This is a genomic window from Micromonospora sp. NPDC049102 (genome assembly GCF_043197485.1).
In the GTDB taxonomy this organism is placed as follows: Bacteria; Actinomycetota; Actinomycetes; order Mycobacteriales; family Micromonosporaceae; genus Micromonospora.
Map to the genome: position 1 here is coordinate 1 of NZ_JBICTE010000040.1, position 57671 is coordinate 57671.

The 57671-nt window shown below is 70.3% G+C and carries 47 protein-coding genes and 3 pseudogenes (1 of these 50 running past the window's edge); 21 read left to right on the forward strand and 29 right to left on the reverse strand.

All coding sequences use genetic code 11. The features are described from left to right. Positions 1-140: 140 nt before the first annotated feature. From chvE to ACGFH9_RS27700, 17 genes are all read right to left on the reverse strand, one after another. Entirely contained in the window at positions 141-1286 is a 1146-nt protein-coding gene (gene chvE, locus ACGFH9_RS27620; RefSeq protein ID WP_355248090.1) for a multiple monosaccharide ABC transporter substrate-binding protein, read from the reverse strand. Positions 1287-1503: 217 nt separating this feature from the next. Beyond that, positions 1504-2493, reverse strand: coding sequence for a LacI family DNA-binding transcriptional regulator (locus ACGFH9_RS27625; RefSeq protein ID WP_393224814.1), 990 nt, complete (start codon positions 2491-2493; stop codon positions 1504-1506). Between the two features lie 391 nt (positions 2494-2884). Further along, positions 2885-5020 carry a family 43 glycosylhydrolase gene (locus ACGFH9_RS27630; RefSeq protein WP_393224817.1) on the reverse strand — a complete coding sequence of 712 codons (2136 nt, stop codon included), beginning with the start codon at positions 5018-5020 and terminating at the stop codon, positions 2885-2887. Positions 5021-5377: 357 nt separating this feature from the next. Next, positions 5378-6880 carry an L-arabinose isomerase gene (gene araA, locus ACGFH9_RS27635; protein WP_355248098.1) on the reverse strand — a complete coding sequence of 501 codons (1503 nt, stop codon included), beginning with the start codon at positions 6878-6880 and terminating at the stop codon, positions 5378-5380. A 26-nt stretch (positions 6881-6906) separates the two neighbouring features. Continuing rightward, on the reverse strand, positions 6907-7899 hold the full coding sequence (gene yjfF, locus ACGFH9_RS27640) for a galactofuranose ABC transporter, permease protein YjfF (RefSeq protein ID WP_355248101.1): 993 nt from the start codon (positions 7897-7899) through the stop codon (positions 6907-6909). Beyond that, positions 7896-8966: an ABC transporter permease gene (locus ACGFH9_RS27645; RefSeq protein ID WP_393224821.1), complete on the reverse strand. Its 1071-nt coding sequence runs from the start codon at positions 8964-8966 to the stop codon at positions 7896-7898. Before ACGFH9_RS27645 ends, yjfF begins: the two co-directional genes overlap by 4 nt. After that, the gene (locus tag ACGFH9_RS27650) at positions 8963-10504 is read right to left on the reverse strand and encodes a sugar ABC transporter ATP-binding protein (protein WP_393224824.1); all 1542 of its coding nucleotides are present in this window, start codon (positions 10502-10504) and stop codon (positions 8963-8965) included. Before ACGFH9_RS27650 ends, ACGFH9_RS27645 begins: the two co-directional genes overlap by 4 nt. 188 nt (positions 10505-10692) lie before the next feature. Continuing rightward, positions 10693-11685, reverse strand: coding sequence for an ABC transporter substrate-binding protein (locus ACGFH9_RS27655; RefSeq protein WP_393224827.1), 993 nt, complete (start codon positions 11683-11685; stop codon positions 10693-10695). A 120-nt stretch (positions 11686-11805) separates the two neighbouring features. Next, positions 11806-12498, reverse strand: a complete 693-nt coding sequence (locus tag ACGFH9_RS27660; RefSeq protein WP_393224830.1) for an L-ribulose-5-phosphate 4-epimerase — start codon at positions 12496-12498, stop codon at positions 11806-11808. Beyond that, complete coding sequence (gene araB / locus ACGFH9_RS27665) at positions 12495-14177, reverse strand: ribulokinase (protein WP_393224833.1); 1683 nt, start codon at positions 14175-14177, stop codon at positions 12495-12497. The genes ACGFH9_RS27660 and araB overlap by 4 nt, the downstream gene beginning before the upstream one ends. A gap of 609 nt (positions 14178-14786) precedes the next feature. Further along, complete coding sequence (locus ACGFH9_RS27670) at positions 14787-15575, reverse strand: ABC transporter permease (RefSeq protein ID WP_393224835.1); 789 nt, start codon at positions 15573-15575, stop codon at positions 14787-14789. Then, positions 15572-16570, reverse strand: coding sequence for an ATP-binding cassette domain-containing protein (locus ACGFH9_RS27675; RefSeq protein WP_393224837.1), 999 nt, complete (start codon positions 16568-16570; stop codon positions 15572-15574). The genes ACGFH9_RS27670 and ACGFH9_RS27675 overlap by 4 nt, the downstream gene beginning before the upstream one ends. Before the next feature lie 33 nt (positions 16571-16603). Next, positions 16604-17446: a DUF4097 domain-containing protein gene (locus ACGFH9_RS27680; protein WP_393224840.1), complete on the reverse strand. Its 843-nt coding sequence runs from the start codon at positions 17444-17446 to the stop codon at positions 16604-16606. Between the two features lie 56 nt (positions 17447-17502). Then, positions 17503-18030, reverse strand: a complete 528-nt coding sequence (locus ACGFH9_RS27685) for a hypothetical protein (protein ID WP_355248127.1) — start codon at positions 18028-18030, stop codon at positions 17503-17505. Between the two features lie 79 nt (positions 18031-18109). Further along, positions 18110-19309, reverse strand: a complete 1200-nt coding sequence (locus ACGFH9_RS27690; protein ID WP_393224843.1) for an aromatic acid exporter family protein — start codon at positions 19307-19309, stop codon at positions 18110-18112. A 95-nt stretch (positions 19310-19404) separates the two neighbouring features. Then, positions 19405-19776, reverse strand: a complete 372-nt coding sequence (locus ACGFH9_RS27695) for a hypothetical protein (RefSeq protein ID WP_393224846.1) — start codon at positions 19774-19776, stop codon at positions 19405-19407. Continuing rightward, entirely contained in the window at positions 19725-20078 is a 354-nt protein-coding gene (locus ACGFH9_RS27700) for an SDR family NAD(P)-dependent oxidoreductase (protein ID WP_393224848.1), read from the reverse strand. The genes ACGFH9_RS27695 and ACGFH9_RS27700 overlap by 52 nt, the downstream gene beginning before the upstream one ends. A gap of 227 nt (positions 20079-20305) precedes the next feature. Between ACGFH9_RS27700 and ACGFH9_RS27705 the strand changes: the two are divergent. Further along, positions 20306-20554 (forward strand): annotated as a pseudogene (locus ACGFH9_RS27705) (cupin domain-containing protein); the annotation flags it as partial. 28 nt (positions 20555-20582) lie between these two features. Here the strand turns inward: ACGFH9_RS27705 and ACGFH9_RS27710 are convergent. Continuing rightward, positions 20583-21206, reverse strand: coding sequence for an alpha/beta fold hydrolase (locus ACGFH9_RS27710; RefSeq protein WP_393224851.1), 624 nt, complete (start codon positions 21204-21206; stop codon positions 20583-20585). A gap of 192 nt (positions 21207-21398) precedes the next feature. Here ACGFH9_RS27710 and ACGFH9_RS27715 point away from each other — a divergent pair, with 192 nt between their 5' ends. Together ACGFH9_RS27715 and ACGFH9_RS27720 are read left to right on the forward strand one after the other, a co-directional pair. Next, positions 21399-22226, forward strand: a complete 828-nt coding sequence (locus ACGFH9_RS27715; protein ID WP_393224854.1) for a PIG-L family deacetylase — start codon at positions 21399-21401, stop codon at positions 22224-22226. 43 nt (positions 22227-22269) lie between these two features. Beyond that, positions 22270-22896, forward strand: coding sequence for a response regulator transcription factor (locus tag ACGFH9_RS27720; RefSeq protein WP_393224857.1), 627 nt, complete (start codon positions 22270-22272; stop codon positions 22894-22896). On the opposite strand, the gene map is transcribed toward ACGFH9_RS27720, so the two are convergent. Continuing rightward, the gene (gene map / locus ACGFH9_RS27725; protein WP_355625025.1) at positions 22805-23623 is read right to left on the reverse strand and encodes a type I methionyl aminopeptidase; all 819 of its coding nucleotides are present in this window, start codon (positions 23621-23623) and stop codon (positions 22805-22807) included. The two genes, ACGFH9_RS27720 and map, sit on opposite strands and share 92 nt — an antisense overlap. 101 nt (positions 23624-23724) lie before the next feature. Between map and ACGFH9_RS27730 the strand changes: the two genes are divergently transcribed. Genes ACGFH9_RS27730 through ACGFH9_RS27740 form a run of 3 tightly spaced genes read left to right on the forward strand, consistent with a single transcriptional unit; the run spans position 23725 to position 24831 of the window. Continuing rightward, entirely contained in the window at positions 23725-23991 is a 267-nt protein-coding gene (locus tag ACGFH9_RS27730; protein ID WP_355248177.1) for a helix-turn-helix transcriptional regulator, read from the forward strand. Between the two features lie 52 nt (positions 23992-24043). Next, entirely contained in the window at positions 24044-24310 is a 267-nt protein-coding gene (locus tag ACGFH9_RS27735) for a hypothetical protein (RefSeq protein ID WP_393224862.1), read from the forward strand. Next, positions 24307-24831 carry a hypothetical protein gene (locus ACGFH9_RS27740; RefSeq protein ID WP_393224865.1) on the forward strand — a complete coding sequence of 175 codons (525 nt, stop codon included), beginning with the start codon at positions 24307-24309 and terminating at the stop codon, positions 24829-24831. The genes ACGFH9_RS27735 and ACGFH9_RS27740 overlap by 4 nt, the downstream gene beginning before the upstream one ends. A 13-nt stretch (positions 24832-24844) precedes the next feature. On the opposite strand, the gene eccCb is transcribed toward ACGFH9_RS27740, so the two are convergent. Both eccCb and ACGFH9_RS27750 read right to left on the reverse strand, forming a co-directional pair. Then, positions 24845-29194, reverse strand: a complete 4350-nt coding sequence (gene eccCb / locus ACGFH9_RS27745) for a type VII secretion protein EccCb (RefSeq protein ID WP_393224867.1) — start codon at positions 29192-29194, stop codon at positions 24845-24847. Between the two features lie 3 nt (positions 29195-29197). Further along, on the reverse strand, positions 29198-29686 hold the full coding sequence (locus ACGFH9_RS27750; protein WP_393224870.1) for a hypothetical protein: 489 nt from the start codon (positions 29684-29686) through the stop codon (positions 29198-29200). Between the two features lie 638 nt (positions 29687-30324). Here ACGFH9_RS27750 and ACGFH9_RS27755 point away from each other — a divergent pair. Next, complete coding sequence (locus ACGFH9_RS27755; RefSeq protein ID WP_393224872.1) at positions 30325-31791, forward strand: arabinofuranosidase catalytic domain-containing protein; 1467 nt, start codon at positions 30325-30327, stop codon at positions 31789-31791. A 142-nt stretch (positions 31792-31933) separates the two neighbouring features. Here the strand turns inward: ACGFH9_RS27755 and ACGFH9_RS27760 are convergent, their stop codons facing one another. Further along, on the reverse strand, positions 31934-33313 hold the full coding sequence (locus ACGFH9_RS27760) for a PHB depolymerase family esterase (RefSeq protein WP_393224875.1): 1380 nt from the start codon (positions 33311-33313) through the stop codon (positions 31934-31936). A gap of 357 nt (positions 33314-33670) precedes the next feature. On the opposite strand from ACGFH9_RS27760, the gene ACGFH9_RS27765 reads away from it, so the two are divergent. After that, positions 33671-34240 (forward strand): hypothetical protein, encoded by a 570-nt coding sequence (locus tag ACGFH9_RS27765; RefSeq protein WP_393224877.1) that lies wholly within the window; start codon positions 33671-33673, stop codon positions 34238-34240. 141 nt (positions 34241-34381) lie between these two features. Here ACGFH9_RS27765 and ACGFH9_RS27770 read toward each other — a convergent pair whose 3' ends face one another. Beyond that, positions 34382-36022, reverse strand: coding sequence for an MDR family MFS transporter (locus ACGFH9_RS27770; protein ID WP_393224880.1), 1641 nt, complete (start codon positions 36020-36022; stop codon positions 34382-34384). Between the two features lie 173 nt (positions 36023-36195). Here ACGFH9_RS27770 and ACGFH9_RS27775 point away from each other — a divergent pair, with 173 nt between their 5' ends. Next, a complete protein-coding gene (locus ACGFH9_RS27775; RefSeq protein ID WP_355248345.1) occupies positions 36196-36813 on the forward strand; it encodes a TetR family transcriptional regulator in 618 nt (205 codons plus the stop codon). Between the two features lie 6 nt (positions 36814-36819). Here the strand turns inward: ACGFH9_RS27775 and ACGFH9_RS27780 are convergent, their stop codons facing one another. Together ACGFH9_RS27780 and ACGFH9_RS27785 are read right to left on the reverse strand one after the other, a co-directional pair. Then, entirely contained in the window at positions 36820-38421 is a 1602-nt protein-coding gene (locus ACGFH9_RS27780) for an arabinofuranosidase catalytic domain-containing protein (RefSeq protein ID WP_355248342.1), read from the reverse strand. 190 nt (positions 38422-38611) lie between these two features. After that, entirely contained in the window at positions 38612-40447 is a 1836-nt protein-coding gene (locus ACGFH9_RS27785; protein WP_393224883.1) for an RICIN domain-containing protein, read from the reverse strand. Positions 40448-40747: 300 nt separating this feature from the next. On the opposite strand from ACGFH9_RS27785, the gene ACGFH9_RS27790 reads away from it, so the two are divergent. The 4 genes from ACGFH9_RS27790 to ACGFH9_RS27805 are packed head-to-tail and all read left to right on the forward strand — an operon-like array spanning position 40748 to position 45548. Then, a complete protein-coding gene (locus tag ACGFH9_RS27790; protein WP_393224886.1) occupies positions 40748-41992 on the forward strand; it encodes an extracellular solute-binding protein in 1245 nt (414 codons plus the stop codon). An 18-nt stretch (positions 41993-42010) separates the two neighbouring features. Further along, on the forward strand, positions 42011-42982 hold the full coding sequence (locus tag ACGFH9_RS27795; protein ID WP_393224888.1) for a carbohydrate ABC transporter permease: 972 nt from the start codon (positions 42011-42013) through the stop codon (positions 42980-42982). Next, positions 42979-43803, forward strand: a complete 825-nt coding sequence (locus ACGFH9_RS27800; RefSeq protein WP_393224891.1) for a carbohydrate ABC transporter permease — start codon at positions 42979-42981, stop codon at positions 43801-43803. The genes ACGFH9_RS27795 and ACGFH9_RS27800 overlap by 4 nt, the downstream gene beginning before the upstream one ends. A gap of 32 nt (positions 43804-43835) precedes the next feature. After that, positions 43836-45548 carry an amylo-alpha-1,6-glucosidase gene (locus ACGFH9_RS27805; protein ID WP_393224894.1) on the forward strand — a complete coding sequence of 571 codons (1713 nt, stop codon included), beginning with the start codon at positions 43836-43838 and terminating at the stop codon, positions 45546-45548. Between the two features lie 57 nt (positions 45549-45605). On the opposite strand, the gene ACGFH9_RS27810 is transcribed toward ACGFH9_RS27805, so the two are convergent. Next, positions 45606-46619, reverse strand: coding sequence for a LacI family DNA-binding transcriptional regulator (locus ACGFH9_RS27810; RefSeq protein ID WP_393224896.1), 1014 nt, complete (start codon positions 46617-46619; stop codon positions 45606-45608). Positions 46620-46835: 216 nt separating this feature from the next. On the opposite strand from ACGFH9_RS27810, the gene ACGFH9_RS27815 reads away from it, so the two are divergent. Together ACGFH9_RS27815 and ACGFH9_RS27820 are read left to right on the forward strand one after the other, a co-directional pair. Further along, positions 46836-47285 (forward strand): iron chaperone, encoded by a 450-nt coding sequence (locus ACGFH9_RS27815; protein WP_393224899.1) that lies wholly within the window; start codon positions 46836-46838, stop codon positions 47283-47285. 45 nt (positions 47286-47330) lie between these two features. Next, positions 47331-47645, forward strand: a complete 315-nt coding sequence (locus tag ACGFH9_RS27820; RefSeq protein WP_393224902.1) for a hypothetical protein — start codon at positions 47331-47333, stop codon at positions 47643-47645. Between the two features lie 144 nt (positions 47646-47789). Here the strand turns inward: ACGFH9_RS27820 and ACGFH9_RS27825 are convergent, their stop codons facing one another. Next, a complete protein-coding gene (locus ACGFH9_RS27825; RefSeq protein ID WP_393224904.1) occupies positions 47790-50639 on the reverse strand; it encodes a glycoside hydrolase N-terminal domain-containing protein in 2850 nt (949 codons plus the stop codon). A gap of 460 nt (positions 50640-51099) precedes the next feature. Here ACGFH9_RS27825 and ACGFH9_RS27830 point away from each other — a divergent pair. From ACGFH9_RS27830 to ACGFH9_RS27845, 4 genes and pseudogenes are all read left to right on the forward strand, one after another. Beyond that, a pseudogene (locus ACGFH9_RS27830) lies at positions 51100-51483 on the forward strand (family 43 glycosylhydrolase); the annotation flags it as partial. Positions 51484-51616: 133 nt separating this feature from the next. Continuing rightward, entirely contained in the window at positions 51617-52165 is a 549-nt protein-coding gene (locus ACGFH9_RS27835) for a hypothetical protein (RefSeq protein WP_393224906.1), read from the forward strand. A gap of 31 nt (positions 52166-52196) precedes the next feature. Beyond that, complete coding sequence (locus ACGFH9_RS27840; RefSeq protein WP_393224909.1) at positions 52197-53237, forward strand: LacI family DNA-binding transcriptional regulator; 1041 nt, start codon at positions 52197-52199, stop codon at positions 53235-53237. A gap of 154 nt (positions 53238-53391) precedes the next feature. Continuing rightward, positions 53392-53556, forward strand: a pseudogene (locus ACGFH9_RS27845) (RNA polymerase subunit sigma-24); the annotation flags it as partial. 18 nt (positions 53557-53574) lie between these two features. Here ACGFH9_RS27845 and ACGFH9_RS27850 read toward each other — a convergent pair. Next, a complete protein-coding gene (locus ACGFH9_RS27850; RefSeq protein ID WP_393224913.1) occupies positions 53575-54252 on the reverse strand; it encodes a DUF6891 domain-containing protein in 678 nt (225 codons plus the stop codon). A gap of 106 nt (positions 54253-54358) precedes the next feature. Further along, positions 54359-55252 carry an SGNH/GDSL hydrolase family protein gene (locus ACGFH9_RS27855; RefSeq protein ID WP_355248302.1) on the reverse strand — a complete coding sequence of 298 codons (894 nt, stop codon included), beginning with the start codon at positions 55250-55252 and terminating at the stop codon, positions 54359-54361. A gap of 271 nt (positions 55253-55523) precedes the next feature. Here ACGFH9_RS27855 and ACGFH9_RS27860 point away from each other — a divergent pair, with 271 nt between their 5' ends. Then, complete coding sequence (locus ACGFH9_RS27860; RefSeq protein WP_393224916.1) at positions 55524-57167, forward strand: glycoside hydrolase family 27 protein; 1644 nt, start codon at positions 55524-55526, stop codon at positions 57165-57167. A 176-nt stretch (positions 57168-57343) separates the two neighbouring features. Then, on the forward strand, positions 57344-57671 hold the beginning of the coding sequence (locus ACGFH9_RS27865; protein ID WP_393224918.1) for a hypothetical protein. The gene runs 386 nt beyond the window's last position; the window shows 328 of its 714 coding nt (coding positions 1-328); its start codon is at positions 57344-57346; its stop codon lies beyond the right edge, outside the window.

The window sequence follows — 57671 nt, forward strand, 5'->3', positions numbered from 1 at the left end:
GGGCCGGGGGGGTTTTGTTTTTGGTCATCCGCCCTTGGTGGGGTGGGGGGGGGGGGGGGGCGGGGGGTTGGGGGGGGGGGGCGGGGGGGGCGGGGCGGGGGGGGGGCGGGGGGGCCCCCCCCCCCCCCCGACGAGGTGACCTACTTCTTGGCCTGACCGGCGGCGACCTCTTCCGCCGTCCAGTAGCCGGAGTCGATCAGCGTCGCCTTGATGTCGTCCTTGTAGACGGTCGCGATCGGCAGCAGGTAGGACGGGACGACCTTGACGCCGTTGTTGTACGTCTCGGTGTCGTTCGCCTGCGGCTGCTTGTCCTGCAGGAACGCCTCCGCAGCGTTGGCGGCCTGGTCGGCCAGCAGGCGGGTGTCCTTGAAGACGGTCGAGCTCTGCACGCCGTCGTTGATCAGCTTGATCGAGGCGATCTCGGCGTCCTGACCGGTCACGACCGGCATCTTCTTCTTGCCCGCACCGCCGTAGCCCGCGTTCTGCAGGGCGGTGATGATGCCCCGGGAGATGCCGTCGTACGGCGACAGGACCCCGTCGACGACCGAACCGTCGTTGTAGCTGGACGTCAGCAGGTCCTCCATGCGCTTCTGCGCGGTCTCCTGCTGCCAGCGCAGGATGGCCACCTGCTCCTTGGTGGTCTGCTTCGACTTCACCTTCAGCGTGCCCGCCTCGATGAACGGCTTGAGGGTGTCCATCGCCCCGCCGAAGAAGTACTGCGTGTTGTTGTCGTCCAGCGAGCCGGCGAACAGCTCGACGTTGAACGGGCCCTTGGCCGTGCCCTTCGAGCCGTCCTTGTTCAGCAGGCCGAGACCGACCAGGAGGGCGGTGCCCTGCGCGACGCCGACCTTGTAGTTGTCGAAGCTGACGTAGAAGGCGACGTCCTTGCTGCCGCGGATCAGCCGGTCGTACGAGATGACCGGGATCTTCGCGGCGGCGGCGGCCTGCAGCTGGCTGCTGAGCGCCGTACCGTCGATGGCGGCGATGACCAGGACGTCCGCGCCCTGGGTGATCATCTGGTCAACCTGCTGCGACTGGGTCGGGATGTCGTCGCCCGCGTACTGCAGGTCGACCTTGTAGCCCTTGGACTCCAGCTTCGACTTCACCGCGTTGCCGTCGGCGATCCAGCGCTCCGACGTCTGCGTCGGCATCGAGACGCCGATCGTCAGGTCCCCCGGCTTCTTGTCGCTGGTGTCGCCGCCGCTGCCGGCACCTCCACCACTGCACGCCGCCAGGCTCAGCGCCAGCGCCGCGCTACCGAGAGCAACCAGGAATTTCCTGCTCACGGGCTTCTCCTCTCCCGATTACCCCCGCCGACCGCCGGGGCCACCTGTCATCTTTCGGGTAGTGTTAGCGCTCACATAGAGCACGTCAACACTTGATCCGAAATACCGGTGTCACGGTCTCGTAACGGAGACTTCTCCACCCACACGACCACGCGCAACGCCCGGGGACGGTTGATCGGAGGCTGCAGGTCACGAGGCATCGATGGTGTCCGTGGCGTCAGCCGCGCGGCGGGGCGACGCTGTCGCGCGCGACCAGAGTCGGGGCGATCGTCTGGCGCAGGGCGCCGCCACCGTTGCCGGACACGATCTGGGTCAGCAGCATCTGCAGGCTCGCCCGCGCGACGGCGTCGAAGTCCGGTCGCACGGTCGTCAGCGGCGGGATGAAGTACGCCGCCTCCGGCACGTCGTCGAACCCGACGATGCTGATCTCGGCGGGCACCTTCCGCCCGAACTCGTGCAGCGCCCGCAGCACGCCCAGGGCGAGGTGGTCGTTCGCCGTGAAGATCGCGGTCACCTCCGGCATCCGAGCGAGCATCTGCCCGCACCGGTAGCCCGAGGCCGCCGACCAGTCCCCGTGCATCAGGGGCGGTGGGACGACCCCCGCGGCCAGCAGAGCCTCCCGCCAGCCCTCGATACGACCGGCGCTGTCGAACCAGTCCGACGGCCCCGACACGTGCCACACGGTGCGGTGCCCCGCGTCGAGGAGATGCTGCGTCACGGCCCGCGCGCCCGCCACCTGGTCGACAGTCACCAACGGCACCGGACGGTGGGGGTCGCCGTCGACCGTCACCAGTGGAACGTCCTTGGGCAGTCGCTCCAACGCCTCGCCGGCCGACTCGACCGGCGCGATGACCACGATGCCGGCGACCCGGTGCGCCAGATGCCGCTCGACAGCGGCCGAGATGGAACGGTGGTCCAGGTCCCGTACGCTGCCGACGCTGACCGCGAAGCCCTCCGCGGCGGCGGTCTGCTCCAGAGCGGCCAGCAGCGACGCCGGACCGTAGAGGGTCGTGTTCTGTGCGACCACGCCGATGACCTGGGACCGGCCGGTCACCAGGGCACGCGCGGCACCATTCGGGCGGTAGCCGAGCTCGGCGATCGCCGCCCGCACCCGCAACCGGGTCTGCTCACGCACGTTGGGATGCCCGTTGAGCACCCTCGACACCGTCTGATGGGAGACACCGGCCAGACGAGCGACATCCGTCATCGCGGGACCGTGCACGGCCATTTCACTCCCCCCGCCTTCACCCGACCCGCGGCCCGTCGACGTCGACTGGAGCGGCCCGGCCCGATCCCCCTCGCTCAGCCACCACGCCGGTGCTGAATCCCAGGTGACCAGCGCTGGATCGCCGACAGTCTACGCCAGCGGCCCCCTCGAACACGGTACGGCTGAACGCGAACCACGCGGCGCGTGCCAGGTGGCGCCGGCGGTCTCTCCCGCCGTTCACGCGGACGCCTCGACCGGCGACGGCCGCAACGAGCCGCCGCCCCGCTCCAAGCTCCTGGACAGAGCGTGGAACAGGGCGGCGGCGGGTCCGATCCGGCGGCGCTGGTGGTGCGGTCGCGACGCGGTCAGACAACTCGTCGAGTGACCGGCGTCACGGTGTGGTCAGGTCGAAGCGGCGGACGGTGACCGCGCCACCGAGCGCCTGGGAGGCGTGGTTGAAGATGGCGAACCGGTAGCCCATGAAGAACTGCCAGTTGTTCGCCAACGTCAGGGCGTTGCCGAACGACGTGAAGTTGACGCCGTCCGTGCTGTACGAGAAACGTGCCTGTCGACCCGAGCCCGGTCTGATGTCGGCGTTGGCCCGCAACCAGATCCGGCCACCGGAGATGGCGGTGCTCGCCGCCTCGCTGCCGGTGCTGGTGGTGTTCCAGTTGCCGTCCATCGTGAGACCGTTCTGCATCACCAGACGGGTGGATCCGTTGTCCCGCTTGATGCCGATCCAGGCGGACGAGTTGCGCAGCACCGCCAGACCGGTGCGGTCACCGTCGCGCATCGTCGAGTAGTCCAGCTCGATGGTGGCGGTGGAGGTGGGGCCCTGGATGCGGTGTGTCAGCGTGTTGCGCGCCGCGTAGAGGTCACCGGTCACCGTGGCCGTCTGCAGGTTGAGCCCGTTGTTGACCGACCACCTGCTGCTGTCCGGGTTGTGGTTCCACTCCCACTGGGGGCCGAGCGTGGTGCCGGCGAACGTGTCGGTGCCCGTCAGCGGCTTCACCGCACGAGGCGGTGTGGGCAGGTTCGGCTTCGGGTAGGAGCTGCCCCACGTGCCGTTGACGGTCTGCAGCACCGGCCAGCCGTCGCTGGTCCAGGTGATCGGTGCCATGGCCGGCATCCGACCACCGGGGTACGCGTCGACGAACGACATGTAGTACCAGTCGCCGTTCTGGGTCTGCACCAGGCCACCCTGGTGCGGAACGCCGCCGCCGGAGATCGGGCCGGGCAGGTTGAGCAGCACCTGACGCTGCTCGTACGGGCCGAATGGGCCGTTGGTCGACTTCAGCACGTACTGGCCGTTGGCCGGTCGGGTGAGCCAGATGTAGTAGGCCCCGTTGCGCTTGTAGAACCGCGCACCCTCCAGGGTGCCGATGCTCGACGGGGTCTGGTACACCTGCTGGGCGCGCACCTGGGACTTCCCGTCGGCGGACAGCTGGGCGACGCTGATCGTGGTGTTGCCGTACGCCACGTACATGGTGTCGTTGTCGTCGATCAGCATGCCGGCGTCGTAGTAGCAGTTCGGGATGGTGGTGTGCTTGCTCCAGGTGCCGTCGACGGCGGACGCGGTGTAGATGTGCGTCTGCGAGAAGTCGATGCACCCGGCCCAGTAGTACGTGCGGTTGCTCGGCCGGTAGTTCAACGTCGAGGCCCAGATCCCGTCGACGTACGCGTTGCCACCGCTCATGTCGTACTTCGAGCCGAACTCCAGGCGAGGTACGGAGTGCCCGGCGTACTCCCAGTTCACCAGGTCGTACGAGCGCAGCACCGGGGCGCCCGGCGAGTAGTGCATGGTGGAGGCCGACATGTAGTAGACGTTGTCCACCCGGATGATGTCGACGTCGGCGAAGTCCTGCCACACCACGGGGTTCGAGTACGTGCCGCTCGACGGGGGCGGTGTCGTCGGGGGCGGCGTGGTGGGGGGCGGCGTGGTGGGGTTGCCGCCACCGTCGACGCGGACGAGCTGCCACTGCTGGTTGGTGCCGTTCCAGTCGTCGTACTGCACGATGTTGCCGCCGTCGGCGGTCGAGGCGCTCTGGACTTCCATGACCTTGTTGCTGTTACGGTTGATCAGCCGGACGTAGCCGCCGTCCGAGTCGGCGAGCCGGAACTGCTGGTTGGTCCCGCTGTTGTCGGACCACTGCACGATCGCCCCACCATTGGCGGTCGAACGGCCGGAAACGTCCAACACCTTGCCCGACAAGCGCGACTTGACCCGGTAGTAGCCACTCCCGGAGTCCACGAACTGCCACTGCTGCTGGTTGCCGTTGTTACGCGTCCACTGCGTGATCCGCGCACCGTCGTTCGTGGCCGAGTTGTACACGTCCAATGCCTTGCCACTGTTGCGGTTCACCAGGACGTACCACGCGCTGGTGTCGACCGTGGCCGCCGATGCGGGCGCCGCGGCCACCGCCGCCGCCGCGCCACCGACCACCAGCGCCGTCGCCGCGATGGCGACTCTCGACAGCCAACTGCGCCGGCGTGGCGCACCCCGGGGAACCCGACCGATGGAAAGCATGATCCTCCTCTGCTGACGCGAACCGTGCGGTCTGGGCCGTCGTCCGCGGCACCGGGCGGGGCACCGAACTGACCATGCCCGGCCATGTGATCGCTAACAGCACTTCCCGAACGCCGCGGCAGCACGATGCCGAAGACGAGGGGCTAGGACGCGAGCACGGCCGGACCAGGCAATGACATCGACCACCTTGGTTATAGACTGTGAGCGATAACATGCTCTTAGTCAAGGCGTAACACGATCGGCTCGTGGGCCTGCTAGGACACGTGGCAGAGCCTGTGCGGAGGCACGAACGGGTGGTCCACCCCGGCCCGCAGGCAGGGGTGGACCACCCGTTTCACCGGACGCTCCGGCCGCCGCTCAGAAGCCGCGGGCCAACCGGTAGTAGGCCTGGTTCCACCGGATCTCGTCCGCGAAGCGGCGCGCATTGGTGTCGGCGTCGATGACGACGAGCTCGGTCCGGCTCATCTCCGCCAGGTCGTGTAGCTCCTCGGTGCCCACCGCCTGCGACAGCACGGTGTGGTGCGGCGCTCCGGCGGTGATCCAGGACTCGGCGGAGACCGGCAGGTCCGGTCGCGGTCGCCAGACGGCACGGGCCACCGGCAGTCGGCGTAGCGGCTGCGGCGGCGGCACGACGTCGATCTCGTTGGCCACGAGTCGGAACCGCTCCCCCATGTCGGCCAGCCCTAGCACCACCGCCGGACCGGGCGCGGCGTCGAACACGAGCCGTACCGGATCCTCCCGCCCACCGATGCTCAGCGGGTGGATCTCGACGTTGGGCACGTCGGAGGCGATGGTCGGACAGACCTCGAGCATGTGGGCACCGAGCACCAGCTCCTGGCCCGGGGTGAGGTCGTAGGTGTAGTCCTCCATGAACGAGGTACCGCCCTGGACACCCACGGACATCGCCTTGATGGTGTGCACCAGGACCGACGTCTTCCAGTCGCCCTCGCCGCCGAAGCCGTACCCGTCGGCCATCAGCCGTTGCACGGCGATGCCGGGGAGCTGACGCAGACCGCCGAGGTCCTCGAAGTTCGTGGTGAACGCCCGGAACCCACCGGCGTCCAGGAACGCGCGCATACCCAGCTCCAGGCGGGCGGCGTAGCGCAGCGAGTCGTGCCGCTCACCCCCGGGAAGCAGCTCGGCACCCACGCGGTAGCTGTCGCCGTACTCCTTGACCAGCTCGTCCACGTCGGCGTCGGCGACCTCGCCGACCACCTCGACCAGGTCGTTGACGCCGTAGGTGTTGACCGAGACCCCGAAGCGCAGCTCCGCCTCGACCTTGTCACCCTCGGTCACCGCGACGTCGCGCATGTTGTCGCCGAAACGGGCCAGCCGCAGCGACCGCATCGCCGACCAACCGGTCGCCGCGCGGGCCCAGGCGCCGACCCGGGCGGTCACCCGCGGGTCGCTGACGTGCCCGGCGACCGTCTTGCGGGCCACACCGAGGCGGGTCTGGATGTACCCGAACTCACGGTCGCCGTGCGCGGCCTGGTTCAGGTTCATGAAGTCCATGTCGATGTCGTCCCACGGCAGCAGGACGTTCGCCTGGGTGTGCAGGTGCAGCAGCGGCGTCTGCAGAGCGTCCAGTCCGGCGATCCACATCTTCGCCGGCGAGAACGTGTGCATCCACGCGATGACCCCGATCGCGCCCTGGGCGGCGGCCTCCCGGCAGACCCGCAGGATCTCACCGCTGTTGGTCAGGACGGGCTTCCAGACCACCCGGGCGGGAATCTGCGGCGAGTCGTCGAGCGTGGCCGCGATCTGGCGGGACTGCTCGGCTACCTGCCGGAGCGTCTCCTCGCCGTACATGCCTTGGCTGCCGGTGAGGAACCAGATCTCGGGTTCGGGGTGTGGTGCCATGGGGTTGCCTTCCACGAGAGGGGCGGTCACTTGTAACGGATTCCGATGAGTCGCTGCAGGAGGATGAACGCGAAGAGCAGGCCGCCGATCACGATCTTGGTCCACCAGGAGTTCAGGCTGCCGTCGAACGTGATGAGAGTCTGGATCACGCCCAGGACCAGCACGCCGAGCACCGTGCCGAAAATGTATCCGGCGCCGCCGGTGAGCACGGTGCCGCCGATGACGACGGCGGCGATGACGTCCAGTTCCATGCCGACGGCGATCAGCGGCGCGCCGGAGAGAGTGTAGAAGGACAGCAGGATGCCGCCGATCGCCGAGCAGAGCCCGCTGATCGTGTAGACGGCGATCCGGGTCCGCCCCAGCGGCAGGCCCATCAGCAGCGCCGACTGCGGGTTGCCGCCGATCGCGTACACGTTGCGTCCCAGCCGGGTGTAGGCCAGCACGTACGCGGCGACGAGCACCACGGCGAAGGCGATCAGCACGCTGATCGAGACGAAGTTCCCCCGGGGATCACCGATCCGCTCCTGCGACATCCTGGTCCAGAAACCGTCCGTGATCGGGATGGACGAGTCCGAGATGAACGTGCACATGCCCCGGGCGAAGAACATCCCGGCGAGCGTGACGATGAACGGCTGGATCTCGAAGAAGTGGATGACGCAGCCCATCAACAGGCCGAGCGTCGGGCCGATGAGCAACGCGACGACGAGCACGAGCCCCGCCGGCAGACCCTTGTTCAACAGGTCCGCCGACACCATCGCCGTCATCGCGACGACGGACCCGACCGACAGGTCGATGCCACCGGTGAGGATCACGAAGGTCATGCCCACCGCGACGACGAGCAGGAAGCCGTTGTCGATGAAGACGTTGAAGATGACCTGCACGTTCGAGAACGCCGTGTACTGGGACACGCCGATGCCGTACATGACCAGCAGCAGGGCGAGCGTGGCCAGCACCGGCACCTGCCGCCGGGGCAGCCGGAACCGGGTGCGGCGGGGGGCGGTGAGCGATCCGGTGGTCATGCCGCCACCTGCTCCTTCGGCTTGTCGGCGACGGGGCGCGGCGGTGGGGTGCTCTTCCGGCGCCGGCTGAACCGGGCTCGGAAGGCCGGCGCCTGGATGAGGCAGACGGCGATGACGACCACCGCTTTGAACAGCAGCGACGTCTGCGGCGAAATGTTCATGGCGTACACCGTGGTGGTCAGGGTCTGGATGATCAGCGCGCCGAGGATGGTGCCGCTGAGGTAGAACCGGCCACCGGCGAGGGACGTACCGCCGATGACGACCGCGAGGATGGCGTCCAGCTCCACCCAGAGGCCGACGGCGTTGCCGTCGGCGCTGGACACGTTGGCCGTCATCATGAACCCGGCGATCGCCGCGCAGGCGGCGCTGAGCACGTACACGAGGAAGATGACCCGGTTGGAGCGGATGCCCGCCAACCGGCTCGCCTCGGCGTTGCCGCCCACCGACTCGACGATCATGCCGAGGGCGGTGCGACGGGTGAACGCGGCGACGAGCAGGGCGGCGGCGAGCGCGATGAAGATGGCCAGCGGCAGGGTCAGCAGGTGACCCAACCCGATCGCCCGGAACGGCCCCGAGTTGATGGTGATGATCTGACCCTGCGTGATGAGCTGGGCGAGGCCGCGACCGGCCACCATCAGGATCAGGGTGGCGATGATCGGCTGGATACCGATCACGGCCACCAGCACCCCGTTCCAGGCGCCGAGCACCAGCGAGATCCCGAACGCCATCGCCAGCGCGGTCAGCACCACGCCGAGGCTGTTCTGGTCGGGCTGCTTGCTGATGTACATGCAGGCGACCGCGCCGCTGATCGCGCAGAGGGAGCCGACCGACAGGTCGATGCCTCCGGTCGAGATCACCAGGGTCATGCCCAGCGCCACCAGGATCAGTGGCGCGCTCAGCCGCAGGATGTCGATCGGCGTGCCGTACAGGTGCCCGTCCTTGAGCTCGATGGACAGGAACCCGGGGCGGTAGATCGTGTTCGCCGCGAGCATGACGACCAAAACGGCGACGGGCCAGAACAGCCGGTGACCGATCATCGTCCGATACCGGCTCGTGGTGTCGTTCATCGGTCCGCCTCCTCCCGCTGGGAGCCACTCGCGATCGTCTGCATGACGCGCTCCGCGTCGAGACCCTCGTTGTTGGCGAGCTGCGCGACCATCTGCCGGTCCCGCATGACGGCCACCTTGTGGCTGAGGCGCAACACCTCCTCCAACTCGGCCGAGATGAACAGCACCGCCATCCCGCCGTCGGAGAGTTGCGCCACGAGCCGCTGGATCTCCGTCTTCGCGCCGATGTCGATGCCCCGGGTCGGCTCGTCCAGGATCAGCAGCCGTGGCTCGGTGATCAGCCACCGGGCGAGGAGGACCTTCTGCTGGTTGCCGCCGGAGAGGTTGCGTACCGGCACCTCCGGGTCCGCCGGACGGATGTCGAGCGCCTTGACGTACTTGTCGACCAGTTCGTCCTGGCGGCGGCGCGGTATCGGCCGCAGCCAGCCACGGGCGGCCTGCATGGCGAGGATGATGTTCTCGCGGACCGACAGGTCCGGGACGATGCCCTCGGCCCGGCGGTTCTCTGAACAGAAGCCGACGCCCTGGTCGATGGCCTGCGCGGGGGTACGCAGACTGCCGGCCGTGCCGCCGATCGCGACCTGCCCGCCGTCGGCCCGGTCGGCCCCGAAGAACAACCGTGCCACCTCGGTACGCCCCGAGCCGAGCAGGCCCGCGAGGCCCACCACCTCACCGGGGTGGATGGTCAGACTGAACGGCTCGACAGCGCCGGCCCGGCCGAGGTTCGACACCGCCACCAGGGGGGTGCCCTCCTCGAGCGCGGCCAGGTCGCGTCGCGAGTGCTCCTCGATCCCCTCCAGGACGTCGAGCTCCTTGCCGATCATCTTCTCGACGAGGCCGAGTTGGGGCAGCTCGGAGGTCAGGTACTCGCCGACGAGCCCGCCGTTGCGCAGCACCGTGATGCGGTCCGCGATCTCGTAGACCTGGTCGAGGAAGTGCGTCACGAACAGGATCGCGATGCCCTCGTCGCGCAGTTGCCGCATGATGCGGAACAGCTGCGCGACCTCACCCGCGTCGAGGCTGGACGTCGGCTCGTCCAGGATCAGCACCCGGGCCTGGATGTCGATGGCACGGGCGATCGCGACCATCTGCTGGATCGCCAGCGAGTACGAGCCCAGCGGCGCGCTGACGTCGAGGTCGAGATCGAGGCGGGACAGCAGCGCGCGGGCGCGGCGGCGGACCTCGCCCCAGCGCACGGCGCCGAGCAGGCGCGGCTCACGTCCGATGAAGATGTTCTCCGCCACCGAGAGGTTGGTGCAGAGATTGACCTCCTGGTAGACGGTGCTCACCCCGGCGGCCGTCGCCTGCATCGGCCCGCCGAAGGACACCGGCTCATCGCCGAGGGTGATCGTGCCCTCGTCGGTGTCGTAGACACCGGTCAGCACCTTGATGAGGGTCGACTTCCCGGCGCCGTTCTCGCCCATCAGGGCGTGCACCTCGCCGGGGAAGAGTCGGAAGTTGACGTCGTGGAGTGCACGCACCCCGGGGAAGGACTTGCTGATCCCGGTCATCGTCAGGACCGGACGGCTATCCGTCATCCCATCAGACCTCTTCTGGGGGTTGTCGACGCGGATGGGCCGTTGCGCTCCCACCGCACCCGCCCGGCCCCAGACCGGGGCTCGGGCGGGCGTGGCGCGGGTCGTCGCGGATCATGCCCGGTCCGTTCGGGTTTACGGGGCGACACGGCGGGGCCGCCACGCGAGCGCGGCGACCCCCCTCGCGTCGATCAGTACTTGCGGGTGGGCAGAGCCTCCTTGGCCTGCGCCTGCGTGAAGGTGGTCTCCTCGGTCTCGATCCGAGCCGGCACCGTCTCACCCGCGTGGACCTTCTTGGCCAGGTCCATCAGCTGGGGGCCGAGCAGCGGGCTGCACTCCGCGATGAAGTTGAACTTCCCGTCAGCGAGAGCCTGCATACCGTCCTTGACGGCGTCGACCGTGATGATGGTGATGTCCTTGCCGGGCACCTTGCCGGCCGCGGTGATGGCCTCGAGAGCGCCCAGACCCATGTCGTCGTTGTGCGCGAACAGCACGTCGATCTTCGGGTTGGCCTTGAGGAACTGCTCCATGACCTGCTTGCCGCCCGCCCGGGTGAAGTCACCCGGCTGAGAGGCGATGATCTTCAGGTTCGGGTTGGCGGCGATCGCCTCGCCGAAGCCCTTCTTGCGGTCGTTGGCCGGTGCCGCACCGGTGTTGCCCTGCAGCTCGACGATGTTGACCGGGCCCGTGGCGCCCTTCTTCTGCTCGACCAGCCACTCGCCCGCGAGCTTGCCCTCCTTGACGAAGTCCGAGCCGAGGAAGGTCTTGTAGAGGCTCTTGTCGGCCGAGTCGACCGAGCGGTCGGTCAGGATGACCGGGATGCCGGCGTCCTTGGCCTCCTTGAGCACGGTGTCCCAGCCGGACTCCACAACCGGCGAGAAGGCGATGACGTCCACCTTCTGCTGGATGTAGTTGCGGATGGCCTTGATCTGGTTCTCCTGCTTCTGCTGCGCGTCGTCGAACTTCAGCTCGACGCCCGCCGCCGCGGCGGACTCCTTGATCGAGGTGGTGTTCGCCGTACGCCACCCGCTCTCGGCGCCGACCTGGGAGAAGCCCATAGTGATCTTGCCGTCGTCCTTGGACCCGCCGCCGCCGGTGTCGCTGTTGCCGCAGGCCGCCACGCCGCCGATGAGCAGCACACTGGCGAGGATCGCGATAGCGCGCTGCGTTCGCATCTTTCTCATCAGATCTCCTTGGCTGGGTGTGGTGGGGACCGCGTCAGCCGCCGACGAGCAGAGGTGGCGTACGCGGGTGGTGCGTGCTGGTGCGTCGGTGGAGCAGACCGGCGGGCCGTGTGGAGACGGTCAGGAGCCCGCCGGTGCGACTGGTTGTTGGCCGTAGACGTTCTGGTAACGGTGGTAGAGGGCGTCGATGTCGGCCTGCGCGATGGGCACGGGCTGCCCGAGGGTGCGCGCCAGGTACGAGGTACGGGCCACGTCCTCGCACATGACCGCCGCCTTGACCGCCGCCCGGGCGTCCCGGCCGATGGTGAAGACGCCGTGGTTGCGCATGAGCACGGCGGGCGAGCGGTGCCCGGCGAGCGTGGCGACGATGCCCTTGCCGATGTCGTCGCCGCCGATCAGCGCGAACGGGCCCAGCGGGATCTCCCCGCCGAACTCGTCGGCCTGCGCGGTGAGGTGACAGGGGATCGCCTCACCGCAGGCGGCCCAGGCGCTCGCGTACGAGCTGTGCGTGTGCACCACGCCGCCGACCTCCGGCATGGCGCGGTAGACGTAGGCGTGGGCGGCCGTGTCGCTGGACGGCGCCAGGTCTCCCTCGACCAGGATTCCGTCGAGGTCGCAGACCACCATCGTGTCGGCCGTGAGGTCGTCGTAGCCCACACCGCTCGGCTTGATGACCATGAGGTCCTGGCCGGGCACCCGCGCGGAGACGTTGCCGGACGTCCAGGCGACCAGGTTGTACCGGGTCAGCTCGCTGTGCAGGCGGGCAACCGTCTCGCGCAGCTCACCGATCTGCCGGCTCAGCTCTGCGTTCATGCGACGACCTCCAGCGGGGCCTCGTGGGTGGCCGCGGAGGCTTCCACCGCCGCGTTGCGGATCGCCCGGAGGCGGAGCATCACGTCGTTGCCGCCGCGACCGAAGTGGTCGTGCAGCGCCCGGTACTCGGCGTACAGCGCGTCGTAGGCTCGCGCCCGCTCGGGGTCCGGCGTGTAGACCGCCTCGTGCACCCGCCCCATCGCCTGGGACGCCTCGTGGATCGACGGGTACGCCCCGGCCGCGACGGCGGCGTGGATCGCCGAGCCGAGTGCCGGCCCCTGCGCGGACGCGATGATGTTCAGCGGCCGCTTGGTCACGTCGGCGTAGATCTGCATCAGGAGCTTGTTGTTGGTGAGACCGCCGGCGATCACCAGGTCGTTGACCGGGACGCCGGCCTCGACGAACGCGTCGATGATCATCCTGGTGCCGTACGCCGTGGCCTCCAGCAGCGCGCGGTAGATGTCCTGTGGGCGGGTGGCCAGGGTCATCCCGACGACCATCCCGCTGAGGTCGTGGTTGACCAGCAACGAGCGGTTGCCGTTCCACCAGTCCAGCGCGACCAGGCCGTGCGCGCCGACCGGCTGGCTGGCGGCCAGCTCGGTGAGGCGTTCGTGCGAGGCGAGCCCGGCGGGGGCGCCGTGCTCGACGAACCAGCCGAAGATGTCGCCGACACCGCTCTGGCCGGCCTCGTAGCCCCACGCCCCGGGGCTGATGCCGCCGTCGACCACGCCGCACATGCCGGCGACCTCGGCCGGGTGCTCGCCGTTGACCACGTGACAGGTGGACGTGCCCATGATGGCCACGAGCCGACCCGGCTGTACGGCCTGCGCGGAGGCCGCGGTGACGTGCGCGTCGACGTTGCCGACCGCTACCGCGATCCCCTCCGGCAGGCCGGTCCAGGCGGAGGCGCGGGCGGTGAGCGTGCCGGCCCGGGCACCGAGTGGCAGCAGCGGGCCGTCGAGCTTGGCCACGAAGTCGCCGAAGTCGGGGTTGAGCGCGGTCAGGAAACTCTCGGACGGATACTGCCCGTCCTGCAGGATGCCCTTGTAGCCGGCGGTGCAGACGTTGCGGGTCTCGGTGCCGCTGAGCTGCCAGACGATCCAGTCGGCGGCCTCGATGAACCGCTCGGCCCGGTGGTAGATCTCCGGGTCCTCCTCCAGGATCTGCAGACCCTTGGCGTACTGCCACTCGGCGGAGATCTTGCCGCCGTAGCGGCCGATCCACGGCTCCGCCCGCTCGTGGGCCAGCGCGTTGATCCGGTCGGCGTGCGGCTGCGCGGCGTGGTGCTTCCACAGCTTGACCCACGAGTGCGGCCGGTCGCGCAGCTCGGGGTCCTCGCAGAGCGGGGTGCCGTCGGCGCGCGTCGGTAGGACGGTGCAGGCGGTGAAGTCGATGCCGATGCCCACCACGGCGGCGGGGTCCACTCCCGCGGCGGAGACCGCCGCGGGAACGGCGTAGCGCAGCACGTCGCGGTAGTCGTCCGGATTCTGCAGCGCCCAGTCCGGGGGCAGTGGTCTACCTCCGGGCAACGTCTCGCTGATGACCCCGTCGCCGTATTCGTGCACCGCGGTCCCGAGTTCGGCACCGTCACGAACCCGGACCACGAGGGCCCGCCCGGAGAGAGTGCCGAAGTCGACACCCACGACGTAGCTTTCGGCAGCTCCGCCCACACGCTCCATGTTCACCTCCACCGTTAACGGGGATAGTGTTAACGCTCACATCCAGCCCCGTCAAGACATCTACCTGCAACAGCTCCGTAACGGAACGCGGAGGCGACACCGACTCGGGCGCGTCGATAGCGGACCGGCGCAGAGGACGCGACCCGACCCGAGCGTCGAGCCGTCCCGACTTCCCGCTGCGCGGCGACCCCGGCGCCGCCGGGGCGCGGCGACGATCACACCCGCCGCCGGAGGACGCGACGGCGAGGTCCGGACGGGACAGGTGGCGTGACGACGGCGTCATCCTCGCGTGGCTGCGACAGCGTCGCCCCACGACCACGATCGGCTTGCCGATGGATTGTCAGCGATAACATCGACAGCGCCGATGCTCGCGCATGATCAGACCTGCCAACCGGACTGTCGCCACGTCCGAGCCCATGACCCGCGCTCCGGTGCTCGGCACCCGATGCCGGCCGCCGACCTACATCGAATGTTATCGATAACATTCGATGTTCCGCCGTGCGCGAACCGCGCGGAGCGTGGTGATCGACTCCAGGTCGACGATGTGGCGAGCCAGGCCCGGGCACGCCGATGGCCCGGCCCACCTGGGCCGGGCCGTCGGATGTCGGGTCAGACCGTCCGGCTGCGGTTGTAGAGCGCCCTGGCCCACCAGAAGCAGGCCACCGTGATGACGGCGCACCAGGCGACCGCGAGTAGCCCGTTGGCACCGATTCCCGTGCCGAGCAGCAGGCCGCGGAGCGTCTCCATGACCGGGGTGAAGGGCTGGTAGTCGGCGAACAGGCGGACCGGGGTCGGCATCGAGTCGGTGGGGACGAAACCGCTGCCGAGGAACGGCAGCAGCACCAGCGGCATGGGCAGGTTGCTGGCCGCCTCGACGCTCTCGGTGACCAGGCCGAGAGCCACCGACAGCCAGGTGACGGCGAAGGTGACCATGACCAGCACGCCGATCGCGGCGAGCCATTCGACGGCGTTGGCGGTGGGACGGAACCCGACCAGCAGCGCCGCGCCGGTGACGCCCGCGAGGCCGAGCATCGTCTGGAACATGCTGCCCAGGACATGGCCGGTGAGGACCGACGGTCGGAAGATCGGCATGGTACGGAAGCGGGCGATGATGCCCTCGGCCATGTCCATGGCGACCGAGATCGCGGTGCCCTGCGCCGCGCTGGCCACCGTGATGAGCAGGATGCCGGGGGTGACGTAGTTGGCGTAGTCGGCCCGACCGCCGGCAGGCCCGAGGCCGGCGCCGAGTGTGCCGCCGAAGACGTAGACGAAGAGCAGCAGCAGGATGACCGGGATGCCGACGAGCATCAGGGTCAGCGAGGGGTAGCGGCGCATGTGCAGCAGGTTGCGCCGCAGCATGGTGTTGGAGTCGCGTAGGGCGAGGGTGAGGGTGCTCATCGCGCTGAAGCCCTTTCGTGGCCGGGTTGGCCGGCTCGGGTGTCGGGTTGGCCGGCTCGGGTGTCGGGTTGGCCGGTGAGGGCGAGGAAGACGTCGTCGAGGTCGGGGGTGTGCACGGCGAGGCCGGCCACGGTGATGGAATCCCGGTCGAGGTCGTCGAGGAGGGACCGCAGCGAGCCCACTTCACCGTCGCTCGGCACCTGGAGGGTCAGCGCGGCGTCGTCCCGGGTGGCGGCGGTGAACGTACGGGCCGCCGAGTCGAGCCCCTGCTGGTCGGCGAAGCGCAGGACGACGTGACCGCCCGGGATGAGCCGCTTCAGCTCGTGCGGGGTGCCCTCGGCGATCAGTCGGCCGTGGTCGAGGAAGGCGACGCGGTCGGCGAGCTGGTCGGCCTCCTCCAGGTACTGGGTCGTCAGCAGGATGGTGACGCCCTCGGCGACGAGCGCCTTGATGATGTGCCACATGGCGCGGCGGCTGCGCGGGTCGAGCCCTGTCGTCGGCTCGTCGAGGAAGATGACGCGGGGATCGCCGACCAGCGTCATCGCGAGGTCGAGTCGACGGCGCATGCCGCCGGAGTACGTCGCGGCCGGCTTGTCCGCCGCTTCGCCCAGGTCGAACTGGTCGAGCAGGTCGGCGATCCGTCGGCGACCCGCCTCCCGGTCCAGGTGACACAGGTCGGCCATGAGGTGCAGGTTCTCCCGGCCGGTGAGCAGGTTGTCCACGGCGGAGAACTGGCCGGTGACACCGATCGACTCGCGTACGGCGTCGGCGTCGCGGGTCACGTCGTGCCCGAGGACGCGGGCGAGGCCACCGTCCGCCGGTAGGAGGGTGGAGAGAATCTGCACGGTGGTGGTCTTGCCGGCGCCGTTGGGGCCGAGCAGCGCGAAGATCGTGCCCTCGGTGATCATGAGGTCGATGCCGTCGAGCACAACCTTGTCGCCGTAGGACTTGCGTAGGTCGGTGGTGACGATCGCGGGCTTCCTGCTGCCGTTCATGGTCTCCTCGCTTGCGGTGGGGGTCGGGGCGGGTCAGGCGCGGCGGATCGTGATGTCGCCGTACGAGGTGTTGGCACGGATCTCGACCGTCTCGTCGGTCTCGGCCGGACCGTCGGTCGTCTCGAGGGCGTTGTGGACGCGACCGTGTCGGGAGCTGACGTCGAGCCAGGCGGCGGTGCCCCGCCGGACCCCGACCTCGATCGCCCCGTAGGAGGTCTGCGACTCGATCGACCCGCGCACGACCTCGCCCAGCCGCACGTTGCCGTAGGCGGTCCGTGCCACCACCGAGGCCGTCGGCGCGTCGACGGTGATGTCGCCGTACGCGGTGTTGATCCGGACGTCACCGCCACTGCTGCCGATCCAGCAGTCACCGGACGAGTTCTTGATCTCGGCGGTGCCGTCGACCGCGCCGAGGCGCACCTTGCCCGACGATGCCTTCACCCGGGCGGAGCCGGTGACGCGCTCCACCGCGACCTCGCCGTGACTGCTGTCGATCTCCAGCGAACCGGTCTCCTCCAGGCGGATCGTGCTTCCGGTCTTGATGCGGCACTCGCCGAGCCGCCCCTCGCCACGGAAGACCGCCCACGCCGCCTCGGCATGCAGCCGGCTGCCGCTCGGCACCTCGATCAGCACGTCGACGGACGGTCCGGAGCCGAAGCCGTACCGACGCCAGCTCTTCGGCACCCTGATTCGCAGCTGCCCGGCGGCGAACTCGACCGTGGTCTGCTCCGCCGCGCTCACGTCGGACTTGCTCGACGGGTCACGGGGCCGCACCCGTACCACGGTGTCGGTGCGGTCGGTCGCGGCGATCCAGGCGTCCCCGATGGGCAGCTCGACCTGGACGGAGATCGGTTCTGGTGTGTCGAAAACAGGCATGGTGGTCTCCCGGGAGGGTGTCAGCGAAGGCGGAAGGAGGTGCGGGCAGGCGCGGTTCAGCGCGCCCAGCCGGTGACGTGCTGGCCGGACCTCGGGGGTTCCGGCCGGCGTGGCGGCTGGCGGTCGGGGCCGCCGGCCCCGACGGCACTGGCGACGGCGCGCACCAGCCAGGCATTGACGGACAGCCCGGCGCGGCTCGCGGCCTCGTCGACGCCTGCCTTGAGGTGGTCGGGAAGGCGGAGGTTGATCCGGGACGTGCCGCCCTCGTCACCCTCGGGCGGCACCAGCGGCGCCGGGGCCGCCGGCGGTTCACCGGCCTGGCCCGGCCCATCCGTGGGCGGGGTGGCGGGTGCCACCACGAAGTCGGGCTCGCGTCCGCGCAGCCGGACGTGCACCGACCCGGGGGCGAGATCGCGGGTGATCTCGTCGGCCGCGTCGGAGAGCGCTTCGAGCAGCGTGAGGTGAGTCGCCGCTTCGAGTTGGGTGAAGAGCCGTTCGGCCAGCACCCGACCCTCCGGGTCCACGCCCTCGGCGGCCACGGCGAACTCGTTGCGCAGATTCTCGACGTACGGCCTCAAGTCCATGGCACCATGATGGCATCACTTTGGCTCAGAATGCAACAGGAATGGCTCACTCTGCTGCCATGGCTACCATCGCCGCAGGTCACCGTCGGTGCGCCGGCCCTCCGAAGGCGCGGCGGACCAGCCGGTTCGCGACCTCCTGACTCAGCCCGGTGGCCACCAGCAGGTCACTTGTCGTCGTCCGCACCTGCGCCACCACGACGGCACCGGAGAAACCGACCCCCTCGCGGTAGGCGTCACCAGCGGCGCAGACCGCCGCGAGAGCCCGCTCCCGCGCCTGAACGGGTTCCCGACCGGCGGCGAACTGCCGCTTGAGCAGGCGTACCGCCTCGGCGAGGTCGGCGACGGCCGTGGGCATCCGTTCCGGGACGGACTCGCCGTCCTCGATGAGTGTCACCACGCGACGGATGAGTGTTCCCGAGTTGCGCATCGCCCGGTCGATCGGCTCCGCCGTGTGCGCGTACCGGGCCACCGGCCCCTGCCGCTCGTGCCAGTGCACGGGCGAGAGGGTGCTGGCCTCCCGGGCACCCTGCGTCGCCTCGACGAGGGCCCCCAGCTCGTCCTTGTTGTCGCGCAACTTCGCCCGGGCCGTCAGCGCGCGGGCGATGTCACGGTCGGCCAACGCACCGGCGGTGGCCTCGAGCTGGTCGCTGAGCAGGTCCAGCGCCGGTCGGGCGGCCCGGTTGAGCACCCGCAGCGGGCTCAACGGCAACAGGACGGCGGTGACCAGCAGCGCCATGGTGCCCCCGACGAGGGCGTCCACGAAGCGGGGAATCTCCAGGTCCCGCACGGACGGACTCAACGTGGCGATGAGCACGGCCGTGGCCCCGGCCTGGATCACCACCGCCGCGCTGCCGGCGAGGAACAACGCGACCAGGATCGCCAGCACGACCATCAGCGCGAGCTGCCACCACCCGGTGCCGACCACCCCGAGCAGCAGGTCACCGACCAGCACCCCCACGGTGACACCGATGATCAGTTCGATGGTGCGACGCAGGCGTTGACCGACCGACGCCGCGAGGGTGGAGACCGCGGAGATCGGCGCGAACACCGGCTGCGTGACGTGCAGCACCTGGTGCGCCACCAGCCAGGACAGCGCCGCGGCAAGGCCGGCCTGCAGGGCCAGACCGCCGATGCCCCGAACCCGCCGCCCCCGGGCCCGCAGCGTCTCCGACAGCCGGCCCCACAGGCGGGCGACGGTCGACGTCGGGCCGGACTGCGCTCCCACGCCGGCGCGTGCCGGCGCGTCCCCCTCCGTACCGGGTCGACCGGCAGCGACCATGGCGGGCGGCTACCCCGCCGTACCCCGATCAATCCTGGCCGCCGGGCACGACCACGCGGGTCCGTGCCCGGCCGGCGTCCGACGGCGGGTCGCGCTCAGCGCGCGGCGAGCGTCTTCTCGGCGTACGCCCAGAGCTGGTCCGCCGCCACCGGGTCCACCGCGTGGTCCGCGACCCCGTCGGTGGCGTCGGGTCCACCGGGAACCACAGCCATCTCCTGGTTGTCGACGAAGTACCGACCGCCGACACCGTCGAGCAGCGGCGACGCGGCGAGCAGGACCGTGGTCGACGCACCCTGGGCGGGCGTCTTGTAGTAGTCCGGAACCACGAGGTCGCCCGCCTCGTCCATCGCCCCGAACGCGCGCATCGTGGCGTCGTCGAGGTGGCGCTGGAGATTGGTGTGGATGTACCCGGGGTTCAGGGCGTTCGCGGTGATCCCGTCCGCCGACCACCGCCGGCTGACACCCACCGCCAGCAGGACGTCCGCCGCTCGAACTGGGGATCCTCGACGTCGAACGGGGCGCCCAGGTGCGCTCCGGAGCTGACCACCACGACCCGCGCCGCGCCGGCTGCCCGCAGGTTGTCGTGCAGTCCGACGGCCAGCGCGAAGTGGCCCAGGTGGTTGGTCGCGAGCTGGAGCTCCCAGCCCTGCGCGGAGAGCTGACGGGTCGGGAGCGCCATGGTGCCGGCGTTCGCGACCAGCGCGTCGAGCGGACCGTCCCAGGCGGCGACGAACGCGTCGACCGACGCCAGGTCGGCGAGGTCGAGCACGGCCGCCGGACGCTGCCCCGGGTGGCGGCGTCGGCGAATCCCTCGACGAGCCCGGCCGCCCGGGCCGGGTCGCGGACCGCGACGGTGACCTCCGCGCCGGCGTTGGCCAGGGCGCGGACCGTCTCGACACCGATGCCGGAGGCGCCACCGGTGACGATCATTCGACGCCCGGTCAGGTCCACGCCATCGAGGATCTCGTCGGCGGTGGTGCGGGCGGTGAAGGGGACGTGCTGGCGCTGCTCGGCGCCACCGCGCACGTATCCGCAGGCCTGGTCGCCGGCGGGCGCTGGGCGGTGCGGTTCGAGCCGCCCGCCGGCCCCAAGTTCAACGCCATCCGACGCGGCCGCTGCTTCCTCCAGGTCGAGGGCGACTGCTATCTGTTGACCCGGCCGGTGGCGTACACGCTCCTCAGCGACTCCGACGCGCCGGTCCAGCCGGCGTACCCGATCTTCGCGGCCGCCGCCGACGGCGTGGCGCACGCCGGTGAGGGCGACGACATGTTCCTCATCGGCGGCGCGTTCTCGCTCGGCGAAAGGGGGCGCAGCGGTCGAACGTCGCGTCGTCGAACGTCCACCTCGGCGATGCCGTCTGCCAGATCAGCCGGGCGAAGTCGCGGCGGTTGCGGTCGTACCCCTGCCGGCCGCGCTTGGTGGCGAAGTAGTACTGGTACCACCAGGAGAACTCGGCCTTCGGCGGCAGCGGCGTACGGCCCGACTCCTGACCGTCGATCAGGTAGCCGCTGACCGACACCAGACCGGAACAGCGCTCGGGCCACAACGCGGCCACGACGTCGGCCGTCCGCGCGCCCCAGTCGAATCCGGCCAACTTCGCGCTGTCGATGTCGAGGGCGTCCAGGAGAGCGATGAGGTCGAGTCCCATCGCGGCCGGCTCGCCGTTGCGGACGGCGTCGTCGGCGAGAAGGCGCGTCGTGCCGTAACCCCGCAGGTACGGCACCACGACCCGGTGGCCGGCGTCGGTGAGCAGCGGCACGACGTCGACGAAGCTGTGGATGTCGTACGGCCAGCCGTGCAGCAGGATCACGGGCGGCCCGTCTGGCGGCCCGGCATCGACGTACCCGACGTTCAGGACGCCGGCGTCGAGCTGTCGCACGTCATCGAACACCGCCATGGAACCGGTCCCCTTCGTCGCCTGGTCGAGGCTGTCGGGCGCATCCTGAGTGCGCCGACCCCGCCCCCGGAGCAGCGTAGGGAGCCCCGGGTCGCCCGCGAGCGGCTCGGCAAGGACGTCAGGGCCGTCCGGCGAATGGCTAGGATGCGGTCGCTGCCAGACCGGATGCGACGCTGGTCGTAGGGTGGTGAGATGGCTGAGCGATCCCTGACCCTGATGGCGGTGCACGCGCACCCCGACGACGAGGCGACGAGCACCGGCGGCGTCCTCGCCCGGTACGCCGCCGAGGGCGTCACCACGGTCCTCGTGACCTGTACCGACGGGCGGTGCGGCGACGGGCCCGGCGGGGTCAAGCCCGGCGAGCCCGGCCACGACCCGGCCGCCGTCGTGGCCATGCGCCAGGCCGAGCTGGAGGCCAGCGCCGCCACGTTGAAGGTCACCCACCTGGAGACGCTCGGCTATGGCGACTCCGGGATGATGGGTTGGTCGACGAACGACCAGCCCGGCTCCTTCTGGACGACGCCGGTGGCCGAGGCCGCCGACCGGCTGGGCGAGTTGATCCGCCGGTACCGACCCGACGTCATCGTCACCTACGACGAGAACGGGTTCTACGGTCACCCCGACCACATCCAGGCGCACCGCATCACCATGGCCGCCGTGGCACAGACCGACGTCCCCGCGAAGGTCTACTGGACGACAGTGCCCCGGACGGCGTTCGCGGAGTTCGGCCGGGTGATGAAGGAGCTCGGCATCGAGTGGGCCGACCCGGACGAGTCGTCGGACATGCCCGAGTTGGGTCTTCCCGACGACGAGATCACCACCTGGGTCGACACCCGCGACCACGGTGCCCAGAAGTTCGAGGCCCTGGCCGCGCACGCCAGCCAGACCGAGAACATCTTCTTCCTCCAACTCGGCCAGGAGCGGTTCACCGAGCTGATGGGCGTGGAGACCTTCGTCCGGGTGCGGGACAGCACCGACGCACCCGTTCCCGAGGACGACCTCTTCGCCGGCCTCCGCTGACGCGTACCCACGCCGGGCGGGTGGGCCGGCTACCGTCTGCGGTGTGCGGGTGGTGGTGGCGGAAGACCTGGTGCTGTTGCGGGACGGGTTGATCCGGCTGTTGGAGGCACACGGTTTCGAGGTCGTCGCCGCCGTGGGCACCGGGCCGGATCTGCTGACCGAACTCGTCAACCGTCGACCCGACGTGGCAGTGGTCGACGTACGGCTGCCTCCGACGTACACCGACGAGGGTCTGCGGGCCGCGCTCGCGGCGCGGGCCGAGGTGCCGGGCCTTCCGGTGCTGGTGCTCTCGGCCTACGTGGAGCGGCTGTACGCGCGGGAACTGCTGGCCGACGGCCACGGCGGAATCGGTTACCTGCTCAAGGATCGGGTGTCCGACCTCGGTGAGTTCGTGGACGCGGTCCGCCGGGTCGCCGCGGCGCCGACGCGAGCCGTGGCACCGGCCTACGCGGTATCACCGGCCGGCTCGACGCCATCGACGCCCGCCTGTTGGTCGACAGTCCGGTCGGCGGCCCGACGCGGGTCACCGTCACGATTCCGATCGAGCCCGAATGATCGGCGCGGGCACGCACCCGTCGTCAGGACGTCACGGCCGACTGTCCGCTGCGGCTGCCCGGCCCTGCGACCTGCCCCGGCCGAGGCGTCAGTACGCGGGGACCGGTCTCGGTGACCGCGACGGTGTGCTCGGAGTGGGCCGAGCGCGAGCCGTCCGCGGATCGGATCGTCCAGCCGTCCTGGTCGAACTTGATCTTATCGGTGGTGCGGCAGAACCACGGCTCGATCGCGACCGTCAGGCCCGGCTTGAGTGTCATGCCCCGACCGGGACGGCCGTTGTTGGGCACGTGCGGGGCCTCGTGCATGGTGCGGCCGATGCCGTGCCCACCGAACTCGTTGTTGACCTGGTAGCCGTAGCGGTGGGCGACCTCGCCGATGGCGGCGGAGATGTCGCCGAGTTGGTTGCCCGGCCGTGCGGCACCGATGCCGGCCTCCAACGCGACCTCGGTGGCCTCGATCAGCTTCAGGTCGGCCGGGGCGGGGGTGCCGACGACGACGGACAGCGCCGAGTCGGCGGCCCAGCCGTCGATCTGGACCGCCATGTCGATGCTCAGCAGGTCACCGTCGCGCAGAACGTAGTCGTGCGGCAGGCCGTGCAGCACGGCGTCGTTGACCGAGAGGCACAGGACGTTGCGGAAGGGCCCACGACCGAAGGACGGTGTGTAGTCCCAGTAGCAGGAATCGGCACCCCGCTCCGAGATGCGGCTGCGGGCGTGGTGCTCGATGTCCAGCAGGTTGACGCCGACGGCGGCGACCGCCCGCAGCTCGGCCAGCAGCTCACCGACGAACTGGCCGGTCACGGCCATCCGATCGATCTCCGCGGCGGACTTCAGCTCGATCACGATCAATCCTCCCCATCCGATGCGGTATATTTATACCACGTCGCCCGGACGACCAGCGGGTCGACATTGCCGGTCCACGAGGGCGGAACTATCCTGCTCACATGGTTCGGCCACCACTCACTCCGGCACAGATCGCCGCGGGGCAACGCCTCGGCGCGGCGCTCCGGGTCGCACGAGGCAGCCGCAGCCTCGTCGAGGTGGCCCTGGCAGCCGGCATCTCACCGGAGACCCTGCGCAAGATCGAGGTGGGTCGGCTTCCGGCACCGGCGTTCGGCACCGTGGTCTGCCTCAGCGAGGTCCTCGGTGTCGCACTCAGCGACCTCGCCGAGGTGTGGCTCGCCGACCTGGGCGTCCGCAGAGCGTCCTGAGCGCTCGACCGGGGCACGCCGGTGGCCGTCTGCCGTGGGAGGTGAGCGACCGATGAGCAGCAGCGCCCTCGACATGGATCCCGAGAACCTCCGCGACGTCGCCCGCGACATCGACACGCTCGCGAACCGCATCCACGCGGTCGGAGCCCTGGTCGCCGACGAGACGTCCCCTGCCTCCGTCCTCGAGTGGGTCGACGAGCTACCGCGGATCAGCGAGGACCTGCGTCAGGTCGCCGACGCCATCCGTACCGTCGTGGGTTCGGTCTCGGTCGCCGACGACGAGATGGCGCGCCGGTTCGCGCACCGTGGTGACGGATGACGACCGACGACACGGCGGCCCTGCCCTACGCGCGGTTGGTGGCCGCGCCGCCGACCGGCGACGCGGACCGGGGCGAGCGATGGAGCCAGGCCGCGCAGGCGCTCGGCGAGGCAGCCGACGAACTCCGGCGGCTGCATCGCCTGCTGGCCGGGCACTGGCGGGCAGGATCGGCCCAGCAGGACACCGACGAGGCCCTTCGGCGGCTGGCGCGCCACCTCGACGACGCGCACGACGCGTACGCCCGGATCGCCGGCGCGGTCACGGCTCGCGGCGACGACCTGACCCGGGCGCGTCGGCTCGCTCTCGCGGCGGCCGCCGACGCGGGCCTCGCGGGGCTGGTGGTCACGCCGCAGGGTGAGGTCGTCCCCGCGTCCGATGCGGCCACCACCGCGCCGATGGCGGTGCGTGCGGCGGCGAGCCGACTGACCGCCCGGATCGCCGACGCGACGGACCAGGCGGCCGCCGCCGAGCGGCGCGCATCCGAGGAGTACGCGGACATTCCCGCGCCGCGCCCCCGCTGATGCGCGGCGGTGGTCAACCCGGCCCGACCAACGCCGTCTGGATGAGCTGCTGACCGTCGCTGCGGCGCACGAGCGTGCCACGACCCGGCGGCTGTGGACTGGGCCGCAGCTTGCCCACGATCGGACCCTCCTCCCGGTTGCCGGACATCAGCAGCAGCGGCGAGTCGAGTTCGCGCAGGCGTTGCAGGACCGGCTCGTAGAGCGCGCGGGCCACGCCACCGACCCGGCGCGTGACGATCAGACGCAGGCCGATGTCGCGGGCCTGGGGCAGCAGTTCGAGCAGGGCGCTGACCGGGTTGCTGCCGCCCGAGGCGACCAGGTCGTAGTCGTCGATGAGGACGAAGAGGTCCGGCCCCTTCCACCAGCTCCGCTCGCGCAGCTGCGCGGGGGTCACCTCCGGGCCGGGCAGCCGGTGCTGCAGCGCGCTGCGAATGGACATCATGCTCTCGCCGAACACCTTGTTCGACGCGGCGTAGTCGAGCAGGTGATCGCCCTCGACCGCGCCCAACAGGCTCCGTCGGTAGTCGGCGATCACCAGTCGTGCCTGGGCCGGCGTGTACCGCTCCACGATGCCCCGGGCGATCAGCCACAGCAGGTTGCTCTTTCCACACTCGGCGTCGCCGAAGACGGTCAGGTGCGGCTCGACGGCGAAGTCGAGGTTGACCGGTGCCAGCGCGGACTCGTTGACGCCGATGGGCAGCCCCGGCGCGGACCGGTCGACGACCTTGGCCAGCTCGGCGACGGTCAGCTTCTGCGGCAGCAGACGTACCTCCGGGGCCGCGGGGCCCGGCCAACTCGCCGCCACCTGCCGAGCCAGCGCCACCGACGCCTCGCCGAGGTCCTCGATGTCCTGCCGCCCGTCGATGCGCGAGAGCGCGGCGAGGAAGTGCATCTTGTCGGGCGTCACGCCGCGACCGGGCGAGCCGGCCGGCACATTCTGAGCGGCGCGCCGGTCGATCTCCGACTCGGCCGCGTCGCCGAGTCGCAGTTCGAGTCTGGTGCCGAGGAGATCGCGCATGGCGATCCTGATCTCTGCCCAGCGCACGGCGGTGACGACCACGTGGACACCAAAACCCAACCCCCGGTTGGCCAGGTAGGTGATGGCCTGTTCCAGCTCCTCGTAGTCCTGACGAAGGGTGTTCCAGCCGTCGACGACCAGGAAGATGTCACCGAACGGGTCGTCGGCGAACTCGCCGGCCGCCCGCCGACGCCGGTAGTCGGCAATCGAGTCGACGCCCTCGCGCGCGAAACGGGTCTCCCGGTCGTCGAGGGCGGCGACCACCTCGGCCACCGTCCGGCGAACCCTCTCGGTGTCCCGTCGCACGGCCACCCCGGCCACGTGCGGCAGCTCCCACAGGCTCCGCAGCGCGCCACCACCGAAGTCCAGGCAGAAGAACTGCACCTCGCGCGGGGTGTGGGTGAGAGCGAGCGCTGCGACCATCGACCGCAGCAGGGTGCTCTTGCCGCTGAGCTGCCCGCCCACGATCACCACGTTGCCGCCCGACCCGGCGAGGTCCACCATCATCGGCTCACGGCGCTGTTCGTAGGGGCGGTCCACCACGCCGACCGGCACGGAGAGCCGACCCCGGCCGGCCCACTCCGCGGTGCACAGCCCGAAGTGCGGGTGCAGGCTCAGGGGTGGCAGCAGCTCACCCAGGGTCGGCGGCTCGGCCAGCGGCGGCAGCCAGACCTGGTGCGCCGGGAGCCCCCGGCCACGTAGCTGGTTCACCACCAGGTCCAGCACCGTCGCACCGGGTTCGGCCGGAGCGGTGCCCGGGTCGGCATTGCCCAGGCTGGGCGGTCGCGACACGTAGGTCGCCCGGAACCGCACCATCGTGGAGTTCTCGGTCTTCAGGTAGCCGTGCCCCGGCGCGTTGGGCAGCTCGTGCGCGTACGGCACGCCGAGCACGATCCGGCTCTCCACCGCCGAGAAGGTCCGCAACCCGATCCGGTACGACAGGTGCGTGTCCAGACCGCGCAGCTTGCCCTCCTCCAGGCGCTGCGAGGCCAGCAACAGGTGCACACCCAGCGACCGACCCAACCGGCCGATCATCACGAACAGGTCGATGAAGTCCGGCTTCGCGGCCAACAGCTCGCTGAACTCGTCACAAATGATCAACAAGCTCGGCATCGGCGCCAACGGCTCCCCGGCCGCCCGCGCCTTCTCGTACTCGAACCGCGAGACGTAGTTACCCGCCGCCCGCAGCAACTCCTGCCGCCGCACCATCTCACCCGCGAGCGCGTCACGCATACGGTCGACCAGCGGCAACTCGTCGGCCAGGTTCGTGATCACCGCGCTGGTGTGCGGCAACGCCTCCAACGAGGCGAACGTCGCGCCACCCTTGAAGTCCACCAGGACGAAGTTCAGCTCCTCCGACGGGTGGCGCGTCGCCAGCGCCGCGACGATCGTCCGTAGCAACTCGCTCTTGCCGGAGCCGGTCGCGCCGATGAGCAGGCCGTGCGGTCCCATCCCCGCCCGGGCCGACTCCTTCAGGTCCAGCACGACGGGCTGCCCGTCCAGCTCGAACCCGATGGGTACCCGGAGGTGCTGCTCCGAACTCACGGTGGCGGCAGCGCCCTCGAAGGCCGCAAGCGCTGCGTAGTCGGCGAACCCGAGGATCTCCAACGCCTCGTCCCGGGACTCCCAGGCGGCTCGCGCACCCGAGGAGTCCCGGGACACCGGCGGCAGCCCCCACGCCTGGGCGATCATGGAGATCATCGGCGTCGCGCCGTTGGAGACCGCGACGCCGAACTCCGCACCGAGGTCCGGGTCGACGTCGGTCACGGTCAGCTCGGGAAGGGCGATGCGGAACGTGCGCCGCCCCTGGATGGCCCAACCGGGCATCGACAGGGGCAGGCGGGCGGCATGGTCCGGGTCGACCCTCGACTCCCGCGGATCCGACAGGCGGGTCTCGATCCGCAGCTGCGGCAGCTCGATCAGCTCCTGCGGAATGGACCGCCAACTGCGCTCGACCACGGCGAGGTGGAACCCGTACCCCAGGCCCTTGTTGGCGAGCTCGACGACCCGCCCGGTGAAGTCGGGTTGCAGCGCGACGAAGTCCTGCCATCGGTCCACGACGAGGAAGATGTCCGGCTGCGGGCCCTCGTCCAGGCTGCCGCGTCGCGCCCGGAGACTGGCCGGTGACTCCAACTCGTGCTCACGGAACAGGCGCTTGCGTCGCAGCACGTCGGCCTCGAGCTGGCTCAGCAGCTTGCCCAGCTCGACCACCTGGTCGTCGCCCAGGACCGTCTCGACGTGCGGCAGCTTCCGCATCGGGCCGAGCCAGTTGCCACCCGATTCGAGGCAGTGGAACACGACCTCGTCGGCCGAGTGGGTGAGCGCGAGCCCACTGATGATCGTACGGAGCAGGGTGGTCTTGCCCATCCCGGGACGCCCCACGATCAGCAGGTGCCCCTCCGACGAGGCGAGATCGAGCGTGACCGGTTCCCCGCTCGGCTGGTCGAGGCGATGGTGCAGGCCGACCGGCACCGTGAGCGGCCCACGCTGACGCCACTCGACGGCGCACAGCTTCACGTCCTCCCGGGCCCGCAACGGGCCCAGCAGATCACCGAGACGCGGATCGCGAGGGTCGCGCGGATCGCGCGGCCGGTGATGGCCGTCGCGGGACAACGCGATGTGCACCTCGCTGCTCGCGCGGCCGAACTGGCACGGCGACTGCTCGGTCGTCCGCTTGGGCAGCTCCAACTGCACGTACCGCCACAGGTCCTCGGGGGTGATCCGGCCCCGACCGGTCAGGTCGGCCGCGCCGGTGCTCAGGCCCTCGATGATGGTCTCGGTGAAGGCGGAGCGTTGCCGGGGCGTGGCGGCCGTCGCCGGTTGCCCGTCGACGGCGCGCTCGACGGCGTTCGTCGCGGTGATGACGTAGCGGCCGTCACCGGTCTTCAGCTCCCCGTCGAGATCGAGATCCGCCGGAGACTTGGCCTGGTCGAAGGCGCCGCTGTAGCAGCAGTCGAGCAGGAGGACCGAACTGGCGGCCTCGGACTCGTCGAGCAACTCGTGCACGAAGGACGCGGATATCGACGTCGACGACAGGCAGTCGACCTCGGTGTTGGCGACCGCCAGGTAGAGCCGGCCCCGCTTGCCGCGGCGGATACCGTGCCCGGAGAAGTAGAGCAGGATCAGGTCTTCCGGCCCGGCGCTGCGCAGCATCGTCTCCATGGTGCGCTCCACCGAGCTCTTCGACTCGTTCTCCAGCAGTACGGTGCGGTCGAAGGCCCCGATGTTGGCGTCGGCCAGCAGACTCTGCAGGTCACGAGCCTCCTCTCGCGGCGCGTAGAGGTCGGCCAACGAGTCGTCGATGTAGCGGTCGTTGGCGATGAGCAGAGCCAGGCGCTGTCCCATCGTCTACCCCCCGTCACCGCCGCGGCGCTCGCCCGGGGCGATCACGGCCTGCTCGGAGCCGGACGAGGCGAGGGCCGCGTCGGGCCGGTGCGGCGTCTGGATGATCCGCGCCAGCTCGGCGACGAGGAGTGGATCGTCGATCCGGGTGCTTCCCGTGATCACCAACTCGGTCTCGCCGCTGCGTACGGTGATCGACCGCGCTCTGGTCCGTTCGGTGTAGGCGATCGCGACCTGGACGATCGCGCGCATCGTGGTGGCCGAGAAGAGACCGCCCACCACCAGCATTCCCAGCTCCCAGGCCTCGGGCGACTTCCTCCCCGGACCGGGTACGGGACCGGACGCCGGGGTCACCCGTATCCGGGAGACCGCCCGCAGGTCCTCGGCGAGCCCCTGGGTGAGGGTGTCGAGTCGTTCGGCGGGCATCGGGTGCTCCGGTTCCACGACCATCGTCAGCTCCACCGTCGCCACCCCTTCCGGCACCCGTCCGCCCACCCTCCACATTCAACACCAGCCCGGCACCTCGCTCATTCCCCGAACAGGAGCGGCGGCCCGTGGACCCGGACGACGGACGGCAGATCCACCGACGGTCGTCTATGGACAGGGCGGCCTGTTAACGCTAACGTAACGACGGCCGTTGATAACTGACCGTCACTAGGCCCTCTACCTGCTGGTCCTGGTTGCGCGGTCGACGTCGTTCGCGGCGCGGGCAGGTGGAGCGTGGCCGGCACGGGACGGCCCGAGATCACCACCGGGCGACCCGCGCCGAGGGCCGGACGATGGATGCCTGACCACGGGCGCCCCCGGGTCGGCATCACCCCCTGCGGCCAGGAGCCGTGGTCGTCCATCGGCCCCCGCGCGTCTGCTCCACACCACAGCCACCGTCACCGCCGACCGCCGCGCCCCCGGGCCGGGTGGTGGGCGGCGACCGTAACGCCGCGTACCCGTCTCCCGTGGTCCGCCGACCACACCGTCCGCACACGCCTGCCCGGCGCCGGACAGCTCGGGAGTCGCCGTACGCGCCCGCGGACCGGGCCACGTCCCGCCGTTCCCCCTGCTCAGAGTCCGGGCCCGAGCAGGGGGAACGGGTCGCGGTCCAGCACACCCTCACCTCTCACCGTCAAGGAGAGCACGTGCGACTCAGACAACTCCGCCGCCGGCGTCCGGCGCTCGCCGCCGTGGCCGCCACACTCGTGCTCACCGGCGCCGCCACCATCCAGACCGGTGCCTCGGCGGCCGCAGCCGGGTGCCAGGTCACCTACGCGGTCAACTCGCAGTGGCAGGACGGCTTCGGCGCCAACGTCACCATCACCAACCTGGGGGATGCCGTCGACGGATGGCGACTGACCTGGAACTTCGCCGCCGGCCAGACCGTCACCCAGCTCTGGAACGGCAGCTACACACAGGCGGGTAGCCAGCTCACCGTCACCAACGTCGCCTACAACGCCAGCATCCCCACCAACGGCAGTACGAGCTTCGGCTTCAACGGCAGTTGGACCGGCAGCAACCCGACGCCGACCTCCTTCGTCCTCAACGGCACGACCTGCAACGGCGTGGTGGACCCGACCACGCCGCCGCCGACCACGCCACCGCCCACCACGCCGCCGCCGACGACTCCGCCACCACCCACCACCCCGCCACCGACCACGACACTGCCCTGCGACATCTACACGGCGGGCGGCACTCCCTGCGTCGCGGCGCACAGCACCACCCGCGCCCTGTACGCCTCCTACAACGGTTCGCTCTACCAGGTGCGCCGTTCGTCGGACACCACCACCCGCAACATCGGCGTGCTCAGCGCGGGCGGGCGGGCCAACTCCGCGACCCAGGACAGTTTCTGCGCGAACACCACGTGCGTCATCACGGTGATCTACGACCAGTCGGGGCGCGGCAACAGCCTCGGCTACCAGGGAGCCGGGGGCATCGGTGGCGCCGTACAGCCCGCGGTCGCGACCCGGGAGTCGTTGACTGTCGGCGGAAACCGGGTCTACTCGCTCTACATCAACGGCAACAGCAGCTACTGGCGTGACGGGCACCTGACCGGCATCCCGACCGGCGCCGCACCCGAGGGCATGTACATGGTCACCAGCGGCACGCACGTCAACAGCGGCTGCTGCTTCGACTACGGCAACAGCGAGACCACCCGCCGCGCCGACGGCCGAGGCACGATGGACGCCATCTACTTCGGCACGAGCTGCTGGTTCGGTGGCTGCTCCGGCAGCGGCCCCTGGGTGCAGGCCGACCTGGAGTGGGGTCTGTTCCCGGGCGGCAGCAGCTCATGGAACCCCAACCAGCGGGCATTCAACAGCAAGTTCGTCACCGCGACGCTGAAGAACAACGGCACGACGCGCTTCGCCATCAAGGGCAGCAACGCCCAGTCCGGAAACCTCTACACGCTCTGGGACGGCTCGCTGCCCTCGGGCTACAACCCGATGAAGAAGCAGGGCGCCATCATCCTGGGCAGCGGTGGCGACTGCTGCATCGACAACTCCAACCAGAGCGTCGGCACCTTCTACGAGGGCGCCATGGTCGCCGGCTACCCGTCCGACGCGACCGAGAACGCGGTGCAGGCGAACATCGTCGCCGCCGGCTACCGCTGAGAGTGCGTGGCCGCCGCCGCACCGCGCGGCGGCGGCCACGAGCGGGCGCGCACGCACACACGGCCCGGCCCGAAAGTGGTCCCGGGCCGGGCCGCGCGAGGCGTCCAGGCCGCGCGCCCGCCCGCATTCATCGGGTACGACCTCAGCCGCGCGTCCACTTCTGACTGTTGCCGCCGTTGCAGGCGGCGAGCACCACCTGGGTGCTGTTGGCCGTCCCACCGGCGTTCGGCGAGAGGCACAGACCGGACTGCACACCGGTGACGGAGCCGTCGGTGTTGAGGTTCCACTGCTGGTTGGTTCCACCGGTGCAGTCCCAGATGATCACCCGGGTTCCGGCGGTCGTCCCGGCGCCCTCGGCGTCGAGGCACTTGTTGCCGTACACCTGGAGCTGCCGGCTCGCGGTCGCGGCCCACTGCTGGTTGGCGCCGGAGTTGCAGTCCCACAACGCCACCTGGGTGCCGTTGGTCCGGGACTGCGCCGGGACGTCCAGACAGCGGCTGGCGGCGGAGTTGCGCAACGGACCGGTCGTGCCGCCCGGGGGCGGGGTCGTCGGGGGCGGGGTCGTCGGGGGCGGGGTCGTCGGGGGCGGCGTCGTCGCGCCGGTGGTGTCGAAGCCGAGGAACCGGATGGCCTGCGCGGCGTCGAACGGGATGGAGTGGCCGTAGCCCTGGAAGCTGATCGCCTCGACCGGCGCGGTGCCGCCGGTGCCCCCGTAGCGGGTGCGGGTGGCGCTGGTCTGCGGGTAGTCGGTGTAGCTCGGGGTCTGGGAGACACCCTGTACGTTGGTCCACTGCTTGATCTGCTCGCCGAAGTTGACGTAGCTCAGCGTGGTGTCCGTGGTGCCGTGCCAGATCTGGAACCGGGGACGCTTGCCCGTGTAGCCGGGGTACGCGTTGCGCACCAGATCGCCCCACTGCTGCGGGGTTCTGACGATCCGCCCGCCGGAGCACTCGCTGTTCCACTCGGCGCCGTTCGTGGTGGCGAAGCAGCCGAACGGGACGCCGGAGGAGCTGACTCCGGCGTTGAACAGGTCCGGGTAGAGACCGACCATGACGTTGGTCATCATGGCGCCCGAGGAGAAGCCGGCGACACCGATACGGTCCGGGTCGACCGGGTAGCGGCTCCGGACGTAATCGATCATGGACTTGAGGCCGACCGGGTCGCTGCCACCGTCACGCCGCAGAGCCTGCGGGGAGGAGACGTCCCAGCACTTGCTGCTCCGGGTGACGGACGGGTAGATCACGATGTAGCCGTAGCGGTCGGCCAGCGTGCTGAGTCCGAACCCGTTGTGCACGGCCGGGCCGCTGCCGGTGCAGTAGTGCAGGGCGAGCAGGAGAGCCGGGCGGGCCGCCACCCGGTCCGGCACGTACAGGTGCATCTGTAGGTTCGTCGGATTGGTGCCGAAGTTGGTCACCTGGGTGAGCGTCGCGGCCGACGCCGGGGTGGCGACCGTGACCACGGCCGTCATCGTCGCCAGAGCCGTCGCCAGCGCCGCGGCCAGCAGTGCGAACCTCGTTCTCATGGGCGGTTCCTTCTCGGTCGGTGGCAGCGGGTGGTGGAGGTGCCGCACGGGAAGGACGTCCGGACCGGTCGTCCGGGAGACGTTCACGGGGGCGTGCGACGTCGGCCGCGCGTTGCCGGCGGCTGTTGACAAGTCCTGAAGCGACGTCCACATGCCCTGGGGGACGTCGGGAGTGCGAGGTCCGAAGCGGTTGGCTCGCCCGGTGAGCCGTCGATGCTGTCGTCCTCCACATCGACTGTGAGCGATAACATCCTGTTCGTCAAGCCGTGTCGAAGGCGGCGTGGGCGCTCGACCGGCGCGCCTGTCGAGGTGTCAGCCCGCGCGGCGACGCCGATCGGCGGCAGGCATCATGTCGGCGTGAACTCAACCCTGGCCGCTCTGCTCGGCTCCGCGATCACCGCCTTCGCCTCACTCCTCGTGGTGGGGGTGCACAGTCGGGTCAAGCGGCGGCAGCGCGAGCGGGCCGAGCTCCAGCGGGCGTACGTCCTGGTGCTGTCCGGCGCGCTGCGCCTCGCGCACAAGGCCGAGGCGTTGCGGCAGACCGGGTACTGGCGGTCGGGTCTGCCGGAGGCGGGCAACGGCCTGCTCGGCGGGCACAAGCCGCTGGGGCCGATGGCGCTGCACGACTGGCTGACCCGGGACATGACCACGGTGGAGGCCGCCTGGTCGGAGATCTGGACGCGCGCGGACCAGGACGGCGTCGCCCTGGCCAACGGGCTCATGACCGCGTACAACGCCGTACTGGCCGCCGCGTTGCAGGCCAGCGGCAGGGAACCGTTCGAGGCGTCGGACGAGATGACCATCGCCAGCCGCCGCCTCGGCGAGGCACGCCGGCATCTCGCCCTGCACGCCCGCCGGGTCGTCAAGCTGGGCCCGCGCGACATCGACCTGTTCACCGAGCGCGAGCACGGCGTACCGGTGGGCTGACGTACCGCGCGGTCGGCGCCGACGGGTCACCGGGCCGGTCGGCGGCGGTCGGCGGCAGTCGGGGGCGTCGACGCGGACAGCGCCGGTCGCGGAAGGGCCGCCACTGTCCGTGACGGTGGCGGCCCGTTGGTGTGTCGGACGTCAGCGCCGCTCGGGTGCGACCTTCGACGCGGCCTCCGTGGAAACCTGGTCGATCGCGGGTGCCCCGTCGACCGCGTCGGCGGCCACCGCGACCGACGTGGCCGCGTCCGGCAGGTCGAGACTGGTCCGCAGGGTCACCGGCCTGAGCAGGAGCGCGGCGATGACGCCGACCACCCCGATGGCCGCCGAGATGAGGAAGATGTGTCCGGTGGCGTCGCCGTACGCGGCCCGCACGATGTGCTGGACCCCGTCCGGCAGCGCGGTGATGTTGAGGTTGCTGTCGCCGCCGCTGCCGGAGGTGGGGATACCGGCGGCGGTCAGGTCGCGCGTGATCTGGTCGGTGACCCGGTGGGCGAGCACCGCGCCGAGCACCGAGACGCCGACGGCGCCGCCGAGTGACCGGAAGAACGCGACGTTGGAGCTGGCCGCGCCGATGTCCTTGAGGGCAACCGTGTTCTGGACGGCGAGGACGAGGTTCTGCATGGTCATGCCGACGCCGGTGCCGACGATGAACATGCCGATGCCGACCAGCACGAGAGACGTCTCGTGGTCGATGGTGCCGAGCAGCCCGAACCCGGCGACGAGGATGATCGAGCCGGCGACGATGTACGGCTTGATCCGGCCGGTCCGGGTGATCAGCCGGCCGGCGATGATCGAGGAGCCGAGGACGCCGGCCATCATCGGGATGGTGAGCAGGCCGGCCTCCGTCGGGCTGTAGCCGCGGCCGATCTGGAAGTACTGGCCCAGGAAGACCGCGCCGCCGAACATGGCCATGCCGACCGCGAGGCTGCCCAGGATGGCCAGGGCGGTGGTGTGCTCGCGCACGATGCTGAGCGGGACGACGGGTTCGGCCGCCCGCGACTCGACCCAGACCGCCAGGGCGAGCAGGAGGAGTGAGCCGGCCACCATTGTCGCGCTCTGCCACGAGACCCAGGCGAACGAGCTGTCGACGAAGGAGATCCAGATCAGCAGCACGCTCACGCCGGCGGCGATCAGGCTCGCACCCAGGTAGTCGATCTTGACGTTGTCCCGCCGGAACGTCGGTAGGTGCAGGGTCACCTGGAGCAGGATCAGCGCGATGACGGCGACCGGCACCCCCACGAAGAAGCACCAGCGCCAGCCGAGCCAGGACGTGTCGACGATGAGTCCGCCGAGCAGCGGGCCACCGACTGTCGCCACCGCCATGACGCCGCCGAGGTAGCCGTTGTAGCGACCCCGCTCGCGCGGCGGGATCATGGCGGCGATCGCCACCTGGACGAGCGCCTGGAGGCCGCCGACCCCGATGCCCTGGAACGCGCGGGCCGCGATGAGCTGACCCGCGCTCTGCGAGAAGCCCGCGATGACCGAGCCCAGCAGGAAGACCACGATGGCGACCTGGATGAGGAGCTTCTTGCTGAACAGGTCGGCCAGCTTGCCCCAGATCGGGGTGGTGGCCGTCGCGGTGAGCAGGGTGGCGGTGACCACCCAGGTGTACTGGGTCTGGGAGCCGTTCAACGCGCCGATGATCTTGGGAAGTGCGGTCGAGACGACCGTACTGCTCAACATCGCGACGAAGAGCACCAGCAGCAGGCCGCTGAGCGCCTCGAGGGTCTGCCGATGGCTCATCGGCTCGGCGCCGGCCGTGGTGGTGGGTGCGCTCATCGCGCGACCTCCCGCTCGTCGTGGGTTCCGAAACGACAACCAGGGGTACGCGGGTGACGTGCAGTGGGCATCCGCACACCTGAGTTGGTTGCCTCACGCAAGCATCTACCGATCTTGCCCATTCGGCAAGTTTGCCCATTGAGAAGCCGATCACTCGACGTACGCTGACGGCGATGGACGAGATCACCGGCCTACGGGAGCGCAAGAAGGCAGCCACCCGCCTCGCCCTGCACGAGTCAGCCCTGCGCCTCGCCGCCGAGCAGGGCCCCGACGGCGTGACGGTCGAAGCGATCGCCGACGCCGCCAACGTCTCCCGGCGGACGTTCTCGAACTACTTCTCCAACAAGGAGGAGGCGCTCTTCTACGGCGACACGCTGCGCCTGCGCCGACTGTTGCAGTTGGTGCGTGAGCGGCCGGACGGCGAGCCGCCGTGGACCGTGCTGAGCCGGGCGGCCGAGCACTTCACCGCGGAGACGTCGCGCGAGCGCGACCACGGTTGGCTGACCCGACGTCGACAGTTGCGCGGGCACCCGGGCCTGGCCGCGCACCAGGTCGCGGCGTACACCGCGATCGAGCGCGAGTTGGCCGCCGAGCTCGCGCAGCGTCTCACCGGTGCGGAGGTGGCGCTGCGCGCCCGCCTGTTGACCGCTACCTTCCTGGCCGTCCTGCGCGTCGCCATCCAGCACTGGATCGACCACCCGGGCCACGACCTGCTGGAGATCGTGCGAACCGCGCTCAGCGAGGTCGCTCCCCCGCCGGCCGCAGGGCCGGCGGGGGAGCCGAGGTCCTGATCGGCGTCAGCGGTAGCCGGCGCCCACCACATTCGCCTGGACCGCGTTCTCGGTCGCGTCGGACGGGTAGCCCGCGACCATGGCCCCTTCGTAGAACGTTCCGGCGCTCAGGTTCGCGCCTCCGTCGGGCTTGCAGCAGTCGCCGCCGCTGCCCAGGATGATCGCGCCCTGCTTCTTCATCGGGCTGTAGCCGGACGGCAGGGAGCCGTCCCACAGCGTGTAGAGGCTGCCCGACTGCGCGTCACTGCCCTTCATCGCGAAGCGGGACGTGCCGTTGTTCTTCAACGTCGCCGTGACGAACTTGCTGGTGAACGCCCGCTGGTTCGGGTTCCACGAGCTGCTGCCACCCGGGAACAGACCCCATTCCAGGTCGGCCTGCACCCACGGACCGCTGCCGGAGCAGCCACCGAACCAGCACTGCTTGCCGAAGTTGATGGCGTCCATCGCGCCGGCGGCATCGGCCTTACGCGTCGTCTCGCTGTTGCCGTAGTCGAAGCAGCAACCACTGTTGACGTGCGTGCCGCTGGTGACCATGTACATGCCCTCCGGCGCGGCACCGGTCGGTACGCCGGTCAGGTGCCCGTCACGCCAGTAGCTGTTACCCGGGTTGATGTAGAGCGAGTACGCCTTGGTGCCGCCCACCGTCAGGGACTCGGTGGTCGCGGTGGCCGGCCTGCTCTGCGGCGAGCCCGGAACCACGCTCGACCCCTGGTACCAGAGGTCGTTGCCGCGCCCGGACTGGTCGAACACGACAGTGATCACGCAGGTCGTGCCGGAGCAGAACGAGTCCTGCGTCGCCGCGTTGGCGGTGCCGCCCGTGCCGGTCAGACCGATGTTGCGGGTGGTGTTGTCCGACGAGCGTCGGACCTGGTAGAGGTTGCCGGCATACGCCGCGTAGAGGGCTCGCGTCGTGCTGTGGGCCGCCACGCACGGGGTGCCGCCGGAGGCGTAGATGTCGCACGGGCGCGCGCCGCTCGGCGGTGGGGTCGTCGTCGGTGGGGTCGTGGTCGGCGGAGTCGTGGTCGGTGGGGCGGTGGGCGAGGTCCACTGTTGGTTGGCGCCGCCGTTGCAGGCCCAGAGGATCAGTTTGGTGCCGTTCGCGGTGGCCGCGCCGTTCGCGTCGAGACACAGCCCGGACTGCACACCGGTGATGGTGCCGTTGCTGTTGACGTTCCACTGCTGGTTGGTCTGGCCGTTGCAGTCCCAGATGATCGCCTGCGTGCCGTTGGTGGTGCCTCGGCCGGACGCGTCCAGGCACTTGTTGCCGTACACCGAGAGCTGCTTGCTCGACGTCCAGGTCCAGGTCTGACCGGCCGCGCCGTTGCAGTCCCACAGCTGGGCCTGAGTGCCGTTGGTCGTGCTGGAGTTGGGAACCTCGACGCATCGACCGGACGGGACGCCGACGATCGTGGTGCTCTGCCCGGGCACGATGGCCGCCGCCATGGCGGCGGCCTCCGCGGCGGACGACGAGGCACCGGCCGTCGCGCCGACGGTGACGAGGACGAGGGCGCCGGCCACCGCGCCGGCCAGGACGGCCAGGCGCGGGAGACGACGTCTCGGGATGGGTTCGCGGGCCAGGCCGGGCCCGGATGGGGACGGGGTACGCACGGGATGCTCCTGGAGAGTCGTGGCAGCGCATGGGGTGTGCCGACGCGCCGCGGAGGTGGTGGCGGGGCGGGCGAATCGATTCGTAACGATCGTATGAGCGCGTTTTGATCAGTGTCAATGAAAGCCCGGTCGACGGGATTCCGGCGGTGGCCGCCCGTGCCGGCGGCCACCGCCGGGGCTCGCGTGCTGCCTACCGCCCCCAGATCCGCCAGGTCTGGTTCAGCGGGCTGCCCTGGCTGACGGCGTTGCAGGGCCACTGGATGACCGACGCGCGGGCGGCCGTGGAGACCCCGTTGACGTCGACGCACTTGCCACTGTGCCGGGCCACGAGTTGGTAGTCGTGCGCATCGTTGCCGGAGTAGGTCACCTTCCGGAGGGCGAACTGCTGATTCGTGGCGTTCTGGCAGGTCCGCTGGATCACCGCGGCGGAGTTGGCGGTGGACGCGCCGCTGACGTCGAGGCACTTGCCGCTCTGCTGGTTGACCACCGTGTACGTGTTGGCCACGCCGGCGACCGGCTGGAAGTTCCAGAGCTGCTGGTCACCGCCCTCGCAGTAGAACTGCTGCTGCGCGTTGCCGTCGGCGGTGCTCAGGTTGGTGTTGTCCAGGCACTGCTGCGAGTGCTGGGCGACCGCCACCGACTGGAAGCCGGCGTCGGAGGGCGGCAGCAGGGTCACCGTGTACGTGTCGTTCTGGTTGCCGTACGGCAGCGTCACCGTGGCGTTGTTGTTGGACAGGTTGACGACGGTGTTCGAGACCGTGACCGGCCCCTGCACCGCGCCACCGTTGTTGTACGGGATGCGCTGCGTGAGCACCCGCACCTGGTTGTTCTGCACCACGCCACTCGTCGTGTCGAGACGTTGCAGGTTGACGGCCAGGTTCCCGGTCGTACGACCGCCGCCGACCAGGACCTTCGCCACCCCGCTCGCCTTCGTGGCGTACGCGTCGTAGGACTGGCTGCCGGTCACCGCCACGATCTGCCCCGCCTGGGAGGCGTAGTAGCGGTAGACCCACCACTCCCCCTTGGGCTGGTGCTGACCGGCCGAGTTGCGGACCAGCAGGTTGCCGAGGTCGTTGTGCAGGTTGCCGGCGCTGGCCCAGTTGGCCCGCAGACCGTCCGCCCCGGCACGCTCCAGACGCGAGATGTACCAGGCGCCGTCGGCGGGGTTCTGCTCGTTGGACGCCCCGTACTCGTTGATCTGGTACGGACGGGGATGCGGGATGCCGCGCGGATCGAGTGTGGCGTTGGCGGCCGCGACGTTGGCGACCGGATCACCCGGCAGGGAGTGCCAGCTGATGATGTCCGGCACGGTGTTCGTCGAGCGGACGAAGTCGAGGTACTGGTTCCAGAACGCGTGCGAGGTCGACGGCACGCAGGCGCAGCTCGGCCCGACGATGAGCTGGTTGGGGAACTCCGTGCGGAGCCGCTGGTACGTGCGTCGCCAGAGTTCGAGGTACTGGGAGATCGGCCGGTTCCAGAAGATGGTGATGTTGGGTTCGTTCCAGATGTCCCACTGCACGGTCAGCCCGGACGCCCGGACGTCGCCGATGACGCGGTTCAGGAAGTTGTCGTAGTCCGTCCAGTTGCCGTTGTCGCCGGGGAAGCGCGAGATGCCGGCGCCGTCGGCACCCCACAGGTCGTGCGGCAGCAGGATGAACTGCCCGCCGAGGGCGGCGGTCCGGCGCGCCTGGGCGAGGGTGGCGTTCCAGCGGCGGTCGTAGTTTCCGCCGACCCAGCCACTGCCGGGCAGTTGTGCGCCGCCGGCCCGCATGTAGCGGAAGTTGACGTCGCGGTAGAAGTGGTCGGGTGGGCCGCTGGCGTTCTCGGTCATGCCGTAGATCCAGCCGGACGCACGATAGGTCGGCGTGCCGGCGGTCGTCGAGAAATTCACGCTTATCGACTCGTCGGCGGCCTGGGCGGGGGACGCGGCGACGGCGACGGCCGTGGTGGCGGCGAGCAGGCCGACGACGAGTCGGGCGACGAGCGCGTGCGCTCGGCCGGGCCTGCTGCGGGACGGGGTTTTCACGGGCGGCTCCTTGGTGGGGCGCGGGGGACGCTCTCCGGAGGGCTGCGCTTGCGAATCGATTCGCTCGGATCGTAGGTCGGAGACTCACTCATGTCAATGAAATGGCGCTCCGGTGAAGCGGGTGTTTCCCAGCGCTACCTGACGGGCGCGGCAGCCATCCTTGACCTCCGAGCGCGGACGGTCCTATCTTCGTGCGAACCGTTTCGTCGAATCGGTTCGCCTCATAGTCGGACGTGCTCCGGCCCGCGACGGTCAACCCACGACACCCCACCACACGATCGAGTTGAAGTGAGGCAGCACATGACACGACTCAACCGACGGCGGCGACTGGCCGCCGTGGCCCTGATAGCACTCGCCGCCGTGACGACCAGCGCCTGCTCGTCGTCGTCTGGGGGCTCCGGCGGCGACGACGGCGGCGCCTACGTCGTCTGGGACCCGTACCCGCAGTTCGCCGACGACTCCGACTGGGTCGCCCTGCTCAAGAAGTGCGGAACCTCGGCGGGCGTGACGGTCGAGCGGACCGGCTACGACACCACCGACCTGACCAACAAGGCGCTGCTCGCGGCCCAGCAGGGCAACTCGCCGGACGTGCTGATCGTCGACAACCCGGTCATCTCGACCCTGGCCGAGGCCGGCGCGCTCACCACGACCGAGGAGAACAAGCTGGACACGTCGAGCATGGAGAAGAACCTGCTCGGCGCCGGCCAGAGCGCCGGCAAGACGTACGGGGTGCCGATCGGCGCCAACACCCTCGCGCTCTACTACAACAAGGACCTGCTGACCGCCGCCGGCGTCGACCCGGCCTCGGTCACGGACTGGACGTCGCTGACCACGGCTTTGACGAAGGTCAAGGCCAAGGGCAAGAAGGGCATCACCTTCTCCGCGATCGGCACCGAGGAGGGCAGCTTCCAGTTCCTGCCCTGGTTCTGGGGATCGGGCGCGCAGTTGACCAGCCTCGACTCGGCGCAGGCGGTGTCCGCGCTGGCGCTGTGGACGGGCTGGCTCAAGCAGGGGCTCGCTCCGAACTCCGTCATCAACAACACCCAGACCACGAGTTGGCAGGAATTCGCCACCGGCGATTTCGCATTCGCCGAGAACGGCACCTGGCAGCTCGCCAACGCGGAGAAGCTCGGCTTCTCGTACGGCACGATCGCGATCCCGGCCAGCGCGGGTGGACCGGCCCCGGCACCGACCGGCGGTGAGTTCGTCTCGATCCCCGTGCAGCGCAAGACGGGCCGCTACGCGACGTCGCAGCAGCTCGTCACCTGCCTGACCAGCGCCGACAACCTCCTCACCACGGACACCACGCTCTCCTACGTCGCGCCGGTGGCCGCCGTCCAGGACCGACAGGCCACCGAGAATCCCAAGCTCAAGGTCTGGGTCGAGGCGGTCCGGGCGGCGAAGGGTCGCACCGGCGACAACCTCGGCACGAAGTACCCGAAGATCTCCGAGCCCCTGTGGACCGGCGTGCAGGCGGCCCTGAGCGGCGGAAAGTCGCCTCAGGAGGCGCTGACCGCCGCCCAGGCGATGGCCGCGAGCAAGTAAACGCGCCGAATCGACGACATGACCCACACGACGCAGAACTCCAGTACCACGCGGAGCGACGGTGGGGCGGCCGACGCCGCCCCACCCGGCCCTGCCGCCCCCCGCACCCGCCGGCCCGGACGATGGCTGGGATGGGGCTTCCTGGCACCGACGGCCGTCTACCTGCTGGCGTTCTACGCCTACCCGCTCTATCGCAACGTCGAGCTGAGCCTGCGCGAGTACACCGTCCGGTCGTTCGTGCAGGGTGGCGCACCCTTCGCCGGCCTGGACAACTACCGCACCGTCCTGACCGACCCGGCGTTCTGGCCGACGTTGACGCACACCCTGGTCTTCACCGGCGCGTCGCTCGTCTTCCAGTTCGGCATCGGCATGGCCCTGGCGCTCTTCTTCCGCCAGCACTTCCCGCTGTCGGCCACCCTGCGGGCGCTGATCCTCGTGCCGTGGCTGCTGCCGCTGATCGTGTCCGCCTCGACCTGGTCGTGGCTGCTCAACAGCGACTCGGGCCTGGTCAACGCCACGCTCGGCGTCGTCGGGATCGACCCGGTCAACTGGCTCACCTCGCCGACCTGGTCGCTCACCTCGGTGATCATCGCCAACATCTGGATCGGCATCCCGTTCAACCTGGTGGTGCTCTACAGCGGCCTTCAGGCGATCCCGGTCGAGGTGTACGAGGCGTCCGCGCTCGACGGCGCGACCGGCTGGCAACGGTTCTGGTCGATCACGTTCCCGCTGCTGCGCCCGGTCTCCGCGATCACGCTGCTGCTGGGGCTGATCTACACGCTCAAGGTCTTCGACATCATCTGGATCATGACCCGGGGCGGCCCGACCAGCTCGTCGGCCACGCTCGCCACCTGGTCGTACCGTCTCGGCTTCGGCAACCTGCTGCCCGAGTTCGGGCCGGGGGCGGCCGTCGGCAACCTGCTCATCGTGCTGGCGCTGATCGCCGGGCTCTTCTACATCCGGTTCCAACGGAGGCAGCACCTAGGATGATCACGTCACCGCGCCGGGTCTGGTGGAAGACCCTCGTCGGCCTGGTCCTGACCGGGCTGATGCTCTTTCCCGTCTACTGGATGATCAACGTGTCGTTCACCCGGGACCAGGACATGCGGGCGAGCCCGCCGCACCTGTTCCCGACCAACGGCACGCTGGACGGCTACCGGGCCGTCCTCGACCAGCAGCTGCCCTACCTGGGCACCAGTTTCGTGGTCGGGCTCGGGACGGTGGCGCTGACCGTGGCGCTCGCCGCCCCCGCCGGGTACGCGCTCGCGAAGCTGCGGCCACCCGGCGGCCCGGCGCTGAGTTTCCTGCTGCTGATCGCCCAGATGATCCCGGGGATCATCATGGCGATGGGCTTCTACGCCATCTACCTCACCCTCGGCGTCCTCAACACGCTGCCCGGCCTGATCCTGGCCGACACCACACTCGCGGTGCCGTTCGCCGTACTGATCTTCACGGCCTTCATGTCCGGCATTCCCGACGAACTGCTCCAGGCCGCCGTGGTCGACGGCGCGAGTCGACTGCGCACCTTCTGGTCGATCGTGCTGCCGGTCAGCCGCAACTCGATCGTCACGGTGTCACTGTTCGCGTTCCTGTGGTCCTGGTCGGACTTCGTCTTCGCCTCGACCCTGGCCGGCGGCGGTGACCACCAGCCGATCACCCTCGGCATCTACCACTACATCGGCAACAACAACCAGCAGTGGAACGCCATCATGGCCACCGCCGTCGTCGCCTCCGTCCCCGCAGCCGTCCTACTGATCCTGGCCCAGCGGTACGTCTCGATGGGCGTGACCGCCGGCGCCGTCAAGGACTGACCACCCGCACCACAGAAAGGCAGTCGCCACCCATGACCGTCGCCCCGTCCGGTCCGGAGTTCGCCATCCAGGACATCCCGTTCAGCTACCGAGGGTCCTGGCTCAACATCTCCCCCGTGGTCGCCGAGAAGACGTACGCCGACGACCTGCACCTGGTGTCGCACCAGACCGGGCTGCACCCGGTGCTACGCCTCTCCCCCACGGCCCCGGGCACCACGGTCGTCGCCACACCCGCGCTGTTGACCTGGCACGCCGGTCCCGGTCGGATCGACGCCGTCTACGACGGACCGGACACCCTGCGGCTCCGGGGTCGGCACCTCGGCCTGCGGATAGCCGCGGCGGCCGGCACGCTCACCCCGTTCAGCGGCACCTACCTCTACCTCGACCCGGTCGACGGCTCGCTCGTGTTCACCTCCTACGAGACCGGGCGTCGCTACCGGGTCACGGTGCTCGCCGGCGCGCTGCGCCGCACCGACGGCGTCGAGGCGCTCGGCACCGCCGACCGGTCCCTGGACCTCACGGGTGACGAGCCCTGGGAGATCGCGATCGAGGAGTACGCCACCGCGCGGCGGCCCTACGCCACGACCGTCACCTTCGACCAGGTGTGCCGGGACCGCAGCGCCGAGTTCGCCGCGTTCGTCGACGCGGTCGCGCCGTGGCGCGACGAGGACACCCCGGCCGCCGAACTGGCCGCGTACGTGCTGTGGTCCGCCACCGTCGACCCGGCGGGGTTCGTCACCCGGCCCGCCGTCCTGATGTCCAAGCACTGGATGGACAAGGTGTGGAGCTGGGACCACTGCTTCAACGCGATCGCCCTGGCTGCCGGCGAGCCCGAGCTGGCCTGGCACCAGTTCCACCTGCCCTTCGACCACCAGGACGCCGCGGGTGCCCTTCCCGACTCGGTCACCCACTCCGAGGTCCTGCACAACTACGTCAAACCCCCCATCCACGGCTGGGCGCTGCGGCACCTGCGCCGACGCCTACCCCACCCACCGGACCGGGCGGCGCTCGCGCAGACGTACGACCGGCTGGCCCGCTGGGCCGGGTTCTGGCTGGACGCGCGCCGCGCTCCCGGCCAGGACCTGCCGCACTACCAGCACGGCAACGACAGCGGCTGGGACAACGCCACCACGTTCGACGAGGGCCGGGTCGTGCAGACCGCCGACCTGGCCGCCTTCCTCGTCGCGCAGCTGGACTGCCTGGCCGACCTCGCCGCCGAGCTGGGCGTCGCGGCCGACCGGTGGTCCCGGGAGGCCGGCCGAATCCGTACGGCGATGCTCCGGGACCTGTGGGACGGTGAGCGCTTCACGGCCCGCAGCCCGCACACCGGCCAGCAGCGGACCAGCCGTAGCCTGCTCGACCTGATGCCCATCGCGCTCGGCGCCGACCTGCCCACCCCGATCGCCGACGCGCTGGCCCGGGGAGTCGAGCGCCACCTCACCACCCACGGGTTGGCCACCGAACCGACGGACTCGGCCCACTACGCCGCCGACGGGTACTGGCGGGGCCCGATCTGGGCGCCCTCCACCGTGCTGGTCGAGGACGGCCTGCGACGGGCCGGGCACACCGGGATCGCCGACGACATCAGCCAGCGCTTCCTCGCGCTCTGCGAGAAGTCGGGTTTCGCGGAGAACTTCGACGCCGAGACCGGTGCCGGCCTGCGCGACCGGGCGTACACCTGGACCGCCAGCAGCTACCTCATCCTGGCCGCCGCGCACCAGGAACGCCGGGCGGCGGGACGGTAGCAGGGGCGGTGCACGACCGGCCGCCACGGTCGCGGGACCGTGGCGGCGGTGGGCGGGTCAGCGGGCCCGGACCGGGCCCGTGCTGGAACGCAACGAGATGGGCGGGCTGTACAGGCGGTGCCGGGGCACGCTGCCCGGGGCCGCGATGATCTCCAGCAGCAGCGCCACCGCCTCGGCGCCCATGTCCCACATGGGTACGTCCGCAGCCGTCAGCGGCGGGCGGAAGTCCTCCGCCCAGTGCTGGGCGGCGACCCCGGTGACCGAGAAGTCCGCCGGCACGGACAGCCCGACGCCGGTCAGCGCGCGCTGCATCCCGGGCAGCGCCGCCTCGTTGATGGTGGCCACCGCCGTGACCTCCGGATGCGTCGCCAGCAACTGCTCCACGCACGCCTCGCCGGAGGCGGAGTCGTCGCCGCAGCACACGTCGACGCCGGCGAGGCCCCGTTCGGCCACCGCCGCCTGGAAGCCGGCCAGGGCGCGATGGCTGGGGCCGTACCCCGCCGCCACCAGCTCGGCGGATCGGTTCACCAGCGCCACGTGCCGGTGCCCCAGGTCGGCCAGGTGATGCACGCAGCGCGCGATCAGCCCGGCGTAGTCGATGTCGACCCAACTCATGCCGTGCGCCTCGGCCGTCCGGCCGATCGTGACGAACGGCAGACCCGTACGGGCCAGCCGCGTCACGCGGTCGTCCTCCAACCGGATCTCCATCAACACGACGCCGTCGACGCGACGCCCGGAGACGATCCGCTCGAACGAGCGGTCGTGGTCGCCCCCCGACGGCGACAGCAGCACGTCGAGGTCGTGGCGGGCGGCGGCCTCGACGACGCTGGCGACGAAGCCCAACTGCATGTCGGTCAACCGCTGACTCGCCGGCGGGATCACCAACCCGAGGGTGCGGGTACGCCCCTCCTTCAGGGCACGGGCGCTGGCGTTCGGCCGGTAGTCCAGCTCGTCGATGACCGCCTGGATCCGCTGCCGGGTCGCCTCCGACACCGTTCGCTTGCCGCTCAACACGTACGACACCGTGCTGCGGGACACTCCCGCGCGCCGGGCGATCTCCCCGATGTTCATACGCCCCCTCGAACCGACTCCTGCCCCGACGGGACGCGCCCAGCTCCGGTTTCCGAGCATAAGCGCTCCGCGTGCGGCCCCGGACGCCCCGTCCGGCTCATCCCGGCCACCCCCAGCCGGTCAGGAATCAAGAAGCACCCGCGCGTCCTTCCGGCCTAGCCTTTTCCCAGGTGGCCGGCACGACGCCGCGCCATGACGAGCGAGAGGGAGCCCGACATGTCCGCGAAGTCCTCCAGCACCGACTCCGACGGCTTCAGCGCCGAGGAGCGTGCCGCGATGAAGGAGCGTGCGGCCGAACTGCGCGCCGAGGGCAGGAAGGGCGCCAAGAAGGCCGACGGGTTGCAGGCGGTCCTCGACCGCATCGCGCAGATGGCGCCCGACGACCGCGCGCTCGCGGAGCGCGTGCACGTGGCGGTGACCACCGCAGCGCCGGAGCTGTCGCCGAAGACGTGGTACGGGATGCCCGCGTACGCCAACGCCGCCGACAAGATCGTCGTCTTCTTCCAGGACTCCGGCAAGTTCAACTACCGGTACTCGACACTGGGCTTCCAGGACGCGGCGAACCTCGACGACGGCGACCTCTGGCCGGTGTCGTACGCCCTGCGGACGTGGAGCCCCGAGGTGGAGAAGCGGATCGTCGAGCTGGTCCGAGCAGCGGTCTGCTGATCCGCGGCTCTGGTACGCCGTGCGTCCACCGACGATGCTCGGTACGTGTCGTTCTGGGAGTTCGTCACGCGCGTCGGCGTACCGCTGATCGTCGTCGTCGGGGCCGCGGCCATCGCGGTCGGCGCGTTCACCGACCCGCCGGAAACCTTCTCCTGGCCGCGCGGCTGGCAGTGGGCGTGGGTGGGGCTGTGGCTCATGGCGAGCGGTGAGGCGGCGTTCGGCACCGAGCGACCGTGGTCCGAGCGTGTCTGGAAGGGCGCCGCAGCCCTGCTCGTCGCGGTGGCCTCTGTGATCGCCGTCTGGCGGCACCAGCGGTGGCGCAGGCGGGCCGGGCGCACCGACGGCGACCCGGCACGGTAGCCGGCGCACGGGCGGCGACGCGGTGCAGAAGCTGGCCGGCCACCCGTCGCCGGCGGAGGCGGTGCCGCTGCACGGCGACGGGCGACACGCCCCCACCCACCGTCGACGCGGGGCCGACGGCTGGCGGGGGCGCACCGTGGCGCGTCAGGTGGTCGTGCAGGTGATCTCGGTCGGCGGGTTGTTGGTGCCCGTCGCGGTACCGATGAAGCCGAACGTGGTGGAGCCACCGGCCGGCAACGCCCCGTTGTAGTCGACGTTCGTCACCCGCACGCTCGCACCGCTCTGCGTGTGCGTGCCACCCCAGATCTGGCTGATCACCTGCCCGTTGGGGAAGGCCCAGGAGACCGTCCAGCCACGGATGGGCGTCGCGCCGGCGGTCACCGTCACCGAGGCCTGGAAACCGCCCGACCACGAGTTCGTCACCGTGTACGTCGCCCGCGCGCCGGACGGCGAGGGCGTGCTCGACACGGTGGGCGTCGGCGTCGGGATCGGGCTCGGTGTGTCGGTCGGACTCGAGGTCGGCGAGACCGTGGGCGAGGGCGTGCTGCTCAGCGTCGGTGACGGTGTGACACCGGGCCGCGCCGCGCGGTAGGTGTGACCGGCGCGCACGGCGAGTTGCACGACATCCGTCTCGGGTCGGGTGGTGCTGGGCGTGCTGCCGTCGGTGACGTCGACCAGGGTGAAGGACCCGGTGAAGAGGCGGGCGCGCAGGCGTACGGTGCCGTCCCGGTCGGCGCGGACGCTGATCTCGTCGGCCTGCCCGCTGCTCCAGGCCACGCCGACGGTGTACCCGCCCCGGCCGCGCAGGCCCGCGACCTGGCCGGTGGGCCAGGCGCTCGGCAGCGCGGGGAGCACGTGCAGCTCGCCGTTGTGGCTGTGCAGCACCATCTCGGCGATGCCGGAGGTCGCACCGAAGTTGCCGTCGATCTGGAACGGCGGGTGCAGGTCGAACATGTTCGGCGCGAGCCGGTCGGTGCGGACCAGGTCCTTCAGGAGCTTGTGGGCGCGGGCGCCGTCCTCCAGGCGGGCCCAGTAGTTGATTTTCCAGGCCAGGGACCAGCCGGTCCCGTCGTCGCCGCGCAGTTCCAGCGTCCGGCGTGCGGCCTCGTAGAGCTGCGGGGTGCCGCGCTTGGTGATCTGGTTGCTCGGATGCAGGCCGTACAGGTGGGAGACGTGCCGGTGGTTCCGCTCGGTCTCGACCCAGTCGGCGAGCCACTCCTGGATGTTGCCGCGGGAGCCGACCCGCGACGGCGCCAGCCGGTCCCGTGCCGTGCGCACCTGGGAGCGGAACGTGGTGTCGACTCCCAGCACCTCACTGGCCCGGGCCGTGGCGTCGAACAGGTCACGCAGGATCTGGTTGTCCATGGTGGGGCCCGCGCAGACGCTGGCGTTCGAGTGGTGCGGCAGCTCCGGCGAGTTCGACGGGTTGGTCACCAGGTAACCGAGCGTCGGGTGGGCGACCAGGGTGTCGAGGAAGAACTGGGCGGCACCCTTGAGCGCCGGGTAGTTGGCCTGGAGGAAACCGGCGTCACCGGTGAACAGGTAGTGCTCCCAGATCAGGCTGGCCAACCAGGCGCCGCCGGTCTGCCACATGCCCCACAGCGCCCCGTCGACGACCGAGGCGCCCCGCCACGCGTCGGTGTTGTGGTGGGTGACCCAGCCACCCGCGCCGTACTGCGCCTGGGCGACACGCGCCCCGGTGACCGTGAGGTCCTTGATCATGTCGAACACCGGCAGGAAGCACTCGGCGAGGTTGGTGGTGTCGGCGGGCCAGTAGTTCATCGGCAGGTTGGCGTTGATGGTGTACTTCGAGTCCCACGGCGGCGTCATCGAGTCGTTCCAGATGCCCTGGAGGTTCGCCGGCTGGGTGCCCGGCCGCGAGGAGGAGATCAGCAGGTACCGCCCGAACTGGAACAGCAGGGCGGAGAACTGGGGATCGTTCGTGCTCGCGTGCTGGGCGATCCGCACGTCGGTCGGCTGGTCGGCCGCGGCCGTACGCCCCAGGTCGATCGTCACCCGGTTGAACAGGGCCTGGTAGTCGGCGAGATGGCGACTGCGCAGCTGGTCGAGGCTCGCCCCACGGGCGGTGCTGAGGCGGGTGCGCGCGATGCCCTGGTAGTCGCCGTTGACCGTGCGGTAGTTGACATAGCTGGAACCGATCGAGATCAGGACGGTCACGCTCGTGGCACCCGAGACGCGCAGGGTGCCGCCGGAGCTGCTGACCGTGCCGCCCGTCGCGGTGGCGTTGGCCAGCCCGAGGAAACGCACCGAGCCGTTGACGCCCTCCATGGCGCCGGAGATGCCGTCGACCGCGATCGTGGCGGCGTCGGGGCTCGACATCGTCGTCCGCTGTGGGCTGTCGAAGGTCGCGTTGAACGTGATCGAGTTGGCGCGGTCGGCGGTCAACCGGAGCACGATCACCGAGTCGGGAGCACTGGCGAACACCTCACGCTGGTACCGGACACCGTTGAGCACGTACGTCGTGGTGACGGTGGCGGTGGTGAGGTCGAGCGTCCGGTTGTACTGCGACGCGCCGCTGGCGGAACCGAAGGCGAGACGGAGGTTGCCCACGAGCTGGTAGGCGAGCTGTCCGCCGGGGTTGCCCATCATCGTCTGGTTGATCAGATCCTGCGCCGACGTCCACTGGTCGGCGAAGACGCGCCGCCGGATCTCGGCGAGGTTGGCCGCGCCGCGGGTGTTCGCGGAGTCGTACGGACCCCCGGCCCAGACGGTGTCCTCGTTGAGCTGGAGCCGTTCGGTGTCGACGTTGCCGAACACCATGGCGCCGAGGCGTCCGTTGCCGACGGGCAGCGCGCGGAGCCAGTCGGTGCCGGCCGGCTCGTCGTACCACAGAGCCAGGTCGTTGGCGGCGAGCACCTGTGGCGGCGCGACCGAACCGGCGCGGGCCACGGCGGACCACGCAACCGGTAGCAGCGCGGCGCCGGCGCCCGCAGCACCGGCCCGCAGCACGTTTCTTCGTGTCACTTCAGACATGGTCTCTCCAATCTGCGCAGGCCAGCGACCTCACGCAGGTGGGACGGCACCGCTGGAGGCACCGCCGGAATTGGCGCTATGGCGGGGACGTGCCCACGGCCGGTTTGCCGTTCGAGTCCTGGCGGGGACGGTCGGCGGCGGCCGGGGACGCGTGGTGGGCGCTTGCTGTTAGCGTTAACAGGTGCGGCCCGCTCGCACCGCTCGGCAACGTTCACAGCCGTGGCCCGGCGTGCCGGGCTCCCGGCGGCGCGCCATGCATCCTCCATAGACCTTCGTAGATGACGGCGCTGCGCGTCAATAGGTGTCGGTCATGTTTCGGATCGGCGCGCAGGGGCGCGCCCACGGTGGGCCGCCCGGGCACCTTGCCATCGACGCAGCTCGTTCGTAGCATCCAGAGCCACGAGATGTTATCGCGAACAAATCGCGACATCCCGGCACCGACCGTCCGGAGGTGGCAGCTGTGTCCTCAGGCTCGTCGGCCGTTGCGGGCTACCACAACCCGGTCGTACCCGGCTTCTACCCCGACCCGAGCGTCTGCCGGGTCGGCGAGGACTACTACCTCGTCTGCTCGAGCTTCGAGTACTTCCCCGGTGTGCCGCTCCTGCACAGCCGGGACCTGGTCCACTGGTGACAGATCGGTAACGTCCTCGACCGTGCCAGCCAGTTGGAGATCCCGCCCGACGCCAACGCGTCCGGCGGCATCTTCGCACCGACCATCCGCCACCACGACGGCCGCTTCTGGGTGATCACCACCAACGTGAGCCTCCGCCGGCACCTCATCGTCACCGCGGCGGATCCCACCGGCCCATGGTCGGAGCCGGTCTACCTCGACCCGCCCCACGCCGACCCGTCCCTGGCCTGGGACGATGACGGCACCTGCTGGCTGACGACCTCGGGAGTGGACGGCTACCGCATCGGCGAATGGTGGTACCTGCTGCTCTCCGAGGGCGGCACGCACACCGGCCACGCCGTCTCGGTTGCCCGGTCCCGCAGCCCTCGGGGGGCCGTTCGAGCCCGCGCCGACCAACCCGATCCTCACCCACCGGAGCACAGACCTCCACCCCGGCACGCACCGCGACGACTTCGACACGACCAGCCTCGCACCTGGATGGGTTTCGCCCCGCTCCCGTCCCGACGCGGCCTGGTCGTTGACCGAGCGGCCTGGATGGCTCACCCTGCACGCGGCCGGTACGACGCTGGACCGCGCCGGCGCGACGATCGTGGCGGCCCGCCAACGCCATCATGACTGCCGCGCCAGCGTGCGGGTGGATCCGGACGGCGGCACGGCCGGGCTCACCCTGCGCATCGACGAGCCCTTCGGGGTACGCCCCGCCGCCAGCGACATGATCGCGTTCGAGGTGGAGACCGCGGACGGCCACGTACTGCTGGCCGAACTCGACGGACGGTACCTCTCCACCGAGGTCGCCGGCGGCTTCACCGGCCGGGTCATCGGCATGTACGTGACCGACGGCATCGCGGCCTTCGACTGGTTCGACTACCGTCCGGTGGCGCGTCCGCCCGGCTGAACGGCCGGCGCCGCGACCGTAGTCTCGCTGTGTGAGCGACGAGAGCCGGCGGCGCCGCCCCCGCAAACCGCGGCGCGGTGACCTGCCCGTCGCCACGATCGCCGAGCTCGCCGGAGTGTCCCCTCCGACAGTGTCCAAGGTTCTCAACGGTCGCACCGGCGTGGGTGAGCAGACCCGGCAGCGGGTGGAGGCGCTGCTCCGCGACCACGGCTATCGCCGTCCTGAGGACGCCGCGAGAACACTCTGCATCGAGGTGCTCTTCCACCACATGCTGCCCTCGATCGCCCTGGAGATCCTGCGCGGCATCCAGGAGGTCGCCGACTCGCGGGACTGCACCGTCGGCTTCGTCGACCTCCGTCACCGTGTGGAGGCGGGGCTGCCCTGGATGGAGCCCCTGCTGCTGCGCCATCCGACCGCCGTCATCGCGGTCTGCTCGCTCGTCACCGCCGAGCACGGCCGACAGTTGGCCAGCATGGGCATACCGCTCGTCGCCATCGACCCGGGCGGCGAACTCTTCCCCACCCCCGCCGTCGGCTCGAACAACTGGAGCGGTGCCCTCGCCGCCACCCGGCACCTTCTCGACCTCGGCCACCGGCGGATCGGAGTGCTCACCGGGCCGGTGCAGGACCTGGCCGCGCGGGCTCGCCTGGACGGTTTCAGGGCCGCCCTGGACCACGCCGGCATCCCGTTCGACGACAGCCCCGAACGGCAGGGGGTGTTCAGCTTCGTGGCCGGCCGTAACCTCGGGCGCGAGTTGTTGACACGGGCCGAGCCACCCACCGCCCTCGTCTGCGGCAACGACCTCCAGGCCCTCGGCGTCTACGCGGCGGCCCACGACATCGGCCTGCGAATCCCCGAAGATCTCAGCGTCGTCGGCTTCGACGACGTGGACCAGGCGACCTGGACGTCACCACCGCTGACCACGGTGCGACAGCCGTTCACCGAGATCGGGGCCACCGCCGCTCGGCTCGCGTTGACGCTGGCCGACGGCCATACCCTCCCCCAGGAGCGGTACGAACTCGGCACGGCGCTCGTCGTCCGGGGCAGCACCGGACCGCACAGCACTCGGTAGCAGGGCGGCCGGGCAGCGGGTCCCGAAGAGGCCGACTTTTTTCGGCGGCCATGTCGAGAAACCACACCCGGCGTCGTCCCCGGGGTGAACGTGACCAGAACGGGTCACGCGAGCGAGGAGGAACACAACGATGGCGAAGTACCTGCTGTTGAAGCTGCCGCGTTACTCGGCGGTGGCCGCGTACCTGCACGAACGCGACGGCGACCTGGCGAGGGCGGCCCGCCTCTACGCCGAGGCGGCTCGTAAGGCGGCCAACCTCGCCGAGCGTGACCATCTGACCCGCCAGGCCGCCCGCCTCAACGACCACCGGCGGCGCTGACGGGTCGCACGACCCGCCTCAGTCGCTCGGCAGCGGCGCGTACCACTGCGCGCCGCTCACCCGGACCCGCTGCGACTGCTTGCGGTTCCATGCCACCCGCATGCCGTGGCGGCGCAGCACCGGGAAGGCGACCTCGTCCAGCAGGCGTTCCAGGTCGGCCTGGTAACGGGCCTGCTGCTCGGCCTCCGGCAGGGCCGAGTAGGCGGCCTCGTCGAAATCCACTGGAGGGTAGGCTCCGTAGCCGAGGTAGACCTCGCCGTTCTCGCTCGCGAGCAGCGACTCCGTGTCCTGCTGGTGGAACCACAGGTAGCCCTGCCAGTGCCGGGAGTCGTCGCGCTCGTCGTGGATCTCCGCGGACGCGCAGGTGCCGCAACAGCTGAAGTTCTCTCGGGCCACCACGCCGGCCTCGTTGAGATCGGCGAACGCTCGGGTGAGGTTGCTGCGGACCGCGCCCCAGCCACGCTGCTGCTCGCGCCGGAGGGCCAGCGCCGTCTCGTACGCCGACGTGAGGTCCTCGGCGGTGGCGCCGTGTCGCTCGTCGTCGTCGAGGTGGTCCAGGAAGTCGACGGGGTCGTCGTAGCCACGGACGATCCAGTCCCAGATCTCGGCCTCGATCTCGCCGCGACCCGGCTCGGCGACTCGATCGGTCAGGAAGCGGACGCCCTCGGGGCGATCGTTGTAGGTCCATCCATCCACGGCGGAGATCCTTGCAGCGACCTCCGACAGTCCGGGACGTGACGTGCGGGACCGTCCGGCCCCGCCGTCCGAGGACGGCGGGGCCGGACGGATCGGTCGCGTCCGGTCAGCCGTTGAGGGTGGCCAGCAGCGCGGCGCTCATGCCCTGTTCGCCACGGGCGTTCGGGTGGAAGGGCGCGGCGGAGTTCTGCGGCACCAGCCCTTCGATCCAGCGGGTTCCGCTGCTCTTGCACGTGTCCCGACCGATCGACGGCGTGTAGACGTCGGCGTAGGTGGCGCCGTTCGCGCCGGCGGCGCTGGCCAGCATGGCGTTGAGCGACTTCTCGACACCGCGCAGGTACGGCACGTCCTGGTAGGCGATCGGGACGACGGGCCAGCAGCCGTACCCGCTGTCGGGCAGGATCGCGGGATATCCGAGGACGACGACCCGCGCGCTGGGCGCGGCTCGGCGGATCGCCTGTAGCACGGCGGTCACCTTCGGCACCGTGGCCGCGATACGGGCCTGCAACTGGTCGGTGCCGCCCGCGGTGTACCGGTTCTTGCACGGCGAACCGAGGGGACTGCTGAGGCTCGCCTCCGCACACTCACCGATGATGCCGGAGAAGCCGATGTCGTTGCCGCCGATCTGTACCGTCACCAGCGCGGTGCTCGACGTGACCGCGTTGAGCTGCGGTGGGACGTTGATGCCCAGTTGGCCGCTGCCGCCGTGGAGAATGTCGTCCGTCGTGGCACCGGAGCAGCTCACGTCCGCGAACGACGTCGAGCCGGCGGCCGCGGCCACCAGCGAGGGATAGTTGCGGTTCGACCGCAGACAGTTGAGGTCGACCTGGGTGGGGATCAACGGACCCGCGGTGTACGAGTCTCCCAGCGCGACGTAACGGCCGGTGGGGACCGCGGCGCTGGCGGGCGTGGCGACGGCGAGCAGGACACCGGCGGTGGCCGCGGCGAGTGCGGCCAGTCGGGTGGCCGCGCGCAGGAGCGGCAGGCGGGGACGGGGCATGACGCCTCCCAGGGGAGATCGCGGTGGTGGTGGTGGTGCCGTGATCCTGTCGCCGCCGCCGAGCGGGGTCAATATAGATGACCCTCACTAAAGAACGTCCCACAGTGTGGGTCGGGAGGGCTGCGGGGCGGGCTCCGACCTGTCGAGATCCGCGCCGGACACCGGCTGCGTTGACGGCATGTGTCATGCGAGTTAAATTGGCGTCGGTCAATGTCATCGGCTCCTGTGGACGGCAGTGGGCCCTCGCCGTCAACCACCGCAAGGAGCGCACGTGCTCAAACGAAGAATCGCCCTACTGTTCCCCACAATCCTTGCGGCTGCCCTCGGCACCGCGGTGGTCAGCGGCGCGATGGTGCTCACCACCCCCCAACCCGCGGAGGCGTTGGAGAACGGGCTGGCCCGCACACCGCAGATGGGCTGGAACGACTGGAACTCGTTCGGATGCAACGTCAACGAGTCGCTCATCCGGCAGACGGCCGACACGCTGGTCTCCAGCGGCATGGCAGCGGCGGGCTACCGCTACGTCAACATCGACGACTGCTGGTCCACCAAGCAGCGCAACGGCAGCGGTGACCTGGTCGCCGATCCACAGAAGTTCCCGAGCGGCATGAAGACCCTCGCCGACTACGTCCACGACAAGGGCCTCAAGCTGGGCATCTACTCCTCGGCCGGGACCCTCACCTGCGCCGGGTACCCGGCCAGCATCAACTACGAGCAACGCGACGCCAACCTCTGGGCGTCCTGGGGGATCGACTACCTCAAGTACGACAACTGCGGCGACCACCTCGGCCGGAGCGCGCAGCAGCGCTACACCGCGATGCGGGACGCGCTCGCGGCCACCAACCGGCCGATCCTGTACAGCCTGTGCAGTTGGGGCCAGGACAGCGTCTGGACCTGGGGCGCGGGAGTGGGCAACTCCTGGCGTACCACCGGCGACATCGGTGGGAACTGGAACTCCATCATGGGCATCCTGGACCAGCAGGTCGGCAAGGAGTCGTACGCCCGACCGGGCGCGTGGAACGACCCGGACATGCTGGAGGTCGGCAACGGGCCCACCGACACCGAATCCCGAGCGCACTTCAGCCTCTGGGCGCTGCTGAACGCCCCGCTGCTGGCGGGCAACGACATCCGCACCATGTCGGCGGCCACCCGCACGATCCTGACCAACACCGACGTCATCGCCGTCAACCAGGACTGGGGCGGCCAGCAGGGCCGCAAGATCAGCGACTCCGGTGACCTCGAGGTCTGGCGCAAGCCGATGTCCACCGGCGGGGTCGCCACCGTCCTGCTCAACCGCGGCAGCGGCACGACCACGATCTCCACCACTGCCAGCGCGCTCGGGCTCGGCAACGCCGGCTCGTACACAGTGCGCGACCTGTGGTCCCACACCACCTCGACGTCGACCGGCACGATCAGCGCGTCCGTGCCGGCACACGGCGCCGCCATGTTCCTGGTCACCGGCGGTGGCACTCCCCCGCCGACCACGCCGCCGCCGACCACGCCCCCACCGACCACGCCCCCGCCGAGCGCGACGTCGACGATCCGCAGCACGTCCGCCGGCCGGTGCCTGGACGTCAACGGCGCGTCCCAGACGAACGGCGCCACCGCCATCATCTGGGACTGCCACGGCCAGGCCAACCAGTCCTGGACCTCGACCAGCGCCCAGGAGCTACGGGTCTACGGAGGCAAATGCCTCGACGTCTACGACGGCGGAACCGCCAACGGGACGTCGGTGATCATCTGGGACTGCCACGGCCAGGCCAATCAACAGTGGCGCTTCAACGCCGACGGCTCGATCACGGCGGTCGCCTCGGGCCGCTGCCTGGATCTGGTGGGCAACGGGACGGCAAATGGCACGCGCGCCCAGATCTGGGACTGCAACGGCGCAGCCAGTCAGCGGTGGAGCCGCAGCTGAGCGACCGTCCCCGGTAGGCGGGGGCAGGGCCTGGACCGGCCGGGCACGTCCGCGGGCACCGACCCGCGCGTCGCCCGGCCGGTCCACGCCGCTCATGCTCACCCCTGCGACACCCGGGGAACGTCCGACGCATAGCATTGCCACGGATCGGGACGGCTCTGCTGAAACGAGGCGACATGCGTTGGCTCCAGCGGTTGCTGGGCGGCGGGCGGGTCCAACTCGACCCGGAGCGGCAGCAGATGCTGCTGCGCAACCTCCAGCACGGATACGGCGCACACACGCGGGTTCCGTTTCCCGCGCAGGTCGAAGCGGCGACCGGCATGTTGGGCGGCGACGACGGCCTGGTGGTGGCGGCCCGGGTTCTCAGCCAGGTCGCCGACGAGGCACACGTGGATCTGCGGGCGCAGGCCCAGGACATCCACCGGCGGACCGGCCGACGACTCCTGGTGCACCGGCGGAACTACCGGCCGCTGTGGATGGAGGCCGGTCCCGGACTGCGGTGGC

Bases quoted from the DNA above. Each gene is read 5' to 3' on its own strand.
- ACGFH9_RS27625 (WP_393224814.1), bottom strand. From the start codon at position 2,493: ATGACGGATGTCGCTCGTCTGGCCGGTGTCTCCCATCAGACGGTGTCG.
- ACGFH9_RS27630 (WP_393224817.1), bottom strand. From the start codon at position 5,020: ATGCTTTCCATCGGTCGGGTTCCCCGGGGTGCGCCACGCCGGCGCAGT.
- araA (WP_355248098.1), bottom strand. From the start codon at position 6,880: ATGGCACCACACCCCGAACCCGAGATCTGGTTCCTCACCGGCAGCCAA.
- yjfF (WP_355248101.1), bottom strand. From the start codon at position 7,899: ATGACCACCGGATCGCTCACCGCCCCCCGCCGCACCCGGTTCCGGCTG.
- ACGFH9_RS27645 (WP_393224821.1), bottom strand. From the start codon at position 8,966: ATGAACGACACCACGAGCCGGTATCGGACGATGATCGGTCACCGGCTG.
- ACGFH9_RS27650 (WP_393224824.1), bottom strand. From the start codon at position 10,504: ATGACGGATAGCCGTCCGGTCCTGACGATGACCGGGATCAGCAAGTCC.
- ACGFH9_RS27655 (WP_393224827.1), bottom strand. From the start codon at position 11,685: ATGAGAAAGATGCGAACGCAGCGCGCTATCGCGATCCTCGCCAGTGTG.
- ACGFH9_RS27660 (WP_393224830.1), bottom strand. From the start codon at position 12,498: ATGAACGCAGAGCTGAGCCGGCAGATCGGTGAGCTGCGCGAGACGGTT.
- araB (WP_393224833.1), bottom strand. From the start codon at position 14,177: ATGGAGCGTGTGGGCGGAGCTGCCGAAAGCTACGTCGTGGGTGTCGAC.
- ACGFH9_RS27670 (WP_393224835.1), bottom strand. From the start codon at position 15,575: ATGAGCACCCTCACCCTCGCCCTACGCGACTCCAACACCATGCTGCGG.
- ACGFH9_RS27675 (WP_393224837.1), bottom strand. From the start codon at position 16,570: ATGAACGGCAGCAGGAAGCCCGCGATCGTCACCACCGACCTACGCAAG.
- ACGFH9_RS27680 (WP_393224840.1), bottom strand. From the start codon at position 17,446: ATGCCTGTTTTCGACACACCAGAACCGATCTCCGTCCAGGTCGAGCTG.
- ACGFH9_RS27685 (WP_355248127.1), bottom strand. From the start codon at position 18,030: ATGGACTTGAGGCCGTACGTCGAGAATCTGCGCAACGAGTTCGCCGTG.
- ACGFH9_RS27690 (WP_393224843.1), bottom strand. From the start codon at position 19,309: ATGGTCGCTGCCGGTCGACCCGGTACGGAGGGGGACGCGCCGGCACGC.
- ACGFH9_RS27710 (WP_393224851.1), bottom strand. From the start codon at position 21,206: ATGGCGGTGTTCGATGACGTGCGACAGCTCGACGCCGGCGTCCTGAAC.
- ACGFH9_RS27715 (WP_393224854.1), top strand. From the start codon at position 21,399: ATGGCTGAGCGATCCCTGACCCTGATGGCGGTGCACGCGCACCCCGAC.
- ACGFH9_RS27730 (WP_355248177.1), top strand. From the start codon at position 23,725: ATGGTTCGGCCACCACTCACTCCGGCACAGATCGCCGCGGGGCAACGC.
- ACGFH9_RS27735 (WP_393224862.1), top strand. From the start codon at position 24,044: ATGAGCAGCAGCGCCCTCGACATGGATCCCGAGAACCTCCGCGACGTC.
- ACGFH9_RS27740 (WP_393224865.1), top strand. From the start codon at position 24,307: ATGACGACCGACGACACGGCGGCCCTGCCCTACGCGCGGTTGGTGGCC.
- eccCb (WP_393224867.1), bottom strand. From the start codon at position 29,194: ATGGGACAGCGCCTGGCTCTGCTCATCGCCAACGACCGCTACATCGAC.
- ACGFH9_RS27760 (WP_393224875.1), bottom strand. From the start codon at position 33,313: ATGAGAACGAGGTTCGCACTGCTGGCCGCGGCGCTGGCGACGGCTCTG.
- ACGFH9_RS27770 (WP_393224880.1), bottom strand. From the start codon at position 36,022: ATGAGCGCACCCACCACCACGGCCGGCGCCGAGCCGATGAGCCATCGG.
- ACGFH9_RS27775 (WP_355248345.1), top strand. From the start codon at position 36,196: ATGGACGAGATCACCGGCCTACGGGAGCGCAAGAAGGCAGCCACCCGC.
- ACGFH9_RS27790 (WP_393224886.1), top strand. From the start codon at position 40,748: ATGACACGACTCAACCGACGGCGGCGACTGGCCGCCGTGGCCCTGATA.
- ACGFH9_RS27795 (WP_393224888.1), top strand. From the start codon at position 42,011: ATGACCCACACGACGCAGAACTCCAGTACCACGCGGAGCGACGGTGGG.
- ACGFH9_RS27800 (WP_393224891.1), top strand. From the start codon at position 42,979: ATGATCACGTCACCGCGCCGGGTCTGGTGGAAGACCCTCGTCGGCCTG.
- ACGFH9_RS27805 (WP_393224894.1), top strand. From the start codon at position 43,836: ATGACCGTCGCCCCGTCCGGTCCGGAGTTCGCCATCCAGGACATCCCG.
- ACGFH9_RS27810 (WP_393224896.1), bottom strand. From the start codon at position 46,619: ATGAACATCGGGGAGATCGCCCGGCGCGCGGGAGTGTCCCGCAGCACG.
- ACGFH9_RS27815 (WP_393224899.1), top strand. From the start codon at position 46,836: ATGTCCGCGAAGTCCTCCAGCACCGACTCCGACGGCTTCAGCGCCGAG.
- ACGFH9_RS27825 (WP_393224904.1), bottom strand. From the start codon at position 50,639: ATGTCTGAAGTGACACGAAGAAACGTGCTGCGGGCCGGTGCTGCGGGC.
- ACGFH9_RS27855 (WP_355248302.1), bottom strand. From the start codon at position 55,252: ATGCCCCGTCCCCGCCTGCCGCTCCTGCGCGCGGCCACCCGACTGGCC.